The 57,671-nt window shown below is 59.6% G+C and carries 51 protein-coding genes and 2 pseudogenes (2 of these 53 running past the window's edge); 19 read left to right on the top strand and 34 right to left on the bottom strand.

The features are described from left to right. On the bottom strand, window positions 1-614 hold the 5' portion of the coding sequence (locus D3P04_RS06090) for a malate--CoA ligase subunit beta (RefSeq protein WP_119746925.1). 586 nt of this gene lie to the left of the window's left edge; only the first 614 of its 1,200 coding nucleotides appear in the window; its start codon is at window positions 612-614; its stop codon lies beyond the left edge, outside the window. 23 nt (window positions 615-637) lie between these two features. Further along, window positions 638-1,885, bottom strand: a complete 1,248-nt coding sequence (locus D3P04_RS06085) for an alanine--glyoxylate aminotransferase family protein (protein WP_119746923.1) — start codon at window positions 1,883-1,885, stop codon at window positions 638-640. A gap of 192 nt (window positions 1,886-2,077) precedes the next feature. Between D3P04_RS06085 and D3P04_RS06080 the strand changes: the two genes are divergently transcribed. The 4 genes from D3P04_RS06080 (at window position 2,078) to D3P04_RS06065 (ending at window position 6,648) form a co-directional block, all read left to right on the top strand. Beyond that, window positions 2,078-2,734: a response regulator transcription factor gene (locus D3P04_RS06080; protein ID WP_232844905.1), complete on the top strand. Its 657-nt coding sequence runs from the start codon at window positions 2,078-2,080 to the stop codon at window positions 2,732-2,734. A 115-nt stretch (window positions 2,735-2,849) separates the two neighbouring features. Then, window positions 2,850-3,824, top strand: a complete 975-nt coding sequence (locus D3P04_RS06075; protein ID WP_119746921.1) for an HpcH/HpaI aldolase/citrate lyase family protein — start codon at window positions 2,850-2,852, stop codon at window positions 3,822-3,824. A 6-nt stretch (window positions 3,825-3,830) separates the two neighbouring features. Beyond that, on the top strand, window positions 3,831-5,102 hold the full coding sequence (locus D3P04_RS06070) for a glycerate kinase type-2 family protein (protein ID WP_119746919.1): 1,272 nt from the start codon (window positions 3,831-3,833) through the stop codon (window positions 5,100-5,102). 232 nt (window positions 5,103-5,334) lie between these two features. Beyond that, window positions 5,335-6,648 (top strand): ABC transporter substrate-binding protein, encoded by a 1,314-nt coding sequence (locus D3P04_RS06065; RefSeq protein WP_119746917.1) that lies wholly within the window; start codon window positions 5,335-5,337, stop codon window positions 6,646-6,648. Here the strand turns inward: D3P04_RS06065 and D3P04_RS06060 are convergent. From D3P04_RS06060 to D3P04_RS06030, 7 genes are all read right to left on the bottom strand, one after another. Beyond that, window positions 6,596-7,321: a FadR/GntR family transcriptional regulator gene (locus D3P04_RS06060; RefSeq protein WP_232844904.1), complete on the bottom strand. Its 726-nt coding sequence runs from the start codon at window positions 7,319-7,321 to the stop codon at window positions 6,596-6,598. The genes D3P04_RS06065 and D3P04_RS06060 overlap by 53 nt on opposite strands. Window positions 7,322-7,407: 86 nt before the next feature. Then, window positions 7,408-8,292, bottom strand: a complete 885-nt coding sequence (purU, locus tag D3P04_RS06055; RefSeq protein ID WP_119746915.1) for a formyltetrahydrofolate deformylase — start codon at window positions 8,290-8,292, stop codon at window positions 7,408-7,410. Between the two features lie 88 nt (window positions 8,293-8,380). Then, window positions 8,381-9,973 (bottom strand): APC family permease, encoded by a 1,593-nt coding sequence (locus D3P04_RS06050; protein WP_119746913.1) that lies wholly within the window; start codon window positions 9,971-9,973, stop codon window positions 8,381-8,383. A 93-nt stretch (window positions 9,974-10,066) separates the two neighbouring features. Further along, the gene (locus tag D3P04_RS06045; protein WP_119746911.1) at window positions 10,067-11,110 is read right to left on the bottom strand and encodes a heme-dependent oxidative N-demethylase family protein; all 1,044 of its coding nucleotides are present in this window, start codon (window positions 11,108-11,110) and stop codon (window positions 10,067-10,069) included. 107 nt (window positions 11,111-11,217) lie between these two features. Beyond that, on the bottom strand, window positions 11,218-12,165 hold the full coding sequence (locus tag D3P04_RS06040; RefSeq protein ID WP_119746909.1) for a PDR/VanB family oxidoreductase: 948 nt from the start codon (window positions 12,163-12,165) through the stop codon (window positions 11,218-11,220). Next, window positions 12,162-12,764 (bottom strand): dimethylamine monooxygenase subunit DmmA family protein, encoded by a 603-nt coding sequence (locus D3P04_RS06035; RefSeq protein WP_119746907.1) that lies wholly within the window; start codon window positions 12,762-12,764, stop codon window positions 12,162-12,164. The genes D3P04_RS06040 and D3P04_RS06035 overlap by 4 nt, the downstream gene beginning before the upstream one ends. Window positions 12,765-12,832: 68 nt before the next feature. Further along, entirely contained in the window at window positions 12,833-13,966 is a 1,134-nt protein-coding gene (locus D3P04_RS06030) for an aminomethyltransferase family protein (protein WP_119746905.1), read from the bottom strand. 678 nt (window positions 13,967-14,644) lie between these two features. Here D3P04_RS06030 and D3P04_RS06025 point away from each other — a divergent pair. After that, a complete protein-coding gene (locus tag D3P04_RS06025; protein ID WP_119746903.1) occupies window positions 14,645-15,049 on the top strand; it encodes a group II truncated hemoglobin in 405 nt (134 codons plus the stop codon). 224 nt (window positions 15,050-15,273) lie between these two features. Here D3P04_RS06025 and D3P04_RS06020 read toward each other — a convergent pair whose 3' ends face one another. The 11 genes from D3P04_RS06020 to D3P04_RS05970 all read right to left on the bottom strand — a co-directional run bounded on the left by D3P04_RS06020 (window position 15,274) and on the right by D3P04_RS05970 (window position 27,523). Continuing rightward, the gene (locus D3P04_RS06020) at window positions 15,274-15,912 is read right to left on the bottom strand and encodes a LysE family translocator (RefSeq protein ID WP_119746901.1); all 639 of its coding nucleotides are present in this window, start codon (window positions 15,910-15,912) and stop codon (window positions 15,274-15,276) included. A gap of 222 nt (window positions 15,913-16,134) precedes the next feature. Then, window positions 16,135-17,574 carry an amidohydrolase family protein gene (locus D3P04_RS06015; protein ID WP_119746899.1) on the bottom strand — a complete coding sequence of 480 codons (1,440 nt, stop codon included), beginning with the start codon at window positions 17,572-17,574 and terminating at the stop codon, window positions 16,135-16,137. Window positions 17,575-17,670: 96 nt separating this feature from the next. Then, window positions 17,671-19,236: an ABC transporter substrate-binding protein gene (locus D3P04_RS06010; RefSeq protein WP_119746897.1), complete on the bottom strand. Its 1,566-nt coding sequence runs from the start codon at window positions 19,234-19,236 to the stop codon at window positions 17,671-17,673. A 55-nt stretch (window positions 19,237-19,291) separates the two neighbouring features. Next, a complete protein-coding gene (locus D3P04_RS06005; protein ID WP_119746895.1) occupies window positions 19,292-20,254 on the bottom strand; it encodes an ABC transporter ATP-binding protein in 963 nt (320 codons plus the stop codon). Continuing rightward, a complete protein-coding gene (locus D3P04_RS06000) occupies window positions 20,251-21,237 on the bottom strand; it encodes an ABC transporter ATP-binding protein (protein WP_119746893.1) in 987 nt (328 codons plus the stop codon). Before D3P04_RS06000 ends, D3P04_RS06005 begins: the two co-directional genes overlap by 4 nt. Then, window positions 21,230-22,726: an amidohydrolase family protein gene (locus D3P04_RS05995; RefSeq protein ID WP_119746891.1), complete on the bottom strand. Its 1,497-nt coding sequence runs from the start codon at window positions 22,724-22,726 to the stop codon at window positions 21,230-21,232. Before D3P04_RS05995 ends, D3P04_RS06000 begins: the two co-directional genes overlap by 8 nt. A 2-nt stretch (window positions 22,727-22,728) precedes the next feature. Next, complete coding sequence (locus tag D3P04_RS05990) at window positions 22,729-23,916, bottom strand: amidohydrolase family protein (RefSeq protein WP_119746889.1); 1,188 nt, start codon at window positions 23,914-23,916, stop codon at window positions 22,729-22,731. Window positions 23,917-23,923: 7 nt separating this feature from the next. Continuing rightward, a complete protein-coding gene (locus D3P04_RS05985) occupies window positions 23,924-24,865 on the bottom strand; it encodes an ABC transporter permease (protein WP_119746887.1) in 942 nt (313 codons plus the stop codon). Between the two features lie 11 nt (window positions 24,866-24,876). Next, entirely contained in the window at window positions 24,877-25,845 is a 969-nt protein-coding gene (locus tag D3P04_RS05980; RefSeq protein ID WP_119746885.1) for an ABC transporter permease, read from the bottom strand. Between the two features lie 284 nt (window positions 25,846-26,129). After that, on the bottom strand, window positions 26,130-26,894 hold the full coding sequence (locus tag D3P04_RS05975) for an aspartate/glutamate racemase family protein (protein WP_119747128.1): 765 nt from the start codon (window positions 26,892-26,894) through the stop codon (window positions 26,130-26,132). Between the two features lie 11 nt (window positions 26,895-26,905). Further along, window positions 26,906-27,523, bottom strand: coding sequence for a flavin reductase family protein (locus D3P04_RS05970; RefSeq protein WP_119746884.1), 618 nt, complete (start codon window positions 27,521-27,523; stop codon window positions 26,906-26,908). A gap of 132 nt (window positions 27,524-27,655) precedes the next feature. On the opposite strand from D3P04_RS05970, the gene D3P04_RS05965 reads away from it, so the two are divergent. Next, window positions 27,656-28,324, top strand: coding sequence for a GntR family transcriptional regulator (locus D3P04_RS05965; protein WP_119746882.1), 669 nt, complete (start codon window positions 27,656-27,658; stop codon window positions 28,322-28,324). A gap of 11 nt (window positions 28,325-28,335) precedes the next feature. On the opposite strand, the gene D3P04_RS05960 is transcribed toward D3P04_RS05965, so the two are convergent. Continuing rightward, entirely contained in the window at window positions 28,336-29,220 is an 885-nt protein-coding gene (locus D3P04_RS05960) for a LysR family transcriptional regulator (RefSeq protein WP_119746880.1), read from the bottom strand. Between the two features lie 191 nt (window positions 29,221-29,411). Here D3P04_RS05960 and D3P04_RS05955 point away from each other — a divergent pair, with 191 nt between their 5' ends. The 5 genes from D3P04_RS05955 to D3P04_RS05935 all read left to right on the top strand — a co-directional run bounded on the left by D3P04_RS05955 (window position 29,412) and on the right by D3P04_RS05935 (window position 35,325). Next, window positions 29,412-30,743 carry a C4-dicarboxylate transporter DctA gene (locus tag D3P04_RS05955; RefSeq protein ID WP_119746878.1) on the top strand — a complete coding sequence of 444 codons (1,332 nt, stop codon included), beginning with the start codon at window positions 29,412-29,414 and terminating at the stop codon, window positions 30,741-30,743. A gap of 52 nt (window positions 30,744-30,795) precedes the next feature. After that, window positions 30,796-31,680: a bifunctional allantoicase/(S)-ureidoglycine aminohydrolase gene (locus D3P04_RS05950; protein ID WP_119747126.1), complete on the top strand. Its 885-nt coding sequence runs from the start codon at window positions 30,796-30,798 to the stop codon at window positions 31,678-31,680. 235 nt (window positions 31,681-31,915) lie between these two features. Continuing rightward, complete coding sequence (locus tag D3P04_RS05945; protein ID WP_182912749.1) at window positions 31,916-33,256, top strand: DUF4123 domain-containing protein; 1,341 nt, start codon at window positions 31,916-31,918, stop codon at window positions 33,254-33,256. Then, window positions 33,249-34,556, top strand: a complete 1,308-nt coding sequence (locus tag D3P04_RS05940) for a reprolysin-like metallopeptidase (RefSeq protein WP_119746874.1) — start codon at window positions 33,249-33,251, stop codon at window positions 34,554-34,556. Before D3P04_RS05945 ends, D3P04_RS05940 begins: the two co-directional genes overlap by 8 nt. After that, window positions 34,549-35,325, top strand: coding sequence for a hypothetical protein (locus D3P04_RS05935; protein WP_119746872.1), 777 nt, complete (start codon window positions 34,549-34,551; stop codon window positions 35,323-35,325). Before D3P04_RS05940 ends, D3P04_RS05935 begins: the two co-directional genes overlap by 8 nt. A 287-nt stretch (window positions 35,326-35,612) precedes the next feature. Here D3P04_RS05935 and D3P04_RS05930 read toward each other — a convergent pair. Further along, window positions 35,613-36,091 (bottom strand): annotated as a pseudogene (locus tag D3P04_RS05930) (IS5 family transposase); the annotation flags it as partial. Between the two features lie 438 nt (window positions 36,092-36,529). On the opposite strand from D3P04_RS05930, the gene D3P04_RS23065 reads away from it, so the two are divergent. Further along, on the top strand, window positions 36,530-37,534 hold the full coding sequence (locus D3P04_RS23065) for a hypothetical protein (RefSeq protein ID WP_147391894.1): 1,005 nt from the start codon (window positions 36,530-36,532) through the stop codon (window positions 37,532-37,534). Between the two features lie 800 nt (window positions 37,535-38,334). Then, window positions 38,335-39,798 carry an alanine/glycine:cation symporter family protein gene (locus D3P04_RS05920; RefSeq protein WP_119746868.1) on the top strand — a complete coding sequence of 488 codons (1,464 nt, stop codon included), beginning with the start codon at window positions 38,335-38,337 and terminating at the stop codon, window positions 39,796-39,798. Window positions 39,799-40,109: 311 nt separating this feature from the next. Here D3P04_RS05920 and D3P04_RS05910 read toward each other — a convergent pair whose 3' ends face one another. Genes D3P04_RS05910 through D3P04_RS05890 form a run of 5 tightly spaced genes read right to left on the bottom strand, consistent with a single transcriptional unit; the run spans window position 40,110 to window position 45,107 of the window. Beyond that, window positions 40,110-41,567, bottom strand: a complete 1,458-nt coding sequence (locus tag D3P04_RS05910) for an aldehyde dehydrogenase family protein (RefSeq protein ID WP_182912748.1) — start codon at window positions 41,565-41,567, stop codon at window positions 40,110-40,112. A gap of 1 nt (window position 41,568) precedes the next feature. Then, window positions 41,569-42,969: an FAD-dependent oxidoreductase gene (locus D3P04_RS05905; RefSeq protein WP_119746862.1), complete on the bottom strand. Its 1,401-nt coding sequence runs from the start codon at window positions 42,967-42,969 to the stop codon at window positions 41,569-41,571. After that, on the bottom strand, window positions 42,966-43,265 hold the full coding sequence (locus tag D3P04_RS05900; RefSeq protein WP_220475277.1) for a (2Fe-2S)-binding protein: 300 nt from the start codon (window positions 43,263-43,265) through the stop codon (window positions 42,966-42,968). Before D3P04_RS05900 ends, D3P04_RS05905 begins: the two co-directional genes overlap by 4 nt. Further along, window positions 43,255-44,385, bottom strand: a complete 1,131-nt coding sequence (locus D3P04_RS05895) for an NAD(P)/FAD-dependent oxidoreductase (protein WP_182912747.1) — start codon at window positions 44,383-44,385, stop codon at window positions 43,255-43,257. The genes D3P04_RS05900 and D3P04_RS05895 overlap by 11 nt, the downstream gene beginning before the upstream one ends. Further along, entirely contained in the window at window positions 44,382-45,107 is a 726-nt protein-coding gene (locus D3P04_RS05890; protein ID WP_119746859.1) for a GntR family transcriptional regulator, read from the bottom strand. The genes D3P04_RS05895 and D3P04_RS05890 overlap by 4 nt, the downstream gene beginning before the upstream one ends. Before the next feature lie 86 nt (window positions 45,108-45,193). Here D3P04_RS05890 and D3P04_RS05885 point away from each other — a divergent pair, with 86 nt between their 5' ends. The 5 genes from D3P04_RS05885 to D3P04_RS05865 all read left to right on the top strand — a co-directional run bounded on the left by D3P04_RS05885 (window position 45,194) and on the right by D3P04_RS05865 (window position 50,605). Continuing rightward, window positions 45,194-46,105 carry a dihydrodipicolinate synthase family protein gene (locus tag D3P04_RS05885; RefSeq protein ID WP_182912745.1) on the top strand — a complete coding sequence of 304 codons (912 nt, stop codon included), beginning with the start codon at window positions 45,194-45,196 and terminating at the stop codon, window positions 46,103-46,105. Window positions 46,106-46,167: 62 nt separating this feature from the next. After that, window positions 46,168-47,007: a transporter substrate-binding domain-containing protein gene (locus tag D3P04_RS05880; protein WP_119746855.1), complete on the top strand. Its 840-nt coding sequence runs from the start codon at window positions 46,168-46,170 to the stop codon at window positions 47,005-47,007. Window positions 47,008-47,079: 72 nt separating this feature from the next. Further along, a complete protein-coding gene (locus D3P04_RS05875; protein WP_119746853.1) occupies window positions 47,080-47,745 on the top strand; it encodes an amino acid ABC transporter permease in 666 nt (221 codons plus the stop codon). Then, window positions 47,745-48,509: an amino acid ABC transporter ATP-binding protein gene (locus D3P04_RS05870; RefSeq protein WP_119746851.1), complete on the top strand. Its 765-nt coding sequence runs from the start codon at window positions 47,745-47,747 to the stop codon at window positions 48,507-48,509. Before D3P04_RS05875 ends, D3P04_RS05870 begins: the two co-directional genes overlap by 1 nt. 56 nt (window positions 48,510-48,565) lie before the next feature. Then, window positions 48,566-50,605: an NADH:flavin oxidoreductase gene (locus D3P04_RS05865; RefSeq protein WP_119746849.1), complete on the top strand. Its 2,040-nt coding sequence runs from the start codon at window positions 48,566-48,568 to the stop codon at window positions 50,603-50,605. A gap of 557 nt (window positions 50,606-51,162) precedes the next feature. Here D3P04_RS05865 and D3P04_RS05850 read toward each other — a convergent pair. Next, on the bottom strand, window positions 51,163-52,083 hold the full coding sequence (locus D3P04_RS05850) for an SDR family NAD(P)-dependent oxidoreductase (RefSeq protein WP_119746847.1): 921 nt from the start codon (window positions 52,081-52,083) through the stop codon (window positions 51,163-51,165). Window positions 52,084-52,187: 104 nt separating this feature from the next. Here D3P04_RS05850 and D3P04_RS05845 point away from each other — a divergent pair, with 104 nt between their 5' ends. Continuing rightward, window positions 52,188-52,805 (top strand): TetR/AcrR family transcriptional regulator, encoded by a 618-nt coding sequence (locus D3P04_RS05845; RefSeq protein WP_119746845.1) that lies wholly within the window; start codon window positions 52,188-52,190, stop codon window positions 52,803-52,805. A gap of 283 nt (window positions 52,806-53,088) precedes the next feature. Here D3P04_RS05845 and arsH read toward each other — a convergent pair whose 3' ends face one another. The 6 genes and pseudogenes from arsH to D3P04_RS05815 form a co-directional block, all read right to left on the bottom strand. After that, window positions 53,089-53,796 carry an arsenical resistance protein ArsH gene (gene arsH, locus D3P04_RS05840; RefSeq protein ID WP_119746843.1) on the bottom strand — a complete coding sequence of 236 codons (708 nt, stop codon included), beginning with the start codon at window positions 53,794-53,796 and terminating at the stop codon, window positions 53,089-53,091. Beyond that, window positions 53,793-54,869, bottom strand: a complete 1,077-nt coding sequence (gene arsB, locus D3P04_RS05835; protein WP_119747122.1) for an ACR3 family arsenite efflux transporter — start codon at window positions 54,867-54,869, stop codon at window positions 53,793-53,795. Before arsB ends, arsH begins: the two co-directional genes overlap by 4 nt. A 17-nt stretch (window positions 54,870-54,886) precedes the next feature. Next, window positions 54,887-55,834 carry an arsenate reductase (glutaredoxin) gene (gene arsC / locus D3P04_RS24010; RefSeq protein WP_119746842.1) on the bottom strand — a complete coding sequence of 316 codons (948 nt, stop codon included), beginning with the start codon at window positions 55,832-55,834 and terminating at the stop codon, window positions 54,887-54,889. Continuing rightward, on the bottom strand, window positions 55,827-56,189 hold the full coding sequence (locus D3P04_RS05825; protein WP_119746840.1) for an ArsR/SmtB family transcription factor: 363 nt from the start codon (window positions 56,187-56,189) through the stop codon (window positions 55,827-55,829). The genes arsC and D3P04_RS05825 overlap by 8 nt, the downstream gene beginning before the upstream one ends. Before the next feature lie 177 nt (window positions 56,190-56,366). Then, window positions 56,367-57,192 (bottom strand): annotated as a pseudogene (locus tag D3P04_RS05820) (IS5 family transposase). A 147-nt stretch (window positions 57,193-57,339) separates the two neighbouring features. Then, a protein-coding gene (locus D3P04_RS05815; RefSeq protein WP_232844902.1) for an ornithine cyclodeaminase family protein crosses the window boundary here: on the bottom strand, window positions 57,340-57,671 show its 3' portion. Its footprint extends 679 nt past the window's final position; 332 of the gene's 1,011 nt are visible here — the last part of the coding sequence; the start codon falls outside the window, past its right edge; the stop codon is at window positions 57,340-57,342.

Here is a 57,671-nt window from a genome sequence, read left to right as displayed (position 1 = left end):
CCGGTAATCACCAGCGGGTTGACCTCGACCATGGTGGCATCAAGGTCGCGGAAGGCGCGATAGCAGCCCTGAAGCGTGCGCACCATCTGCTGAACCATTCCCGATGCGATCCCCAGCGCGAAGGCAATCTCGCGGCACTGGAATTCCTGCAATCCAACGGCGGGTTCCACCGTCGCGCGAACGATACTGTCGGGACGCTCGGCCGAGATATCCTCGATCTCCATCCCGCCCTCGCCGCTGGCGACGATCATCACCCGCTGGCTGGCGCGGTCCAGGACGAAACCCAGATAAATCTCGCGTTCGATCGGCACCGCCGCCTCGACATAGACGCGGTAGATGCCCTTGCCTTCCGGGCCGGTCTGATGGGTGATCAGCTTCTGCCCGAACATGCCCTCGGTCGCGGACTGGATCTCGGCATCGCTGTCGCAGACCTTGACGCCACCGGCCTTGCCCCGTCCCCCGGCATGGACCTGCGCCTTGACCACCCAGCGGCTGCCGCCCATCTCGCGGGCACGGTAAGCCGCCTGTTCCGGGCTATAGGCTAACGCGCCCTGCGGGACGGCCACACCGAAATTACTGAGAATTTCCTTGGCCTGATATTCATGGATATCCATCTTTGCTCCTCCCTTGAGCGCCGTTATTCAGCCGCCATCGCACGATCGAAATGCCGGCTCAGCAGAGCGGTGATTTCGCTCATGTCGATATCCGCGCCCATCTCGTTCATTGCCGCTCCGAAGCGCGTGACGATCTCGGTGATCGCCGGCTGGGTCAGCAGGTTGAGAATGCCGATACGCACCTGAACCGGCTCGGACAGGGTCGGCCAGATGCCGAAACCTGCGGCCCGGCAGGACTGCACCAGCTCCGCCTCGCGTCCGGCAAGTTTTTCCGGCAGGTTCAGCACCACCAGCGAGGTCATGTTCGACGTCACCTTGCAGCCCATCGCCGTGACGGCTTCGCGCAGCGCGGCCTCGTGGAAAGCATAATCCTTCGCCCGCTGGGCAAGCGTCTCTTGCAACAGGATGCGCAGCGCTTCGTGGAAGGCGGCAACGGCATAGGCGCTGTGGGTGCGATGATAGGTGCCCTTCTCGACATCCTTGCCGTCGATAATCCCCCAATGCCGCGCCTCGAGGATCGGATGAGCCGCGAATGTGCGGGTGCCGCTGGCGCGGAGCGATTGGATATATTGGTCGGTAAAGGAGACCGGCGCGTAGGTCAGCGGCAGACAGCAGATGCCTTTTTGCGGGCATGAGGCCCAGCCATGCACGCCCGGGAAATCGTCGATCCGAAAATCCTCGACGCCAAGCGACGACACCGCGTCGATCAATCCCATCACCCCGTGCTTCTCGCAGGCATCCGAAAAGCCACGCAGGTCATTGATCCGGCCCGAGCCGGTTTCCCAATGCGCCATCGCCGCCCATTTCGGCTTGTGCTTGGCCAGCGCCGCCTCGACGATCTCGCCTGTCACGGATTCGCCATGCGGCACATCGACAATCGTCACCGAAGCCGGTTTCGGGTCCAGCGAATTGGCGGCCAGTTCCTCGGCTGTGGCCGCCTTCATGCGAACCGTCAATCCGTCGATGCCCGAAAAGGTGCCGTTGGTGAAGACCACCACCTTGTCGCCGGGCATCACCGCGCTGAACATGGTATCCAGACCGCTCCAACCCGTTCCGGCTACACCGAAAGTATGAATATTGCCGGTTCCCATGATTTCGCGTAACATAATTTTCGATTCGATCATGCCGCGCAGGACATCTGCCTGCATGTGATCCGCAACGCCGGCGCTGGCGAAGCGCTGCAATACTCGCGGATCGGTGTTGCCCGGGCCAGGGCCCGCTGCGATCGTCTCGGGAATCTCAAGCTGCGGAAAGATCGTAATGTCGGCCATCGGCTCATTTCCTCCAGATAAAATTTATTTAATCTAAGGAAACACCTTCTGGATAATTTCCGCAACGTAAGTTAATCCTGCTTTTAGGTATCTATATGGATGGGAAAATACCTGCCCATTTGAGTAGCAATTCAGCTCAATACGAAGATATTGCTACCCATATGGGCGGGCGATTGGTAAAAAGGCGAGGAAATGCAGATAGCTGAAGGTTCCACCCCCAAGATCACGGTCATGCTGGCGGACGGTAATCCGCTTGTCCTGTCAGCCATGTCCGAGGTTTTCGAGCGCGACCCCCGATTCTCTCTTGTGGCCACTTCCGCGACCGCCGAGGGTTTTCTGGGAACGGTGATGCGCGTTCCCTGTCAGGTCGGAATCATCGATTGGAACCTGCCGGTCCTTGGCGGCAACCGGTTGCTCGAGGTTCTGCGCGAGCAGGAAAGCGCTCCGCGCATCGTGGTCTATGCCGATCAGGGAAGCGATGCCCATCGCGCGGCAATGGGCGCGGGCGCCGCCGGGTTCGTAGCCCGCAACGGCCCGGTCGAGACATTGCTGGAGACCTGTTCCGCCGTGGCTGCGGGAAAAATGATCTTCCCCTATCTCGATGTTCGCGAGTTGCAGCAGGACCCCATCCACTCCTTGTCCCGCCGCGAAGCCGCCATGCTGGAAGCCCTGTCCAAGGGTTTGACCAATCGGCAACTTTCGCAGGAATTGGGGATCACGACCAACACCGTGAAATTCCACCTGTCGAACCTTTACGACAAGCTCTCGGTCAAAAATCGCGCGCAGGCAATCGCCTTTTACTACTCTAGTCGCATACCCGGCGAGCGCAAATTCAGAGACAACGAGTAACCATGATCTACCATCCGCCGCGAAATATTCGGGAAATATTCTTTCTTGACAGGAAATATTATTTCCCCTTTGTATAAGCGCCATCGAACTCATTTCACTGCAGGAGCATCCCACCATGAGTTTCTTTCCCATCGAACAAGCCCCCGCACGGCTCAATCGAAGCGAGCTCGCCGTTCCGGGAAGTCAGCCACAAATGTTTGAAAAAGCTGCGCAATCCGATGTAGATGTAATCTTCCTCGATCTCGAGGATGCCGTCGCTCCGGATGAGAAGGCGCAGGCCCGCAAGAACATCATCAAGGCACTGAACGAGATCGACTGGGGCAAGAAATCCATGTCGATTCGAATCAACGGTCTGGACACGCATTACATGTATCGCGATGTCGTCGATATCGTCGAACAGGCCGGCGAACGGCTGGATCTGATCATGATCCCGAAGGTCGGTACCGCAGCCGATGTCTATGCCGTCGACATGATGGTGACCCAGATCGAGGACGCCAAGGGCTACAAGAAACGCATCGGCTTCGAGCATATCATCGAAACCGCGCTCGGCATGCAGAATGTCAGCGAAATCGCGGCAGCGTCCAAACGCAACGAAAGCCTGCATTTCGGCGTGGCCGACTATGCCGCCAGCACCCGCGCCCGCACGACCGTCATCGGCGGCGTGAATGAAAATTACGCCGTGCTGACCGATGCCGATCCCGACGGTAACCGGCAGATCCATTGGGGCGATATGTGGCATTACGCGCTTTCGCGCATGGTGGTCGCTGCCCGCGCCAACGGGCTCCGCCCAATCGACGGACCTTTCGGCGATTTCTCGGATCCCGATGGCTACAAGGCCGCCGCCTATCGCGCCGCCACCCTTGGATGCGAGGGAAAATGGGCTATCCATCCCAGCCAGATCGCGCTTGCCAATGAGGTGATGAGCCCTTCGGCGGAAGAAATCGCCCGCGCGGAAAAAATCCTCGCCGCGATGGCCGAAGCCGAAGCTGCCGGCAAGGGCGCCGTGTCGCTTGATGGCCGCCTGATCGACTATGCCTCGATCCGGCAGGCCGAAGTCCTTGTCGAAAAAGCCCGGCAAATCGCCGCATAACGAATAATGTTGGCTGATATGCGCGCATTGGCAAGGCAGCTTTTCGACCGCGCCATCGCTGCGGCGAACCCTGCTGATGCCGTGGATCGACACTTTATTCATCACCCGCCGGCCGGTCTCCCGGCTGGCGGGCACAGCTATGTCATCGCGATCGGCAAGGCCGCTCCGGCCATGCTGGATGCAGCGCTGCGCCATATCTCCGGCCCCGTGACGGCGCTGGGCGTCACCCATCACCAGAACGTCCAAACCGTTCCCGGCGCCAGGATCTTCACAGCAGGTCATCCCGAGCCCGATGAAGACGGGTTGCGGGCAGGTCGGGAAATCATCGCCCTGTTGCAACAGGCCGGACCCCGCGATCAGGTCATTGCATTGATCTCGGGCGGGGGCTCGGCGCTTGTGCCGGCCCCGAAGCCGCCGCTTACGCTGAAAGACAAGCAAGCCGTGAACCGGCTCTTGCTGGAAAACGGGTTGGATATCACCGAGATGAACCTGATTCGCCAGCAATTATCCGACCTGAAGGGTGGCGGCTTTCTGCGTTATGCCGCCCCGGCCCCGGTGACCGCACTGATCCTGTCGGACGTGATCGGCAACGAACTAAGCGCGATCGCCAGCGGCCCGACCACCAAGCCGCTTGGCGATCGCGCCCAGGCACTGACCCTGTTGAAGGATCGCGGTTTGCTGGAGGCGCTGCCCGCCGCTGCCCGCAACCTTCTGGAGATGTCGGAACCTTCCGCCCCACGGCTTACCGCCGATAATCACCTGATCGGCAGCAATGAAAAATCACTGGAGGCGATGCGCACTGCGCTTGGCGATGATTGGGCCACCCGGATCGTGACCGACCGGCTGATCGGGGATGTAGAGAATGCCGCCACGCGGATCCTGCAAGCCGCGGAAGCAGCGGGATCTAGCGGTCCGACCGCGCTCATATTTGGTGGCGAAACCACCGTCCATCTGCGTGGAACCGGACGGGGAGGCCGCAATCAGGAGCTTGCCCTGCGGATCGCCATGCAAGGCGACCGGCTGCCGGCGGGCTGGACCTTTCTCAGCGGTGGGACCGACGGCCGGGACGGCCCCACCGATGCGGCGGGCGGGATCGTCGACGGCGGCACCGTCAGCCGGATCAGGAGCAGCGGAAAGGACGCCGGGGCGCTGCTTGCCAATAACGACAGCCATGCCGCCCTGAAAGCGGCAGGCGACCTGCTGATCACCGGCGCCACGGGCACCAATGTCGCAGATGTTCAGCTGATGCTGATCCCTGACCTCAAATCTTCCATGTAATAGATTAATATAGAACGTTTTTTAGTGAATATAGGCGGGCTGTATCTGAGTGTCATTCATATCGCCGCATCGGCTAGGGAAAACGGCTCGACCGGGTTCTTGGACAGCCCGGTTTTGAAGCATATCCAAAGAATGATGGCACAGGCCGGTTCCAACATCACTGATCGGCGGATATCATGCGACGGAAGGAATAATCGGGTCCTCCGCGGAAAGATAAGGCTGTAACCATTCCATGAGCAGATCGACTTTCGCCCAGAGGCTGGCTGTCAGCGGCTCCTTGCCCCGTCTTGGTGCAACCAATCGATCGCCTGTGCGGATCGGGGCCCTGACACCGCTGTCCGGAGACGAACAATATTGGGGGCGGCCGGGGCTGGATGGCTGCCAGATATGGGCCGATTGGATCAATGATCGCGGCGGCATGATGGTGTCGGGCAAGCGTCACCGCGTCGAGATCATCGAGTTCGACAGCGCGCAAGGAGCCGAGCAGACGCTGGAAGCTGCCCGCGACATGATTGAACGGCTGCATGTACGCCTGATCCTGACCCTTGGCGGTGACAGCTTCGCGCCTGCACTGCGCTACCTGATGGAGCGCCGGGCATTGGTCGCCACGCTGCTGCCCTCGGATCTGACCCCGGACACTCCGTTCCTGATCGCGCCGGCCGAAGTGCATCCGCTGTTCAACGTCACCGGGGTCGAATATCTCGCCCGCCAATTGCCGCCAGCCCGCCGTGTCGCGCTATGCAGCCAGCGCGACAGTCTGGGACTGCCCTCTCTTGCGGTATACCGGGCGGCTTTCGATGTGGTCGGCTGGTCGCGGATCAAGGAACTGCGCTACGATCCGGGCGAAACCGATGCCGAATCCATCGTGGCCGCGATGATGGAGGACAAGCCGGACGTGCTGTGCTGGTGTTCATCCACGCCACCAATGATGCTTGCCCTGACCGAGGCCGCTTTCCGTCTGGGCTTCAAGGGGTATATCCTTGCCTGTACGGCGGATGATTACCCGCAGATGATCGCGCGGACATCTGCGGATTTCATGGAGCGTTTCATCTTCCAGTTCCCGGATTTCGACGACCCGAAACTGGCCGATACCGCCTTCTTCTTCCGTCAGCCCCGCGCCTTCTTCGACGCCTATAACCTGCGCTTCCCGGAAAAATGGAGCGCGGTCAGCTGGGAATATGCCTCGATCCTCGATCTTTGGCACAATGCGGTCGAAATCGCCGATACGGTCGAGCCGATGTCAGTCCTCGCCTCGATGAAACATGCGCAGCAGATGCCCCATGCCTTCGGTCCGGCAACCTGGACCGGGCGTGATCTGTTCGGAATTGACAACGCATTGGTCGGAGATTGGCCGGTCGTAACGATCCGAGGTGGTCGTGCCCGGATCCAGGAATTCGGCTCGGTATCGGGCTGGCTGGAAAAACACGGCGAGAAGCTGGTCCGGCAGCTCGAAGATCTTGGCCAGCTCTGGCATCAGCGGCTTGGCGACCCGCTCAGCCGTCCTGAAGCAACAGTTTCTGGTCCTCGATCAGGGACAGCTTCATGAATTCGCAGGCTTCGTCGATATCGCGCGCGGCAATCGCATTGAACAGCGAGTTGTAACCGCGTTGATAGGTGGCAATGCGCCTCGGGGTCAGATGGCGGCGATACATCGGTGCCCGGAACGACTGGCGGCGGGCATCGATCACCAGATTATAGCAGGCAATCAAAAGCGGATTACCGGTGCCTGCTGCGATCTGGCGGTGAAACTCCTCTTCCAGCCGCACAAAGGCCATCGCGTCGATCTGCACGGCCTCCATCTGGGACAGGGTCTGTCCCAGAGCCTCGATCTGCTTCGGTGGCATGTTGACAATGGCCAGCCGCACCATCTCTGGCTCGATGATGCCCCGCATCACCTGCAATTGCAGCGGCCCGGTCTCCGCCGCGACCGGAGCCAGCGATTCACTCGCCCCGTCGGGATCATAAATGACAAAGGAACCCGCACCGGCGCGGCGGCGGATCATGCCGCGCACCTCGATCGCGTCCAGCGCCTCGCGCACGGTGTTCCGCGCCACCCCCAAATCCTGCGCCAATTGCCGCTCGGATGGCAGGCGCTCATCCAGGCCATATTCCTGCGACACGATCCGCATCATCAGCGTATCGATGACATATTGAACGGTCGCGCCGGGAAGAGATTCGCCGCGTCCCGGATGCGTGGTGATATGAGTGGCAGGCGGCACCTTATTCTCCTCCGAAACCCCCGATCATGTGGGCGACTGGAGGATAGCTTACCCTTCGCCGGAGAATCCAGCGGTCAATCGTCGCATCATCCCATCCTCTCGCTCGAGAAGGATCCGGGCGAGGCGGGGAAGACCACCGTCTTGTTGCCGTTCAGAAACACCCGGTGGTTCGCATGCGCGTGGATCGCCCGCGCCAGAACCTGGCTTTCCACATCGCGCCCAAGGCTCACGTAATCCTCGGGCGATTGACCATGCGTCACCCGGATGATGTCCTGCTCGATGATCGGACCCTCGTCCAGATCCGCCGTCACGTAATGCGAGGTCGCCCCGATCAGCTTCACCCCGCGCTCATAGGCCTGTTTATACGGGTTCGCACCCTTGAAACTCGGCAGGAAGGAATGGTGGATATTGATGATCCGACCCGACATTTTCGTGCACATCTCATCCGACAGCACCTGCATGTAGCGCGCCAGCACGATCAGTTCCGCGCCGCTATCCTCGACGATCCGCATCTGCGCCGCCTCGGCCTGCGCCTTGTTCTCTTTCGTCACCTTGATGTAATGAAACGGAATATCGTGGTTCACCACCACCTTCTGATAGTCCAGATGGTTCGAGATCACAGCCACGATATCGATCGGCAACGCCCCGATCCGCCAGCGATACAGAAGATCGTTCAGGCAATGGCCAAAGCGCGAGACCATCACCACGACCTTCATCTTCGCCGCCTCGTCATGGAACCGGTAGCTCATCCCGCCCGATTTCGCGGTCTCGGCAAAGCCCTTGTCCAGCTTGTCCAGCGTTACCTCCTTTTCCGGGGTGAAGCTGACCCGCATGAAGAACTTGCCGGTCTGCGGGTCGTCATATTGCGAACTCGCCGTGATATTACAGCCCTGATCGGCAAGATAGCCGGAAATGGCCGCCACGATCCCCCGGGTGGATTCGCAGGCAACGGTAAGGCAGAATTTACTCATCGATGTCTCCTGTCATGAACGGGGAGGCCACGCCTGCTCCGCCAGATGCTCTGTTTTCTCTATGGCCCAAAGGCTCCGCCTTAAACGGTCAAAGCTGGAATATCTGATTGGCGACGATGACCACGGCCACGCCCGCCGCAAGCGTCAGATAAGGCAGCATCCCGGCTTTGCGCACGCTCAGGTCACGGGAGCCGCCCACGGCCAGATCCTCCAGCATTGCTTCGGGGAATTTTCCCTTGTCCGTGATATAATGCCGATAAGCGAAGACCGGCAGGATCAACGCGATGGCGATCGCGGCCGAGCGCAGCGTGCCTTCCCCCCAGACATTCGCCCCGGCGCCCAGCAGGACCGCGTTGACAAAGGCGAGAGAGCCTCCGACCCATAACAGGATCGTGGGCGCTTTCCATGGGCGATGCGCGCCACCATTGTCGATGCGATGCAGCCAGCCGGAATGCAGGTTCAGGAAGTCGAACACCAGATAGCAGCAATTCGACACAGCCAGGACAAACAGATAGTCGGACATCATCAGCAGGATCAGGTTGAATCCCAGATCGGTCCACATCGCGCTTGTCGGTGCGCCATGCTGGTTGGCGTGGGACAGATATCTGGGCAGCCAGCCATCGACCGAACCCTGATACAAAGTCCGCGACGATCCGGCCATCGAGGTCATGATGGCAAGCACCAGCGCCAGAAACAGCATGACGACCATGACCTTCGCGACGACCCCGCCGCCGCCGACCATGCCAGCCATGGCACCCGCCACTGCCGAGCCGTCAACGATGCCCGGCTGCAACATGCCCTCGACACCCAGAACACCCTGAAAACTCAGCGGCACAAGCGTATAGATCACCACACAGACCACACCGGCGGCGATGATGCTGCGGACCGTATCGCGCTTGGGATCCTTGAACTCGCTGGTATAGCAGATCGCGGTCTCAAAGGCATAGGCGGACCATGCGGCGATGAACAACCCGCCAAGGAACAGTGTCGTGCCTTCGATATTCCATGCGCCAGAAACCGGTATGATCGGCGTCAGGTTCTCACTCAGCACCGCGCCGGTCAGCAGCGGCACAACGCCCACGATCAGAAGCGGGATCAGAACGGCCAGTCCGACAACGGTCTGGATTTTCGCCGCCCGCGAGATGCCGTGATGCTGCAAGGCAAAGACCGCCAGCAGAATTCCGGTTCCGACAACCGAGGTCGTATTGATCCGCAATGTCAGGCCGGAATTGAGGAAATCGAGATTCAGAAGGGTGATTTCCCATGCGTTGATCGAGGAATCGGCTCCGAACAGCGCCGTCAGGGCATAGCCGGCCGCGAGTCCTCCGCCGATTGCCAGAACCGGTGTCCAGGCCAGCCAGTTGCACCACACCGAAAGCGGCGCGATGATCTTCGAATAACGCACCCAGGCCGCCGCGCCATAAACCGACGCGCCGCCGGATTTGCTGGGAAACAGACCGGCAATCTCGGCATAGACGAAGGCCTGCAGAAAGCCGAATGACACTGACAGCATCCAGATGATCCAGGACGGGTTGCCGATCGTGGCGGCGATCCCGCCGATCGAGAAAAGAACGAGCGCCGGCACGCCCGATGCCATCCAGAAGGCATCCTTCCAGCCGATCGCCCGATGCAGGGCGCCATTTTCCCCCGCGTCTGCATTTGCTTCGGTTGTTATTGTCATTTCGCTCTCTCTGTTGGTTATTCCGGCATTTTATTCGGATGTTTCAATCGGCTGATGCCGATCCTGTTCTGGCCGGATTTGCTGCATTGCCACCTATTCGTCGGGAAAAATCCCCGGTGAGGTGGGTTTTCCGTCATCGAACCGGGACAGGTATTCGACAATGAGCGGGCGGTTGACGGTGAAACCCTTGTATTCGGCAAGTTCGTCGGGCAGGTCGCGGATCACGCGATGCAGGCGGCGTCCCCATTTCGGCACCGTGACCAGATCCTGCAGCGAGATCAGATAGCAGCGGATCGGAAAGGCCAGTCCGTTCGAACGCGGCAGCCGGAAAAATGTCTGCAACTCGACCCGCAGATATTGCTTTTCGCCGGTATTTTCGGGTGTCAGCGTGCGTTTTTCCGGGCCCCATTTGTGGTAGTTCTCGGGGCTGGTATCCAGTCGCGGATTGACCGTCATCGTCCAGTTCAGCCGCCGCGACGGCGCGTCCTGCTGAATCGCCAGAAGGAATTTCAGCGCCCGCTGGAAAATCCCCATCTCGTGCGCCAGAGGCACTGGTGCGTGCCATTCGAAGAAATTCATCCCGATATCGAAATCCAGGCTCCAATCGGCCTGGCTGGTCACCATCCCGGCCTCCATCCACAGATTGCCATCGCGTTGATCGAGTACCGCGAAATCGCCCTGAGCCTGACGGGTGATATATTCCATCGGCCCGTAAGGCAGGGTGGTCGGATCGAGGAAGGTGAATTTGTGGTCGATCCCCAGTGGCCGGTTGATCCAGTGCCAGCGGTCGCCATCGCGATGCAGGCTGAACAGTTCGGGGTAATCCTCGGATTTCGCCTCCATGATCAGTTCCAGAAGATCCCAGCCCGCCAGTTCCATATGCGGCAGCGACTGGCAACGCAGCGGATCCTCTTTCAGGGTGATCTCGCGATCCCGCATCTCGGCGACGTAATGTTCGTCGACATCGAAGCGGTTCTCGAACGGGCTGCCCGCCCGCCCGCTTCCATGCGGTTCCATATTGACCGCATACATGTAGTCGTCCTTGTCGAAGGGGAAGGGAAAGCGCCGGATCGCCGCGGGCGAGTTGTGATAGCTGTAATCGTCGCGGAAGGTCTCGTCATTGAACTGGATGGTCATCGGTTCCTCCTGGATCGGTCAGGGTTGGAAGAAAGGACCGGGGTTCCACCCCGGACCCCGAGATATTTGGACAAAGAAGAAGGGGCCGGCGATTGCGGGACATGATGTTACCGGTCGATGATCAGTTCGCGGCCGCGGAAGCGCGACACGCAGGGCATGATCTTCGTCTGAGAGGAATGCTCGTCCTCGGACAGCCAGTGGTCGTTATGTTCGATCCGGCCGTGGCAGGAGACGACATCGGTTTCGCAGCGGCCGCAGGCCCCGCCCCGGCAGCTCCAGTCGATCTCGACCTGCGCCTCTTCCAGCGCCTCGAGCAGGCTTTGATGCGGGCCGACCGTGACGGTCCGGCCGGATTTGGCCAGCGTCACCTCGAAGGCGCGGCCGGGTGGCGGCGCCAGGAACACCTCGGAATGCAGCGAGCCGCGCGGCCAGCCCAGCCGGGCGGCGCATTGCGCCACTGCAGTGATCAGCCCTTCGGGACCGCAGGTATAGACATGGGTGCCGATCGGCTGGCGGTCGAGGATCGCGCCCAGATCCATCCTATCGCCCTCATCCGAGATATGGCTGTGGATATGCGGCAGGCGGGGCAGCAACCGCAGGCCGGCAGCCTCGCTGCGCAAGCGGGCGGCATAATGGATTTCGAACCGGTCCTGCATCCGCAGGAGTTGCCGCATCTGGGCGATGATCGGGGTAATGCCGATGCCGCCGGCGATCAGCACATGCTTGCGCGCCCGCGCATCAAGCGAGAACAGGTTCAGCGGCGTCGAGATCCGCAGCGTATCGCCCTGCCCGACATTTGAATGCATGAAGCGCGAACCACCCCGCCCGCCATCCTCGCGGCGCACCGCGATCTCATAGCCCGAACCGTCCTGCGGATCCGAGATCAGCGAATAGGCATTGCGGCGAAGCAGATCGCCATCGGGCATCTCGACCACGACATGCGCGCCGCCGGAAAACAGCGGCAGTTTCTTGCCGCCTGGATGTTCGAAGCGAAAACGCTTGACCAGTGGCGACAGGGCCTCGATCTCGGTGACACGCAACATCTGGGCGCTCATGCCTTGATCTCCTGCTTTGGGGGAACTTCGCCGGGGGTCTCGGCATCGACGCAAACGCCCTGAAATGCGGCATAGCGGCGCGAGTAATGGTCGCGCACGAACAGCGACAACCCGCAATGCGAACAGGTGAAGGGATCGGTGGTGACATCCTCCGTGATGCCCTTGCAATGCACGCATTGCATACGCCGCGCAAGACTGCCGCGATGCTCGGCCTCGATCGCCTCAAGCAGCATTCCCGCCGCCAGAGCCTCAGCGGTGGCCTGACCGATCAGCCCCTCGGTTCCGGCCAGATAAAGCCGGGTATTCATGGGCGCTTCTGCCAGAAGCTTGCGGAATCGCGGCAGGATCGAGGCGTAGCTGGCGGCCTCGACATAGCTGGCCGGACCCTGCGCCTCGAGCCGGGGCCCCAGATCGCTGCCCTCCGGGATATAGATCACGGTGGCATGGGGCAGCACCGCCGGATCGGCCGCGATCAGGTCCAGCAGCGCCTCGCCGCCGGGGCCGCTGGCAAGCATCAGTGCGGGCACGGTGCCATGCGGCGTCAGCCCGCCATAGATCGGGCGGCTGATGATCGAGGGGGTGAATTTCGTGGCTGGCATTGGCTACATATTCCCTGTCAAACGATGGGCGGGGCGGTCTTACGCCGCCCGCTGTCCCGGATTTTGCGTCAGCCCTTCGCGGTGCGGCGCTTCTTGTCCTGATCGTAGAAGGGCATCGGATGGGCGATGGCGGGGATCTGGCCACCCGAATTGCGGATCGTCAGCTTGGTTCCTTCCACCGCGCAATCGACCGGCATCCGCGCGATGCCGACATTGTGCTTGTTCAGCGGGCTGTAGAAGCCGATGGTGACGACGCCGACCTCCTTGCCGTCCTTGAGGATCACCGCGCCTTCCTCGGCCGCCTCGGTCCCTTCAAGCTTGACGCCGTAGATCTTGAAGCGCTCCTTGCCTTGCAGGCGATAATGCTCTTCCGCGCCGCGGAAGCCGGTTTTGCCCTTGGAGACGGTGAAATCCAATCCAAGTTCCCACAGCGTATCGCCGCAGGCTTCGTTCTCGAACGGGTATTTCTCGGAATTGTCATAGGGGAAGAACAGCAGATAGCTTTCCGCCCTGAGCAGGTCCAGCGTGGTGAAGCGGCTTGGGATGATCCCCATCGCCGCGCCCTCGGCTACGATGGTATCCCAGATCTCGACCGCATCCTGACGGCGGCAGAAAATCTCGTAACCGCGCTCGCCGGTATAGCCGGTGCGCGAGATGGTCACGGGTTTGCCGAACAGCGTCGTGTGGATATGGCTGAAATAGACCACATCGCGGATGCCCGGCACATGCTTTTCCAGATAATCCACCGCCAGAGGCCCTTGCAGCGAGATATCGTGCAGATCGTCATCGAACATCACGCTGACATTGCGCCCGGTCGCCGCCATGGTCAGCTGCTCATGCCCCTGCCCCGCGCCATGCACGACCATGAAGCTATGCGGACCCATCCGGTAGACCACGCAGTCATCCACGAATTTACCGGCATCGTTCAGCATGCAGCAATAGGTCGAGCGGCCCGGTTTGAGCTTTTCGATATCGCGCGTCACGGCACGGTCGATCACATGGCTGGCATGGGGGCCGAACACATGCACTTTCTTCAGACCCGACACATCCATCACCCCGGCCTTGGTGCGGATTGCCATATATTCTTCCATCTGGTCCTTGTCGTAGCTCCAGGCTGTGCCCATTCCGCTCCAGTCCTCGAGCTCCGAACCCATGGCCCGGTGCCGGTCCGCCAGAGCCGAAAATCTCCACGATGCTGTCATGACGTCTGTCCTTTTCTCGCAATGCGCCTGTTTTGAACCCGATGCGAAGCGGCGCCTGCCGACCACCCCGCAAGGTGCCGGGAAACCCTCCGGGAAACCGGATCCCGATATTCCGTGACGGATGTATCAAATATCGCGCGGCAAAATCGCGCCGCATGGCCTGCCGCCGAAACATCAGGATCCGGATGGCGGCCATCATCTGCGACCTCGCGAATAACCACGACCTCGACACCTCCCCTGTCTGGTCCAACCAGTATCATAAACTGGTTCATTCGACTGAACCTATTACAACATGGAAAATTCCTATAGGGCAATATTTTTTCGCTTGAGGAACTTTAGTGGTTGTTTTCTTGCAAATACTTTGAGCAAACAGGTGCTCGGTTTTGCACCTACGGATCACATCAGGCCCGAAAATTGGTCAACCGGAGCCCCTTATTCAGACCACGATACCCCGAATCACCCCTCCGTATGGATCGGAACGCCAAGTTCCGGGTCGGGAAATCCGGGTGCTGGCAAGAAACGGGCGTTTCCGGAAGAGACCCAGTGGACAAGCAGAAGCATCGCCCCGGCCGAAGAGACAAGCAGCATCAAGCAATTTTCCTATAGGGAATATCAAATTCCTTGAGGGAATATTCATTTCATGCTATCTACACAGTTGGATTTCCGGGGAGGGCAACCATGTATTACGCCGCTCAGCAGAAGCAGTCTCTATATGACAGGCTTGGAGGAGAAGACGGGATCCGCGCCCTGGTCGAGGAATTCTATGATATCGTCGAACAGGATGAAGCCGCGAAGGAGCTGCATCTTTTGCATCTGCAAGGTGCCGGAGTCGCCCATTCCCGAGAAGAGCAGTTCAACTATCTCTGCGGCTTCTTCGGAGGGCCGCAATATTATGTGATGAAGCACCGGCATTCGAGGCTGAAGGATATTCATGAACATGTGCCTGTCGGCGCGGAGATGCGCGATCTCTGGCTGGAATGCATGAAGAAGGCCATCACGAATCTCGGCATCGACGGCGATCTGGCGAGCCTGCTGATGCGCCATTTTTCTACGGCAGCCGAAACAGCCAGAAACATGGACTGACATATTCCGCCGGTAAAGAAACGGACCGCAGTGCCTGTAGTTCCAGGCAAACGATGCCCGCCCATCACGATAAATGCAGCAATGCAGATATCGCCTGTCAGGATATTTGGCTTTCCGCCCGATTTTCGACCCGAGCGGCGCTTCTACCGTGACTATGGGATCGTTGCGACGTGCCCTTGGCGGACATGTGAGACACCAACGTGCCACATAGATCCGTGCCGCTGTTAGGCTACGGCCCGCTTCCAGCCTGCGGCCAACACGCCTGCGCCGATCATCAGAGAACCACCGACGCGGTTTACCGTTCGTTGCACGCTTGGCTTGCGGATCGACTTTCGGGCCATCGATGCCATCAGCCCGTAAAATCCAGCGTTCAGGACTGCCAGAACAAGGAATGTCGTCTCGAAGATAATCATCTGTGGCAACAATGGCAGCGCTGTGTTCATGAACTGAGGCAGGAAGGCAACAAAGAAGATGATGCTTTTCGGGTTAAGAGCCGTCACGACATAGGTGTGCAGGAAAATCCGTATCGGCCTTTCTTTCGGCACGGCTTTGGCATCCGTGTTGGCTGCGTCCGCCGGGACCGGCGCGCGCCAGAGCTTTACACCAAGGTAAATCAGATAGGCTGCCCCGACCCATTTCAATATCGTGAACAACATGGCGGACGCCGCAAGCAGCGCCCCAAGGCCAAGCATGGAAGCTGTCATGGCGGTGAAATCGCCAAGAGCGACGCCGCCGACCGTCGCGCCAGCCGCTTTCTTGCCGTGACCGAGCGCGTAGGAGATCACCAACAATATCGTGGGACCGGGAATTGCCAGCAAGACGGCAGATGCGGCCGCGAAGGCGAGCCATTGTTCAAAAGCCATTGCGTTCCTCCTGTTGGAAGTTCGAGCAAGCCATAGGCCAGAATCCGGTGCAAGGGATTTGTGAAATATCCCCTCTGCCCCGCATAACCAACGGCACCACCACAGGAAACCTCGACAAACCTGACTGGCGCTTGGGATGCTAGCCTGACGGTTCTGCACCCCGAAAGCCATCGATCCCGCGTTTCACGAGTCGAAGTCTTATGGCCTCCGACAGCCCGGGCCTCATTCGAATGTCCGGTAAAGCTGCCCCCAACCCGGATCATGCATATGCGCCCACAGGCCCGCGCGCTCGACCAACGCGGCGGCCTCGCGCTGCCCCTGGGCAAGGGCGTCGCCGATATCGACTGCCGTGATCTTGCGATTCTCCATCACCAGACGGCCGTCGACCATCACCGTTTCGACATCCGCACCGCTCGCCTGATGGATCAGGCGATGCACCGGCATCCAGTCCGGCGTCAGATGCGGCTGAGCCATGTCCAGCACAACCAGATCGGCCTTCTTGCCGGATTCGAGCGATCCGATCTCATGCCCAAGGCCCAATGCATTCGCCGCGTCGATGGTGATCATCTCCAGCACCTTGCCGGGCGGAAAGAAAAACCGGTCGTGGTTTCGCAGCACATGCTGGACCGATTGGAACAGCCGCGCGGTCTGAAGCATGTCGAAATGACGGCTGGGCGCAGTGCCGTCGGTCGTGATCGCCAGATTGATGCGACGGGCCATCATCTCGATCACCGGTGTCGAGCGACCGGGGGGCGCATGGGTCACATGGGTGCCGGTCTCGGCCAGGATGTCGATTTCGGCGGGCGAGATCCCCCAGCAATGCTGAAGATGGATATCGGGGCCGAGAAGTGCGTTTTCCTTGTCCTGAAAGGCAAGCCGGATATGACCGGCGAAAGCGTCCGAATGCAGGCGGATACCGTATCTGCGGGCCAGTTCCCGGATCGCGCGGGCATGCATCCTGTCATCCGGCGTCAGCGTAACCGCCTGATCGGGGGTCGAGATATTCGAGGGATCAAGCGAGGGGACGATGGTGAAAGGCGTCAGATAGACGCGGATCCGGCCGTCGTCGCTTCCATCCAGTGTCTGAATGGCAGCTTCGGCGCCTTCCATCATCTCGGCAAAACTGATGCTGCGCCGCCTTGGGCTGCCATCTTCCCAACGGGTCACGTCGCGCGGCCATGGCATACCGGCAGGGCCGGTACAGATGATCTCGCGCAGGCCCATCTGCGAATAGGCGCGCGCATGGTTGACCGCGAATTGCGGATCGTCGCTGCGTGGCATGGATGAGATGATGCTGACCCCGGTCGTCACCCCTGCCCGCAGCCGCTCCAACCCCGAGACCAGCCCGTCCGCATACCAGAATTCACGCGTCGTCGCGTGGTAATAGGCGGGCGTGACGATCTTCATCCATGCCGGGCTGGTATCCGATGCAAGACTGCGGATCAGGCAATGCCCTGCATGGCCATGCGCATCGATCAGGCCGGGGATGATCAGCTTGCGCCGGCAATCGATCACCCGGTCGCCCGGCTGCCCCACGACATCGGCATCCGGCCCGACCTGATCGATCCGGTTCCCGATCACCCGAACCGCGCCATCCTCGATGATCCGCCGTTCCGGGTCGACAGGGATGACGGTGGCGTGGCGAAAAACGGTGGCGGTCATGGGAAGCCTCGTGGCGAAGAACCGGCGCAACCGGCGCCGCGGGAAGTTGCGGCGCCCGTCACCGGGCACCGCTTGGTGGAACTTGCGAGGGCCAGCTTACTCGGCCATCTTGGTGTACCAGTGACGGGCCTTGTTATCGGCGCGCAGATCGATGCTTTCCACATTGTCGCGCGTTGCCCAGGCGATGGGCTGTTGATGCAGCGGGATCAGCAGCACCTCTTCCTTGGCGATCCGCAGCGCCTCTTCTTCAAGTTTCAGCCGCTCTGCCGGATCGGTCGCCTCGGCCGCCTGTTTGACGAAACCGTCCAGTTCAGGCGAAGACCAGCCGCCATAATTCGACACGCCATAGGCGTCTTCCTTGGTGGCCAGCACCTGTGACAGCAGCGAGAACGCGTCCAATGTCGGTTCATTCGCCCAGCTCAGGTTGAACATCTCGGTATTGCCCTGTGAGCGCTTGGGCGACTGGACCGAGCGCGGGCCCATGTCGATATCGACCTGCATCCCTGCCCGTTGCAGCATATTGGCGATTCCCTGGCACCAATCCTCTTCGTTGATGCTTTCGTCATTCATGCAGGTATAGGTAAAGCGCAGCCCGTCGGCCCCGGCCTCCTTCAGCAGAGCGGCTGCCTTTTCGGGATCCGCGGGCTCGAATGTATCAAGCGATTCCGCATAGCCTGCGACCTCGGGCGCGATCAGCGACCCGGACGGGCGTGCAAGCCCGCGCATGACACGCTGGTTGATCAGATCGCGATCGATCAATGCCTCGACTGCCTGCCGCACGCGAATGTCGTTGAACGGGTTCGGACGTCCGTCGGGCAGGGTTTCGCGCCGGTTCATCGCCAGGAAAACCGTGCGTAATTCGGTCATGGTCAGAACCTTGATCGAAGGGTCCGCCTTCAGCCGCTCCAGATCCTGAACCGGGGCACTGTCGATCACATCCACCTCGCCCGACAGAAGCGCGGCGATACGGGTCGCGGCCGAACTGATCGGGATGAATTCCAGCCGGTCGATATTGTGCTGCGCCTCGTCCCACCAGGTTTCGTTCGCCAGCAGCACGGTCTTGCTGTCGGGGGCGCGGCTTTCCAGTTTGAACGGGCCGGTGCCATTGGTGTTATTGGTCGCATAGCCCTCGACGCCCGCGCCGAAATCGGTCGGGGCCTCGGTATTGTTGTTCTTCAGCCAATCGGCATCAAAGACGAAAATATTGGTGATATCGTTCAGGAACAGCGATGATGGTGTCGAGACCTCGATCTCGACCGTGTAATCGTCGATCTTCCGGATATCCTCGTAAAGCGGCATGTTGCCCTTGAGCGGCGATGCCGGGTCGGCGGCGCGCTTGAACGATGCCACCACGTCATCGGCGGTCAGTTCGGCACCATCGTGGAATTTGACCCCTTCGCGCAGCGTGAAGCGCCAGAACGAGTCGTCAACAAGCTCCCATTCCGTCGCCAGAGCGGGTTCCAGCCCGAATTCCTTGTCATAGCGGACCAGCCCTTCGTAAATGTGGTTCAGGAAGGCGAGGTTCGCCGTCGAGGGAACCGAATTCGGATCCAGCGAATAGATATCCGCGCGGGATCCCCATTTGACGACTGTCTCGGCCTGAACGGTTACGGCACTGACGGACAAAGCCAGTGCTGCCACGATGGTCTTGACGATATTCATTGAACTCTCCTGTTGGTTTTTCTGATTGGTTGGCCGGTGCGTTATCCCCTGCGCATCACGCGAAATGGCAGGCGACACAGGCGCCATCCGGCATCTGCCGCAATTGCGGCCGTTCGGATCCGCAGCGGTCCTGCGCCAGCGGGCAACGCGGATGGAACGTGCAGCCCGAGGGCGGCGCAAGCGGGCTTGGCACCTCGCCTGCGACGATCTCGCGGTTGCGGTTCGGGTCGTTTACATCCGGAATCGTTTCCAGAAGCAGCCGCGTATAGGGATGCTTGGGATCTGCGAACAGAACCTCGGTATCGGCCTGCTCGACAATCCGGCCCAGATACATGACCGCGATCCGGTCGGACATGTGGCGGACGACGGACAGGTCATGGCTGATGAACAGATAGGTCAGCCCAAGCTCGTCCTGCAATCGCCGCATCAGATTCAAGATCTGGGCCTGCACCGAGACATCCAGCGCACTGGTCGGTTCATCGCAGACCAGGAATTCCGGCTCGGATGCCAATGCCCGCGCGATCGAGATCCGCTGCCTCTGCCCGCCCGAGAATTCATGCGGGAATTTGTCGCCATCCGCCACATTCAGCCCGACGATGCCCAGCAATTCCCCGACGCGATCCTGAATCTCGGCATCGTTCCGGCGCAGTTTCAATTCGCGCAGCGGCTCGGCGATGATATTCTTGACCCGCCAGCGCGGGTTAAGCGAGGCATAGGGATCCTGAAAGATCATCTGTGCAGACAGCGGCGCGCCAGCCTTGCCCGGCGCAAAACGGCACTCGCCCCCGCTTGGCAGATAAAGCCCGGTCACCAGTTTGGCCACCGTCGACTTGCCGCAGCCTGATTCGCCCACAAGGCTCAGGCAGCCGCCGCGGGGAACCTCGAAGCTGACATCGTTGACAGCATGCAGGTAGCTGCGGCCCTGACGATACAGCAGCCGGTTCAGAAACGGCGCCGACACATCGAAGACACGGTCGAGATTAACAACTTCTAGCGCATCGGTTTGGGTGGCAGTCATTCGACGCCTCCTTCGTAAAGCCAGCAGGCGGCCTCTCCAGCACTGCTGGGAACAAGATCGGGACGCTCGCGGTAGCATCGCGGACCTGCGGATTTGCAGCGCGGATTGAAGGCGCAGCCCACCGGGATCGCGTTCAGCCGCGGCATCGAACCGTCGATCTGGTGCAGCTTCTCTACCCGCGCGCCAAGCGCCGGGATCGAGGCCATCAGTCCGCGCGTATAGGGATGGGCCGGGGTTTTCAGCACCTGCTCGACCGGCCCGACCTCGACCACACGGCCGGCATACATGACCGCGACACGATCGGCGGTTTCGGCGATCACGCCCATGTCATGGGTCACCAGCATGACGGCAGTGCCATGATCCTTGCAAAGCCGCCTGAGAAGCCCGGTGATCTGCGCCTGAATCGACACGTCCAGCGCGGTGGTGGGCTCGTCCGCGATGATCAGCCGCGGGTTCGCGGCCAGCGCCAGGGCGATCACGACGCGCTGGCGCATCCCGCCCGAAAACTGATGCGGGTAATGGTCGATCCGCTCGGCAGGCCCGGGAATGCCCACTTCGCGCAACAACTCGATGGCCCGCGCCCGCGTCTGCGCGCGCGTGATGCCCTGTCCATGCTGGCGAATGGTTTCGGACAATTGCGCGCCGACCGTAAACAGCGGATTCAGCGAGGTCAGCGGATCCTGAAAAATCGCCCCGATCTCGCGGCCGCGAACCTGTTCCATCTCTCGGTCGCCAAGGCTGTCGATCCGGCGACCCGTCAGCAGGATTTCTCCGCCAGCGATATGACCGGGACGCTCAAGCAATCCCAGGATCGCCGCGCCGGTCATCGATTTGCCCGCGCCGCTTTCGCCTACGACGCCCAGAATTTCGCCCGGCTGAATCGTCAGCGAAACGTCATTCAGCGCGGTCAGCGTTCCGTGACGGTTCGGGAACTCGACCACCAGATTGCGGACCTCCAGACAGGGCTGTCCTGCATCAAGCATCTTGGCTCTCCTTTACCGGATAGCTGGGGGGAAAGATGTCCTCGACCGGGGGATGCTCCCATGTCCGCGCCGGATATTGCGCGACCAGCCGGTCGTATTGCGCCTGCGCGCGGTCGCGTGCCGCCTGCATGTCGATGCCCGCGACGTCGCCGCCGCGCATCGACAATCGCCCGTCCACGAAAACCGCATCGGTCATTTTGCCCGATCCGCCGACCACCAGCGTCGTCACCGGATCGACCGAAGGGGCCATGATCACATCGTCCAGCCGGAAAACCGCAAGATCGGCCTTTGCCCCCGCCGCGATCCGTCCGATATCGTCGCGGCCAAGCGCCCTTGCTCCGCCCAATGTCGCCGCATCGAACAGATCGCGGCAGGCAATCCGCTCCGGCCCGCCGTCATTCATGCGACAGGCGATCAGCCCGACCAACAGGTTCATCAGCATGTCGGGCGGCGATGTGTCGGTGCCCATGGCGATATTGATTCCCATGTCACGCAGCCGCGAGAAGCTTTTCAGGCTGCTGCCGCTGCGGGCCGAAACCAGCGAGCAATGCACGACCGAAACCCCGTGCCGCGCATAATGGGCAAGATCCTGATCGGTGGCATTGGTCGCATGAGGCGCGATCAGCCGGTCGTTCAACAACCCCTCTTGCGCCAGCCAGTCCGGGCCGGTGGTGCCGTAAAGCTTCCGCAGCGTTTCGGTTTCCATCGTGCCCTGCGCCATGTGCAGACGCACCTTCACATCCAGATCCCGCGCCCGCTCGAATGTCGCCCGCAGCAGATTTGCGGTCGATGTCTCGACCCGGTCTGGCGCCAGCAATCCCTGCACCAATCCCTGATGACGGCCCGCCTGCCGGGCGATGTAATCAGCGGCATCGGCCAGTCCGCGCAAACCGCGTTCCTCGTCGAAATGCGGGCGCATATCGCCGGGGCCGTGCAGCACCATCCCGCCCGAGCGATAGGCCGGGCTCAGATAGACCCGCAGGCCCAATTCGCCCGCCGCCTCGGCAGCGGCATCGAATTCCGCCACCGTCTCGCCCCATTCCCGATAGAACAGCGATGCGATGGGCGCGGCTGTGGTGATGCCATTCAGCAGAAGCTGGCCGAAGGCGAAACGTTTCTGAAAGGCGAGTTCCTCGGGGGTATACATCTCGTAGGGGCCGCGCTCGACATAGGATATCGGCCAGACGCGGCCTTTCTTCCATGACGGAAAGTGATCGATGCCCAGCAATGTCGTGTCCAGATCGGACAGCGCATCCAGATCGATCAGTCCGGGCGAGATCAACGCCGCGCCGAAATCGATACGGCGGGCGACCTCGCCCTGAAAACCGTGACCGGCGAAGATCACCCGGTCATGCTCGATCACGACTTCGCCGCGCTTCAGCATGACAGGTTGGGTGCCATCATGGGCCAGAACCCAATTGGCAGTCAGCAGGCTGCGGCCATCGGGACGCACGCCCAGTTCCAATGCGGCAAGGGAATGACGGTCCATGATCAGGGCATCTCCACAATGCAAAGCCCGTCTCGCGCCACGACGCGCCCGCCCTTGACCACCAGCGGGCGCGGCGCGCGGTTCACGACGGCATGGGCGACGGTCTGCCCGTCCAGCAGGGTGAAATCGGCCTTGCAACCGACCCCGTATCCTTCCAGCCGCATGACATCGGCTCCGCCCTGCGAGACGATCTCCAGCGCCAGCCGCAGATCAGCGTCCGAGCGGAAGCCGTTCCGCATCCCGATCACCGTCGCGCGGTCGATCATGTCAGGCTGGCCCCAGGGCCCCCAAGTATCGCGGATACCGTCACATCCCGCGCCCACCCGGATCCCCGCCTCGCGCAGCCGCTTGACCGAGGGCACCGTAGCCGAGGGCGCACCGGTGGTCAGGATGGCGATATCCAGTTCGGCGATCTCGTCGATCAGCCTGCCGACGCGCAGATGGTCGTTCATGCCAAGCGCAAAAGCATGGCTGATGGCGAATTTGCCCTGCATGCCATTGGCCCGGACCCGTTCGAAGATCAGTTCCATTGTGAAGGCGCCAAGCTCGCCCGCCTCATGCAGATGAATGTCGACGCTCACGCCATGCTTCACCGCCAGCGCGAACAATGCGTCAAGCTGCCCCTTCGGGTCACGATCGATACCGCATGGATCGATGCCACCCAGAACCTCGCAGCCGGAAGCCAGCGCTTCGTCCAGCAATTCAAGCGTTCCGGGCATGACCATCAGGCCGGACTGGGGAAAGGCCACAATCTCGATATCGATGATGCCGCGCAGTTTCTCGCGCGTTTCCTGCACACCTTCGACCAGCCGCAACCCGTGGGTGGGATCGATGTCGACATGGCTGCGGATATGGCTTGCACCATGCGCCGCCAGCCCGATCGCGTGCCGCATGGATTGCCGGTGCGGATCGATGCCGATCCCGATCCGGTTCTCGCGTTCGAAATCGATCCGGCTTCGCAACACGGCCTCGCGGTCGTTCTCGTGCCAGTCCATGCCCCAGGTGGTCTTGTCCAGATGGGTATGGGCGTCGATCAGGCCCGGCCAGAGGATCGCATTGCCCCCATCCTCGACGGTAACGCCATCCACCGCCTTGATCCGCCCGATTTCGGCGATCACGCCGTTCCGGATCAACAGGTCTGTAGCATCAGCGCCCAGCGGACGAATATTCTTCAACAGCAGATTGGACATGCGTGGATTACCTCAGCTTTGGATTAAGGGCGTCGCGCAGCCAGTCGCCCAGCAGGTTCACCGAGATGACCAGCAGCGACAATTGCAGCACCGGGAAGATCACGATCCACCACATGCCCGAGAACAGGTACTGATTGCCGATGCGGATCAGCGTCCCCAGAGAGGGCTGCCCCGGAGGCATACCGATGCCCAGAAAGGACAGCGTCGCTTCGGTCAGGATGGCCATGCCAAAGCTGAGCGTGGCGGCGACCAGCACCGGGGTCAGCGTATTGGGCAGGATGTGCCGCGCCATGATCCGCCGCGACGAGACGTTCAGCAGCTTTGCCGCCATCACATATTCCTTGCCCTTCTCGACAATGCTTTGGGCGCGGACGGTCCGGGCATATTGCACCCAGCCAGAGATGGTGATCGCCAATATCAGCACGGCCGACGCGCCGATTTCCCGCAGGTCGGGCGGCAGCATCTGGCGCACCACGGCCGAAACCAGGATCGCGATCAGGATCGTCGGGATCGACAGGACCACATCGCCGATCCGCATCAGGATATTGTCCAGGATGCCGCCGAAATATCCCGCGACCAGACCGATTGTCAGCCCGATCATCAGCGACAGCGCGACCGAGACGATGCCGATCATCACCGATGTCCGCGTGCCGTAAAGCATCACCGACAGCATGTCCCGGCCCTGCGTATCGGTGCCCAGAAGATAGGGCCATTCGGAACCATCCAGCCAGATTGGCGGCAGCTCTGATTTCCACATGTCCAGCTGCGCCGGATCATAGGGGTTCTGTGGGGCGATCAGTGGCGCCAGAAAGGCGGTGACGATCAGCAGCAGCAGGATCGCCAGCGCGATCCGCGCCGAGAGCGAATGGGTAAAGGACCACCACAGGTCACTGGATCTTGCACGGGAAAACCGCGAGGGGCGTACGGATATCGTATCGGTATCGGCCATGGGATGATCCCCTATTTCGCGTTGCGCAGGCGCGGATCGATCATCGCGTAACTGATGTCGACCATGGTGTTCAGAAGTACGAAGATGAAGGCAACGATGCACAGATATGCCGCCATCACCGGGATATCGATGAAGGTGACGGCCTGGATGAACAGCATCCCCATGCCCGGCCACTGGAACACCGTTTCGGTGATCAGGGCGAAGGCGATCAGCGTGCCGATATTCATCGCGGTCAGCGTGACGACCGGCATCAGGCAGTTACGCAGGGCATGGCGGAAATAGATCCGGTGACGCGGGATGCCACGCGCCCGGGCGAATTTGACATAATCCGAACGCATCACTTCAAGCATCTCGGCCCGCACCAGCCGCATGATCAGCGTCACCTGATAAAGCGACAGCGAAATCGAAGGCAGGATCAATGCCGTCAGGCCCGATTGCGTCAGGAATCCTGTCGACCACCATCCCAACTGGACCACGTCCCCGCGACCGAAAGCCGGCAGCAGGCCCAGCGTTACCGAGAACACGAGAATCAGCAGGATGCCCACGACGAAGCTGGGCAGCGAAACACCGATGATCGATCCGAATTGCAGCGCCTCGGAATACCAGGTGCCGCGCTTGATCGCCGTCAGAACGCCCAGAGGCAGTCCGATCAGCAATGACAGAATGGTTGCAACGATGACCAGTTCCATCGTGGCGGGAAAGCGCTCGGCGATCAGGCCAAGAACTTCCTGCCCGTTGCGGTAGGAAATGCCGAAATTGCCCTGCGCCGCATTGGCGACGAAGCGCAGATACTGCACGAAGAAATTATCGTTCAGCCCCAGCCTTTCCCGCAGCGCATCACGGTCGGCCTGCGTGGATTGCTCGGTCGACATCATGTCCACCGGATCGCCTGCAAGCTGGAATATCAGAAAGGCCAGGAACGAGACGGCCAGCATCACCAGCGCCGCGTTCAGAAGTTTCTTGATGATAAATACAAGCATCGGCTATCTTCGCTCCCCCCGGATGGTGTCAGCATGGACACTCCGCCGGATTGGCGCGCATGACGTCCCCATGGCCCGGATGGACGTAACTGCCCATTTCTCCCTGTACCGCCCTTTGGCTGTTTGTCTGCTTCGCAAGACCATCTCCCCTTCACCACAGTATGTCGTGGATGCTAATTGTCAATCTTATTGTCGACAATTTAGCCTACAATAAATTCCTCCATCACCGCACGCATTCTCGTCAACTGGTCTTTCGGCAGGCAGAACGACGCCCGGACCGGTGTTCAATTGCCAACTTCCTGGGCAGTCTGGACATCATTTGTGGCCGGGCCGCCTCTCCGGCCCGATTCGATCTTCTGCCGCGGAAAGTCGTAGGCGTTGATCTTCGACGTCCGCAGACCCGCTCCAAGCAGCGCCTCGGCGATCTTGACCCCGACGATGACACCATCGATCACGACGACGCCGGTCGCTTCGAACAAGGCAGGGGCCAGTTCGGACATGCCCGCGCATCCCAGAACGACGGCCTCGGCCCCGTCCTCATCCCGGGCGCGGCGAATTTCGGACAGAAGCAGATCATACGCATTCCCCATATCCGCTTCCAGTTCGAGCACCGGCAGGTTGATGCAGCGCACCTTGCGGCAGTGGCGATGCGCGCCATAGCGCTGCACCAGTTCCTCGATCGCCGGGACCGACCGGGGCAGCGTGGTGATGATCGAGAAGCGCTTGGCGAGTATCATCGCCGCCTGGATACCGGCCTGACAGATGCCGATGACCGGCCCCGCCGCCACCTCGCGCGCAGCATCAAGGCCCGGATCGTCGAAGCAGACGATGACCGTCGCCTGCGCACCCTGCGCTTCGGCCGAACGAATCTGGGCCAGCATGCCGGGAACCGACATCGCCTCATCCGTGAAGCCCTCGATGCTTTGCGGGGCGCCCTGCCCCGTCGCCACGGCAAGGCGCGTGGTCGGCAGTACGACCTGCAAGGCACTGCGGGCCGCCTGCTCGGTCATCGAAACGGTCGCATTCGGATTTATAAGAAGAATACGCATCTGCAACCTGATCACCTGGCGATTTCATCAAGACTGGGCGGCTTCAGTTCGAATTGCCGATCCGCCACAATGTAATTGTCGGCATGAAGACGGGCGATCGGATGGTAGGTGCCCGCATCGACATAGCGGCCCTGCGCGTCCAGACAGTCGCGCCGGACATGCATATGCACCACCTCGCCCAGAATGATCACGCGGCGCGGATATTCGATCAGGCGGTCGACGCGGCATTCCATCGCGCAGGGGCTGGCGGTCAGCCGCGGGCAAGCCACCTGAGCGCCGGGCGAGACCTGTTCACGCGCAAGCTGCAACTCATCCACGTCGCTATCCACGCCCAACCCGCAGATCAGCATGGTCCGCGACAGCGCCATGTCGATCATGTTCACCGTGAATTCGCCGGTATCCCGGATATTGGCAACGGTATCCTTTTCGCACCCATCCGCACGCGGCTGAATGCCCAGCGCAAGGATCGCCGGATCATGCGAGAAGACGTTGAAGAAACTCATCGGGGCGCCATTGTCGCGGCCCGCTGCCGAACGCGTGGTGACCAGCGCGATCGGGCGCGGCCCCACGAAGTTGGTCAGCAGCCGGTAGCGGTCCCGAGGATGCAGTTCAGTCAGATCAAATTCCATGTCACCCCCGTCAATCTCAGTCTTCTTGTCTCATTATGTCTACATAATTGTCAACAATAATGATGGCATTTTGATCTGGACCCCATGAAACCAGATGAGCTATGACGGTTTGACTCTAAATCGAGACCGTGAATGGAAACGCTGACCGTCGAACAGATCGCCGAACGAATCTGGCTCTCCATCGCCGAACGCCGCCTGCGTCCGGGCATGCGCCTGAAAGAGATCGAACTCGCCGAAGTTTTCGGGGTCAGCCGCGCGCGCGTGCGTCAGGTTCTTGCCATGCTGGAGCGCGACGGGCTGGTTGTGATCGAAAGCAACAAGGGCGCGGTCGTCGCCAAACCGGGCGTGGAAGATGCGAAGGATATCTTCCATATCCGCTCTGCCGTCGAGCAACGCGTCCTTGAACGCCTGACCGGACAGCTCGACGCGGCCAAGCTGGTCGAGATGTTCGAACATGTCGCCAAGGAACGGATCGCCAATAACAGCAACAACCAGCGCGAGATCATCAAGCTGTCGGGCGGTTTCCACGTCATGCTGGCCGAGATGGCCGAAGCCGAGTTCCTCTGTGGTCTGATGCGCGATCTGGTCAGCCGGACATCATTGATCACCGCCGCCTTCCGCGATTCCAACAAGCATAATTGCGGCCCTGACGAACATGAAGAGATCCTGCTGCACCTGAAGAACGGCGATCTCGAAGCCGCCAAGAAAGCCATGGCGGACCATCTGGAACATGTCGAAAGCGAGCTGAAGCTTTTGCAGGATCGTGCTCCTCCAAAAAGCCTCCGCGACGCTCTGGTATAGGATTCGTCGACTCAGCCTGTCGCAAGCACTTCACGCATCGCGGCCAGAAAGCTGTTCAAAGCAGGCGTCCGGTCATGCTGGCGATAGACGGCGAATACATCCGAAACCGGCGGATCCGGGTGGATGGGCAGAAAGACCAGCGGCCCGGTGGTCAATCTGGCAATCGCCGCAGGAACCACGCTGACGCCAAAACCCGCGACGATCAGGCTGGGAATGGATTGCGCGTCCATGACTTGCTGGGAAATTCTGGCCCGATAACCACTCGAGGAAATATGGGACATGACATGGGCGGCGAAATCCGAACTGTCCGGCCGCAGGATTACATGCGGATCATCGCGCAGATCCCAAAGCGAGACGCTTTCCTGACCGGCGGCAGGATGATCCTCGGGCAGCAATGCGACAAGCTCCTCGCGCCAGGCGAATTCATAGGTCAGTTCATCGTCTGAGGGAATCGAACGGTTGAAACTGACATCGGCGCGGCGGCTGATCACCTCGCTGATCTGTATGGCGGGCGATTGTTCATGGATCCGCACCGTGATTCGCGGATGATCGCGGCAGAACCCGGCCAGCAGATCGGCCAGGCCGCCGCGCAGGATGGATCCGGTCGTGCCGATCTCGATCAATCCGTCCTGCCCGGCATTGATTTCCCGAATTTCCAGCAGGCTTCGCTCGTGCTGGGCCAGGATGTTGCGGGCACGCTGAAGAAATGCTTCGCCCGCGCGGGTCAGAGTCATCCTGCGACTGGTGCGATTGATCAGAGCGGCATCAACCTCGCGCTCAAGCGACTGAATTAGCGTGCTTAATGGTGGTTGAGACATATGTAGCCGTCTGGCTGCGCGAGTGAAATTGGATTCCTCGGCCAGAACCACGAAACATTGCAGCTGACGTATTCTCATATCGAAACCGAATAGATATGTAATAATTCGATATTAGACTCAAATATCGAATTGACCAATATCCCCCCAATTAAAAAGCGGCCTGTCAGGGTATCCGGACGGACGCGGCCCATTCGGCAAGGCGGTGCCTGCCGATAGTTCGTGCAATGTCGGTCTTCCGTACCAGGCCGCCCGTTTAGGGAGGACGGAATATGCCAAACTGGTCCAGATCGCTGTTCGGACAGGTCTGTATTGCGCTGGTGCTGGGGGTCATGGTGGGTTTCTTCGCCCCCGAGTTCGCCGCCAGCATGAAGCCTTTGGGAGACGGCTTCATCAAGCTGATCAAGATGCTGATCCCCGCCATCGTGTTCTGTGTCGTGGTTCACGGCATTGCCGGAGCCGGTGATCTGAAGAAGGTCGGCCGCGTCGGCGTTCGGGCGATCATCTATTTCGAGGTCATCACAACGATCGCACTGGTTCTGGGGATCATGCTGGCCTATATCTTCCAGCCTGGGGCGGGCATGAATATCGACACCAGCACGCTGGATGCCTCGGCTCTTGGGGCCTATGTTGATCGCGCCCATGAGGTCAGTCAGGGCGGCACGGTCGAATTCCTGATGAAACTGATCCCCACCACGATTTTCAGCGGTTTTGCGACCGGAGATGTGCTGCAGGTGCTGCTGGTCGCGGTCCTGTTCGGCTGCGCGCTTTCCCTGCTGGGAGAGCGGGGACGCCCGCTTCTGTCGATGATCGAGCTGGCCGGTGATACGACGTTCAAGATCATGGGCTTCATTGTCCGTCTGGCGCCGCTTGGGGTCTTTGGAGCGATCGCCTATACCGTGGGCAGCTACGGCATCGGATCGCTGGCGATGCTGGGTTATCTGGTTGCGCTGTTCTATGTGACGGTCGCGATCTTCGTCGTCGCGGTGCTGGGCACCGTGATGAGAATTTCGGGCTTCAGCATCTTCAAGCTGATCCGCTATCTGCGCACCGAAATCGGCATCGTCGCCGGTACCGCAAGCAGCGATGCGGTCCTTCCGCAAACCATGCGCAAGCTGGAACATCTGGGCATCAAGGATTCGACCGTCGGGCTTGTTGTTCCCACGGGCTATTCGTTCAATCTCGATGCCTTCTCGATCTATCTGACCCTCGCCGCGCTGTTCATCGCGCAGGCGACGAATACCGACTTGTCGCTCATGGAATTGCTGACGATCCTTGGGGTGGCACTGATCACCTCGAAGGGCGCGCATGGGGTACCGGGTTCGGCCATCGTGATCCTTGCGGCGACCCTGACCGCCATTCCGGCTATTCCGGCCATCGGTCTGGTTCTGGTCCTGTCGGTGGATTGGTTCATGGGCATCGCCCGCGCGCTTGGGAACTATCTGGGCAATTGCGTCGCCACGATGGCGGTCGCCTCCTGGGTCGGCGATATCGACCGTGACCGGGCCCAGCGCGTCCTCGACGGCGAGGAATTGAACAGCCCCGACATACTGGAAGAACCCGCCCCGTCGAGCAAAACCGAAGAACAGGTGCAGCATGTATGATCCTATCGAAAAAGAAGCCGGAATGCCCGAGCAGGCACCGTCCATGACTGATATGCCCCCGGAGGGCGCCCCTCGTGATGATATCGCGCAGATTCCCCGCAAACAGCCCCGTGCCGTTCCCTATGCCGGACCGGTTGCCGGCCTGCCGCCGCAGAGCGGTCTGACCACCGACACGGCAGTTTTCACCGATGCCTATGCGATCGTCCCGCGCTCCGTGATGCGCGATATCGTCACCAGCTATCTGCCCGGCTGGGAAGGCATGCGCATGTGGGTGCTGGCCCGCCCGCTTTCGGGTTTTGCCGAAACCTTCAGCCAGTATATCGTGGAACTGGCCGAAGGCGGTGGCAGCGATCAGCCCGATGACGATCCCGAAATCGAACATGCGATCTTCGTGACCGCAGGGGCTCTGCGTGTCACCATCGACGGGACGGCGCATGATCTGACGCCCGGCGGTTTCGCCTATATCCCCCCGGGCACGCCGTGGCAGGTGCATAACCGTGCGTCCGGCGAGACCGGCTTTCACTGGTGGCGCAAACGCTGGCAGCCCTGCAAGGGCGTCGACCGGCCCGATCCGATCATCGCGCAGGAACAGGATATCGATCCTTCCGCCATGCCCGATACGGATGGCGCCTGGGCCACGACGCGGTTCATGGATCCGGCCGATCTGCGCCATGACATGCATATCACCGTCGTCACGCTGCAGCCCGGCGGCTCGATCCCCTTCGCCGAGACCCATGTGATGGAACATGGCCTGTTCGTGCTGGAGGGCAAGGCCGTCTATCGCCTAAACCGCGACTGGGCCGAGGTCGGCCCGGGTGATTTCATGTGGCTGCGCGCCTTCTGCCCACAGGCCTGCTATGCGGGCGGGCCGGGCCGGTTCCGCTATCTTCTGTACAAGGACGTCAACCGTCACGCCGCCCTCTGGCAGAACCGCTGAAAGACGCGGAGGCTTCCCTTTAACGGTTATTGTCTCATATCAGGATAGGACGCGCTTAAATCGGATCATGGCGATAAATGCTTCACGATATCTCGCCACCAGCGCAGAAGACCGGGATCCTTGCATAATTGACAGCCATTACGGATGCTGACAAGCTTCGGGCAAAGTGATACCCGAGCTTTCAACCATTGCTTAACTTATGCCATTTCCCGGTCCATCACCATTGACCCGACAATTGCCCCCGCACACGACCGACAGCCTGTCGCTGAACCACACTGAAATCCCTTTTCAGTTCCAGGATCAGACCGGTGTTCCATTCTGGGACCGTCCGGCCTGCCCGGGGCCGTTATATCCGGATTTCTGCGAGTTTTCGCCGGGTGAGCAACTTTACGTCGTAATGGATGGCGCAACCCGACAGCAGCATCTGGGTGCCAATGACCTTGAAACCTATCAGGAAACGCTGTCCGCCGCCCCATTTTTCACGACCGGCACCGCCCGGGACGAATATGGCCCGTGGCTGCTGGCTCTTGGCGTCGAGGGACGCATTCGCGCGCGTTTTCTGGAATCGATGTTCAGTCGCGAAGCCGCGCCACTCACCGGAATATTTCTGAAAACCCATGCCTCTTACTCAGAGCTCCGTTCGCATCTGCGCGGCCTGACCAAAGTCTGCCCGGATCCGGATTCCGATCCCTCGATTTTCTTACGCTTTTGGGATCCCCGGACGACAGCGGCGCTGTTCAAGGCCAATCTGCACCGCAGCGAGTTTATCGAACGGCTTTGCCATACCCGTTCGGGTACGCCAATTATCTGGTACGCCGCCACTGCGCATGACCGGATGCATCGCTTCGCCCCGACCGGGAAGGTTACCGCTCTGCGCAGCCGATCGCCGCTTATCCTTGAACCGCGTGATCGGGCTGCCCTGAATGACGTCGGATTTGCTGCCTTGGGAAGTGTCATCGGTAACTGGCTGAGCGGCTCTTATCCGAACCTGTCGGATATCGGCCATGCCGCGCAGGAGCGGATCGGCCAGCACGTCGTGACGATCGGCAGGCAGCACCGCTTTACCCTGAAGGACGAGTTTTCCCAGCTGGCGCATCTCATGCACTATCTTGGCGGATGGTTCGGGCAAACGAATATTTTTCCGGAAATCGATGCGGTTCTGAAAACGCAGGGCACAGGACGCCATCGCGCCATGCAAGGGGTCTTTGCCGAAGCCTGGCTCCGCTCTCATCTGCCGGCGATGCTGCGCGCGCGTCAGGACATTCTTGACGACCCGCTTCTGCAAGGCGACGGCCTTCCACAAATCGACGAAACCGAATTGTCGCCACTGTTGGCCCGACATATTGCCGACAGCGATATGCCGGCCGTCGCCCGCATGTCGCGTCTGGTCGAAGCCGATACCACAAGCCGCAGGGCGCCATCCGCGCTTGTGCCCCTGATTACCCTGATCAGCCTGTTCCTGGGCTATCGCTTTTTCGACGATCCCTTTCGTGGCGCAACGCCGGGTGCTGCGCGAGACTGGCATGCGACCAGTCGGCAAGGCTGGGAAATGCTGAGGAGTTTTGACTATGCGTGATGAACAAACGCCACCGGCGGCCCCGAAAGGCGAGCCTCCGTCCGGCAATGTGTCATCGATCGCGACCTGCTGCCCCCTGGTCAGCACCTTTCAGGGCTCCTCGCGCCCCGAGCGGGTCAAGGGATTCGATCCGCGCACGAATCTGGTGAACCAGCGGGGTACCGGGGAATATTGGGTTCCTCCCGAGAAAGGTAAAACGGCGCCATCGGATCGCTATACCCAGGATGGTGCTGCCTGGGCCTCGGTTGGACTGCAGCAAGAGGTGGAACTGGAGATCGGTTTCGAGGGCCAGTCCGGAAATGGCTGCCTTGCCAATTGCACCTTCGAGACCGTGCCGGACGGAATTATCGAGATCACGACCCCCGGGATCGCATCCAATAACGCGATATTCCGACTGCGCGGGCTTGCCGAGGGCGAAACGACGATCAAGGTCAGATGCGACGGCGCGGATATCGGCTGGGTTCACGTGGTCTGTTATGCCCCGATCCAGATCAGGGCTGTTGTCGGAAGCGTCGTCACACCCAGAACGCGTTCGGTCGGATACAGCATATCCGCGATGGAAAAGGTCCTTAATGCCGCCTTCAAACACGCCCTGATCAGCTTCAGGCTCCAGGATGCCGGAGATATCAATATGGGCGGCAATGTGGGTATGGCGGCCAAGGAAGCAGAATATCGCGTGAACCTGACCGAAGAGCAAATTCCGCCGATGTTCTCGGACGGATATGGTGATGTCGCAGGCGATGCCCTGACGCCCTTTTTCAACGATGATCTCATCTTTGCCAAGGATCTTGCGGCAATAGTGGAAAGGGTTACAGCAGCGCGCTTCCCTGGGCGGTTGCCTGTCTTGTACTATGTTCCGACGGATGCAGTTGCTCTGGCAAACGGTTCAGTTCCTGAAGTCGGCATGAGCCCGGCATTCTGCTTCAAGGATTTCACTGACGCGACCGTCTCGGGCTACGGGCTGGAGGATACCTACGCCATCATGGCCCATGAAATAGGCCATGTTTTAGGGCTCCGTCACCCCCATGACCCGAATTGCACCGAGCTTCCCCCGCATCTGAGGAACTCTGTCAACCGGACGGTCATGGACGAGCCCGCGACCAATACCGAACCGGCAATCATCACCGCAGGAAAGCCCGTCGGGGTCGAACGAAACCGGATTGCCATCATGTCACGGGATCCCTTGAACCTGATGGGCTATTGGCCCGCGTTCCGCGAACAACTTTTCCTTCGCAAAAAGCAGTGGGATACCTGCCGTGCAGGTGCGTTGCGACATAAGGACGCTAACCGTAATGGCTGATATTGATTATCTGACGCAACATTGTCCGATAGAGGTGGTGGAATATGTTCCCCACACGAATCCGCGCGATCCGGTCATGACCCTATGGCCAAATGACGATTTCTATGGCGATACATATGACCAGAACTGTAAAATCGCGGTCCTTGACTATTACAGTGACGGCATTGGCACTTATTCGCATACCAACTGGGATACGGGTTATCTATGGGTGGCGGTCGACTATATCGATAAAGCCTCCCCCGCAGTGCAACGCAAAGTGCATGACGCAATGCGCCGACTTATCGCTTCGGACAAACCCATTGCCGGAGGCATTATAGTAGTCTTGCGACGCGAGTTTCCTGAACTTGATATGCGAGAGGAACTGTCTGCGCGCTTCAAAACTCTTCCGTCACCAGAAGAAATCGCTCAGGATGAACAGAAGCAAAGTTATGCATTTTATCTTGCGCTATGGGGCGATCGGCTCGCTTTCGACCGGATTGAAAAAGCCATCTCAGGCATGAAAGCTCCGGGAACAGTACTGAGTTACCTAAGATATCTGTACAATTGGGACATCCCCGGCCGAGAAAAAATCTTCAGGACCTATATCAATGACGGACGTTCGACCAGCGATGTGAACGGGAATATCGGTCTGGCGGTTGCCGATTGGGCTCGGGTCTTCCTTGGAATGCAACGCTACACCGGCAAGAGGGTTCACCTGAACGCAGCAGGGGAAGTGGTCGAGTACAAGGACACCCCGGCGGGCCAAGGCATTCCGCCATATCATCGGTGATAACGGACCACCCGGTTCGGCTGGACAAATACATCTGGAAAAATCATCCTGCGAATCCGGTATGTTATAGCATGTCGCGCCCGCCCGAATTCGCTTCCCCTCCTTCTTCTTTGTCCAAATACCTCGGGGATCCGGGGGCAGCGTCCCCGGCCATCGCGGGACGCAAATAACCGGCGTTTCCCGCTCAGCGCGGCACGCTCTAGCTGGACGGCACAGGTCGTCCGGCACCTCTGTCGTGACGGGCGGGTCAAACTGCCACGGGCCGCGACTGCTAGGCTCAGGACTGATAGCCAGTAGATGACGATGGCTGCGAGAGCGATGGCGGATAGGAAGACTTTCGGACACCTGTCGTCACAGGTTGCCACGCACCGCCAGTCCTTGAGCCTTCCGAACATGATCTCGATATGGTTGCGACGTTTGTAGCGGCACCTGTCATACTTCACAGGCGTCTTGCGCTGTTTGCGGCCGGGGATGCAGGCGGGTATCCGCTTGTCTTGCAGGGCTTCCCGGAACCAGTCGGCGTAGCCGCGATCCCCAAGCAGCCAGTCGACCTTCGGAAGCGCCCGTGCGCCAATGTAGTCGCTGACCTGCCCGGCCGAGACAAAGAGGTTGAGTGGACGACCTTGGCTGTCGCAGATCGCGTGCAGCTTGGTGTTCATCCCTCCTTTGGTGGGACCGATTAGGCGGCCACGCCCCCTTTTTTGACGCCCGGACTGGACGCCGTGCGATGGGCCTTCAGGCAGGTGGCGTCGATCATCAACACGCGGTTTGCCGTGGGACTTCGGGAAGTAGGGCTCCAGACGCGCCATCTGCGCGGTTGATCCACGGATTGTCGGCATGATCCCCGTGCCGAGCTATGTGCGAGTGTGGCTTGCCGCAAGGCACGCCTGTTCCGAGACCGGGGCGCTTCAAGAAGACGACTACAGTGGCGCAAGTTACTCATCGCATTCTGGAAATATACCAATGCAGACATCGTGATCGAAAGCGCTGTGCTGAAGGCCATCTGCCAATGAAGGGCTCCATGGCGTTTCATTCAGCGACGGGAACCCCTACCAAGGCCGAGGTCGCCCTCACGCTCTGTTGCAGCAACATCAGGGTGGGGTTGCAAACTCATATAAAAAATATAGTCTAGCATGGGTCGAGGAACGATCCCTGGCTCTTTTTTTGAATGCGAAAATTACTAAAATGATGTGGATCCGTTTTTATGGATAACTCCAAGCCTGTTGCTTACCTGCGCATTGGATCTGACAAAGCCGGCACTACCTCAATTGGTAATCTCGTTACGCGCCACCCTGAATTCTTTACGGATGCTGATATTTTCCCCTTCCGAAGGAATTTTATCCATATAGTTGATCGAATCTTGCAGGATGCAGGGATCAACGCTCCTTATTTTGCATATCATGGCCGCGTTCCGCGTCTTGTGGATGAATCAGAGAAATTTATTAACGATTATTCGGCGGGCCGCTTCAATGATAGCTCGTTGTTTCTATACACCGAGGTCATATGGGGGCGTTGTGCTAAGATCCCTCAACGTGCCACACTATCCGGCGATATTTTGCGGGCAATTCAGAACTGGCTATCCAATCATCGTTTGAAAATTATCTTACATTTACGCCGCGCAGATCTTTATTTTGAATCCCTTTACGGACAATCAGTCAAGGGTGGAAGAGGAGTGCCTCTAGAGGAATTTGTCAATGGAATTCGAGCGCGCACATTCAATGAAAGTCACCTCAGATTTCTTCGCAATGCTGAAGAAGTTATTGGTCGTGACAATATAATCATTCGCCCATTTGAGCGCGCCAGTCTCGTGGAAGGAGATCTGATTCAGGATTTGGCGTTCTTTTTGAATATTAAGAATAATGATTCCATTAATCTTTCAACTGGAAACGAAAGATTACATAGATCTGTTACGGAGGTTCTTGTTGAAAACTTTGATGGTGGGAAAAATAAATTTACCAACAAATTATTGTTTGATATTTCAGATGAAATATATCGCCGTGGAGTGAAGGATCAGCGTTATTTTTTGGAAAACAAGTTACGACAAGAGATTATATCGCTCCATAAGGATTTCTATTCGTATTTAAGTAGACACTATATGAGCAATGAGCCAGTTTTTAGAGAAAGAATTCCCTGCATTGAAGACGCCAGTTACAAGGTGAATCCAGAGATTCGCGCATTTATCCTGGACCGACTCGAAAAGGGAATATGATGCAGCCTGCATCAATTCTGGAGCAGGGAAACGCATATTCGACAATGGGCAGATCGAGTTGAAGCGCGGTCCCTGCTTCTCATACTTGTTCGCCGCCTGATCCACGAAAGCCAACGGCGATTATGACAAGCGGGTCAATGAGCTCAGTACCGAAACACGGCAGAATGCAGCGTTTGTCTTCGTGACGCCTTGACGATGGGCCGGTAAAAGTGCTGGTTCTTTTCAGATCGGCACCCGCCTGCATGACGTTTCGACACAAGGCTGCACTTCGATCAGCGGTAGCGAAGGCGGGAAATCTCGACCCTGAGACCTGGCATGGTTGGAAACCGTCATTCTTGCCGGACGACGGAGCCATTGCCGTTTCTCAAATTCAAGGCCAATACTGATACCCCGCCCCCTTCGGAGATGAGTAGGCCTTCATCGTTTCGTTACTTTGGGCAACGCATGAATGTTGGTGATATCCTGATCCACAAAATGATGCCCACAGCATCAACTGGCGGGATATTTATTGAATTTACCTTGCAAATTCGCCTTTGTCGCGCTTGTTTCCGGAGTTGTTGTGCCACCGTTTTGACAGTTCCGCGCTCGAATATCCACGGGCCGTCAGCAAGCGGATGATCTGCTTCGATTTCGCCAGATTCTGCCGCCAACCGCAATGTACGCAATGCGACTGCACCGCAAATGGCCAGCTTGACATCGCCTGACAGGTGCATCGCTGACACGGCGGACGACTGAGGGTTGACATTCGATACCGACGCGGCCGTCATGAGCGTATATGAACCGTGGAAGGGAGCTGATACATGGATGGACTAGAAGCTTTTCTGGGCCAGATCGGCAGTATCGTCTGGGGGCCGTATCTGTTGATTCCCCTGTTGCTGGGGACCGGGCTTTACCTGACATGGACATTGGGTGGCATCCAGTTCAGCCGCCTTTGGCCTGCGCTTCGCCTTGGTCTGATCAAGCGCAGCGATGACACCCAGGACGGCGATATTTCACAGTTTCAGGCCCTGACCACGGCAATGGCCGCGACGGTCGGCACGGGCAATATCGTCGGTGTCGCGACCGCAATCAGCGCTGGCGGCCCGGGTGCCTTATTCTGGATGTGGGTCACGGCGCTCTTGGGTATGGCGTCGAAATATTCCGAAGCCTTCCTGGGCGTCCGTTTTCGCACGACGGATGCGGCGGGTGAGAAGAATGGCGGCCCCCAGTATTATCTGGAACGAGGCATTCCAGGAGGGTTCGGCAAATTCCTCGCCATCAGCTTTGCGATCTTTGCGGTCTGTGCCTGCTTTGGCATCGGCAATATGACTCAGGGCAACTCGATCGCATCAAACTTGACGAACAGCTTCAACATCCCAAATTGGGTCACCGGCCTGGTACTGGCGGTCCTGACCCTGGTCGTGCTGATCGGCGGTATCAAATCCATCGGGCGCGTCACCGCCGGTCTGGTCCCGGTGATGATCCTGTTCTACGTGCTGGGCGCGATCTATATCCTGCTGGCGAATATCAGCGCGGTTCCCGCCGCTCTCGGTCAGATCTTCAGCGAGGCCTTCACTGGTAGCGCCGCGGTCGGAGGCTTTATCGGCTCGACGATCATGATCGCCGTCCAATTCGGAGTTGCTCGCGGGATCTTCTCGAACGAATCCGGCATGGGTTCGGCAGCCATTGCCGCGGCCTCCGCCCAGACCACTCATCCTGTGCGTCAGGGGCTGGTGTCGATGACGCAGACCTTCATTGATACAATCATCGTCGTCAGCTGTACCGGTCTGGTCATCGTCACTACAGGCGTCTGGCATCAGACCGACCCGGGAACGGGAGAGCAGATTTCAGCCGCGATCATGACGGGAGAGGCGTTCAGCCACGGCTTGCCGGGTCAATGGGGGCACTGGATCGTGACCATTGGGCTGGCGTTGTTTGCCTACTCCACCATCCTCGGCTGGGCTTACTACGGCGAACGCAATCTCGAACGCCTGATCGGTCGCGGTGGCGTCATGCCTTTCCGTGTGCTGTTTTCGCTGATTGTCTATATCGGCTGCACGGTTCAGCTTGGCGTGGTCTGGAATTTTTCGGATGTGATGAATGGATTGATGGCCATTCCGAACCTGATCGGCCTGCTGCTGCTGTCCGGTTTGATCGCGCGCGAAACCCGGTTCTATCTGAAGCATGACCCGGGGCTGGAAGCCAACCGCGCCGAGATCGAGGCGTTCATGCAAGGGCAGCAGGGCTGGGAAGAGTGGAAACGCAGCGAGCGGGGAGAACTATAGGCAAGAGTGCCAAAGGCTCGTCTCGCCCGGGTCTTAGATCGGGCATCGTGACCGTATTCGTCGAACCTTACGCGTTCGAATCCCTTCGCGCTTCGCCATTTCAGTCCACGAATGGGCACAGGGTTTACATCCCTGCCCGCCCACAATGTCTGAAGCAGCCGGGATTTCGATCCCATGATCCCGACTTCGCCGGAATCGACCTCAATGCGCCGGGCGCGCACGGGTGGCGGCACCCTTGAAGCCGATGAAGAGTGAAGGGTGGAAATTGTCGGTGCGGCCCTTTCCGGGACCGCACCGAAGCAGTTCTCCATTCAAAGTTTGGCGGTAATGGTCTTCACGGCGAAATAGGCACGCAGGGCTTCAAGCCCTTTTTCCCGACCGAAGCCGCTGTTCTTGGTTCCGCCAAACGGTGTTTCCACGCCACCTGCAAAATACTGGTTGATATAAATCTGCCCGGCCGAAACCACGCGGCCAAAGCGCATGGCCTTGGAGAAATCGGTCGTATAGATACCGGCCACCAGACCAAAACTCGTGCATTCCGCCAATGCGCAGGCATGGTCGAAATCCTTGGCGATCTGGATGGTCAGGACGGGGCCGAAGATCTCTTCCTGTACCGCGGGCGTGTCGATATGGTCCGATTTCAGCAAAGTGGGCGCATAGAACCAGCCACCCAGCCCATCAGGCTTCAGGATTTTGCCGCCTTCCAGCAATTCCGCGCCTGCCTCGATGCTTGCCGAGACGATGCCATCGATTTTTTGCAGTTGTTGTTGCGACACGATCGGCCCAAGCGCCGGATCATCAAGCCCGCGACCGGGCGTCATCTCGCGAACCCGCGCCCGCAGCTTCGCGATAAACGCATCGGCACAGCCCTGCTCGATCACAAGGCGCGATCCAGCCGAGCAGACCTGACCGGCATTGGTGAAGATCGCCTTCATAACGCCTTCGAGGGCGGCGTCCTGATCGCCGTCATTCAGTACGACAACAGGGGATTTTCCGCCCAATTCCATCGTCACCGAGGCAACATGCTCTGCAGCGCTGCGCATGACATTGATCCCGGTCGCAACCGAGCCCGTAAAGGTCACATGGGCGATATCCGGATGGGCCACGAGCGGTGCACCGGTCGTGGCGCCCGAACCGCAAACGATGTTCACCACCCCATCGGGCAAGCCAGCCTCTTTCAGGATCGGCCCAAGCATCAATGCGGTCAGCGGCGTTTGTTCGGCAGGCTTGACCACCGCGGTCGCGCCCGCAGCCAAAGCCGGGGCAAGTCCGCGAGTCGTGGTGACCAATGGGAAGTTCCATGGAATGATATGCGCGGTTACCCCGATCGGCTCATGCTGGGTGAAGGACACGAAATCCTTGCCCAAAGGGATCGTGTCACCCTGAAGCTTGTCTGCCATTCCGGCATAATATTCGAAATAACGCGCCGAGGTTTCGATATCGCCTTTGGCTTCCCGCAGGGGTTTGCCGCTGTCCTGCGATTCGACAATTGCCAGTTCTTCGGCGTTGGCACGGATGCCCTGTGCGATCCGGTAGAGGATCTGGCTGCGCTGGGCGGGGGTCGTGTCGGCCCAGATGCCTGTCAGTGCCACCTTGGCGGATTGCACCGCCCGGTCGACCACTGCGGCATCAGCGACCGGCACTTCGCAAAGGACTTCGCCGGTTGCGGGATCATGGGTGGGGATGCTGTCCTTGTTGCCGGTGGGGATGTGGGCGCCGTCGATATAAGGGTTCAGATTGATCTTGTTGTGAAGTCCGATATCTTTCACGTCATTCTCCAGTTTGGTGAATTTGAGGTTCGTCCGGTTCGGGGACCGGCAGAGCGTCTCTGTCCGCGGCAATCTGTTGCAGCGGCAAGGGACGCAATGGCGGGCGCACGCGGGGGCGCGTGGCAAAATCGTCGGGAAGACCGAGAAGGGTGGCGGCGGAAGGTAGGCAGTTACGCCCCTGACAACGCCCCATGCCCAGCCGCGTCGCAGTTTTCAGAACATTCAGGCTGCCCGTTTCGATACGAGGATGGGCTTGCAACTCCGCCAGGCGCAGAGCCTCGCAACGGCAGATGACAGTGTCCGGCGTGGCTGCCGTCAGGGGCGGATCATGGAGATAAGCCAGGTTCAACCTGCGCCTGAAGCCGTCAAGCCGGGCATAGGTTCGGATATGCTGCGCCGGTATATCCTGGCCCAGAATTGCATGAGCGGCGATGCGTCCTTCTGCAATGGCGACCTTGACGCCACCGATCCCGGCGCCGTCGCCGATCGCATAGACACCCGGGACAGAGGTTTCTAGCGTGGATGAGCGCTCAGGAACTGCACCGTTCAGGGCGGGTTCCATGCGCATCCGGCATCCGAACAGCCTTGCAGGTTCCGATCCGGGGATAAGACCATAGCCGGTAACCAGTATATCGGCCGCGATCCCGAGACGCGCGTTTTCATCGGGCCGCCCATCGGGTCCGACCTTGGCGATGGTGATATTCCGCAGCTCGTGCTCGCCCTCGGCAGCGGCGATGATCTGGCCGAAATGCAGCGGGACGCGTTTGGCAAGCATGGAGATGCGATAACCCAGCGCCTGCCGGACGATGCCCGGAGCGGATCGCAGGCCGCTTGCGACGGCGGGCAGCAATCGGGTGGCCCGCTGGGCTTCGATCACGCGGACGACATTGGCCCCGGCGCGGATCAGCGTCGCTGCCGTGACCAGAACGAGGGGCCCGTTTCCGGCAACCACGACGCGCCCCTCCGGGATCAGCCCTTGTCCCTTGATAAGATTGAGGCAGCCGCCGGAGGAGATCACGCCGGGAAATGTCCAGCCGGGAAACGGCATCGGCATGTCCTGCGCGCCCGTCGCCAGCACAACCGCGCTTGCGTCAAGACGGCCGCTGCCGTCCTTGCCCGCAAAGGCGATCCGGTGCGGAGAGACTGCGGCCCATAAGGTATTGGCGCGGAGAAAGCGGACATTCGGGTGATCCATCACCTGAGCCAACGCTGCAAAGCCCTGCCGATCATGCGGGAGGTTGCGGAAATCGGCGGAAAATGTACGGGGCAATTGCCGGTAATACTGACCACCAGCCTGCTGGTTTTCGTCTATGATGACGATATCGCGGCCCGCCTGGGCCAGCACCGATGCACAGGCCAGCCCTGCCGGACCGGCGCCTATGATTACGACCGGAGCTGTCATGATATACCCTCATCCGCGGTGAAGATCGTCATGCCATGCGCAAGCGGCTCCATACAGCTTCGCACGGTGCGTCGCCCATCTATCCGGACCGCACATTCCCAGCATTGGCCCATGCCGCAGTAATAACCCCGCTGCCCGGCGTCGCGCGGCGAGATGCGTTGCGAAAGAATACCCGCGCGCAAAAGGGCGGAGGCGATGCTTTCGCCCTGATGGCCGGACATCGCGGTACCATTGAAGGTGAAATCCACCGGCTGCCCCGGCTGAATGCCGGGTACGTGACGAAATCTAGGCATCATGAAACCTTGCTGGATCGAATAGGTCGATAGGGCGGGAGGATTCCTGTCCGGTCATGACCTCGGTCAGAAGGCGCGCCATTGCCGGGCCAAGGGTAAAACCGCCCCGGGCGCAGGCCGCAACGAAGATGTCGGGATGGCCGGGAAGAGAGCCCAGATAGGGCATGGAATCCGGGGTCACGCCTTCATAACCGGCCCAGCTTCGCAGCGCGTTCAGCCCCGCCAGCCCCGGTACGACGCGTAGCGCCAGACGGATATTCTGAATCATCTGGTCGTAATCGACATCCTTACGGCGATCCGCCAGCGTTCCGATCCCCTGCCAGCCGCCGCCAATCAGGCAACTGCCGTTGACGGCCTGTTTCAGCGTCAGGATGCCACGTGCGTGACTGACCAGACCCTGCATCGTGAAAGGCGCGGGCTCGGTCACCGTGACCATGTTCACATCCAGCGAAACGGGCAGATTGATCCCCAGCATCGCTCCGGCATTCTGTGTCCATGCGCCGGTTGTGATCGCCAGACGGGTTCCCCGGAAACGGCCATGCGAAGTCTCGATCCGAGGGCGGGGGCCGGGCTCGATGGCATGGGCCGGGTGATGCGGAAAGATGTTCGCGCCTGCCTGTTTTGCCGCCTGTGCAAGCGCCGGCCCCATCAGCGTCGGGCTGGCGAAGCCGTCTTGTGGCGAAAATGTTGCCGCGACCACATCGGGCGAAAGCCAGGGCGCGCGGTCGCTGATCTGCTGACGGGTCAATATCTCGATTGTGGCGCCAAGTCTGGCCTGCTGTTCGGCGGTATCCCGCAGCCGCTCTGCCTCGTCCTCTGTCATGGCGACCTTGTAGCCACCCGGGCGTTTGACATGTGCGTCTATGCCGAAACCGGCCTGCAATTCCTGCCACAATTCCCATGACCAGAGACTAAGGGGAACCAGCGCAGGCAGTTTGTTCTGCACCCCTAACGAGCCGGCATTGACCGCTGATGCCTCGGTCCAGATATCGCCCTGATCCAGAACCGCAACGCTTTGTCCGGTCCGCGCCAATTGCAGCGCAGTGAAAAGTCCGACGATGCCGCCGCCCAGTATGACGGTGTCGAAATCATGCTGATCCGGGCCGGTCGGAAGGACCGTCAACGCTTCCCCCCCTTGGATCCCGACACCAGCATCTGCGCCTCTCGAGCCCGGCGCAGATATTCAAGCAATGCTTCTTCCGAACGTTTCAGATCTGCCACGACCGCCGCGCGCAGCCCGTCCGGATCGCCTGTCGAGGCGCAGGTCAGAATTTGATCATGCGGGCTGGAATCCGCCCGATGCTGGGTCAGGATCGGATACATGTTGCGTAGCGTCGGACCGATGCGCAGCCAGAGGCTTTCGACGATTTGCAATCTTATGGGCATCTTTGCCGCTGCGTAGATACGGAAATGAAGATTGGCGTTCAGGCGCAAGGCTTCGCGATAATCCTTGCCCGACAGGGCAACGATGAAATCGGCCTGCATCTCGCGCAGGGCATCGATATCCTCGGATGTCAGGATGGTCGCCGCGCCTTCTGCCAGTTCTCCTTCCAGAGCTCTGCGGATCTGGAAGATTTCCCGGATTTCGTCCTCATGACGCGAGGGGATGATGATGGCATTGCGGTCAGTCGTCTGCAAAATCCCGTTTGATGCCAACCGCAGCACTGCCTCGCGCACCGGGGTGACGCTGACCTCAAAGTCGCGTGCAAGCTGGCGAAGGTTGATTCGGTCGTCGGGAGCAAAGCCTCCGGACAGAATCATGCGCGATAATTGTCCGTGGATCTGCTCGGCCAAAGAGTCGTTTCGCACAGCGCTGAACGCATCGCCTGAACTGTTTTCCCACATGATTTCACCGGCTCCAAAAAAATCATTGCATCCTTTAAAATACGATATATCGTGTAGCAAATTTGATCAACCAGAAAGGACAGGGCGTGAGCAAAAATGATTGGAGCGGGGTTTTGACCGCGGCGATTACCCCGTTTGACGCGGATGGACAGGTCGATGAAAAGGCGCTGCACGCACATCTTGACCGCATGCTTGCGGCGGGGGTTGCGGGTTTCGTCGTGTCGGGAAGCACGGGCGAATATTACTCGATGTCGGCGGATGAGCGGAAAGCGCTGTTTTCGCTTGTTGCCGACCGCTACGGTGACCGCGCGATGCTGATCGCAGGCACCTCTTCGCTGAACCACGCCGATACCCTGGAATTGACGCGTCACGCGAAAGAAATCGGCTTCGACGGCTGCATGTTGCTTCCGCCGGTCTATTGCCTACCCACCGCTGCCGAGATCCGCGCCGCCGTGGCCGAGGTGGCCGGGATCGGTCTGCCGGTCATGCTTTACAACAACCCTGCGCGGGTGGGCGTCAATCTGACGCCGGCCCTGACTGCCGAATTGGCTGCCATCCCGAATGTCGTTGCTTACAAGGAAAGCGCCCGCGACCTTTATGCCGTGGCCGAGACATATTACGCGACCCGCGACAAATTGCGGCATTTCGCCGGGCTTGAGCCATATCTGTCCAGCCTGCTCAGCCGTGGCGCGTCGGGATCGGTTTCGACCATCTCGAATATCTGCGCGGCCGAAGTCGTCGCGACCTATGACGCTTATCGCGCGGGTGATCTGGAAGAGATGTCGCGCAACCAGCAGATCATTGATCAACTCTATCACCTGATGGCGCGTTCGGGTCTGTCGAATTTTGCTTTCGTCAAGGCAGGCATGGCGGCGCTGGGACTGAACGGAGGGACCGTGCGGCGCCCGCACAAAGCTGCGGAAGCGGAGGCGATCGCGGAAATCGGCAAGGGTATTCGCGCCATCTACGCAGCTGCGGGCAAGGCCGTTCCCCAGTAACGGATCGGACCGGACGTCAAGAAGCCGGGCCCATCCCCCACACCCCGACAAGGAGTTAGGATATGAGACTGAATTTTGGCGTAATACTCGTCACAACCGGCGCGGCTTTTGCGCTGGCGTCCCCGGCACTTGCCGATCCGGTCTGGGATCGCATCGAAAGCAGTGGCACAATCGTTTGCGGCGCGATCCCCAGTGATCCCATCGGATCCTGGATGGATCGCGACACCGGTCAGTGGGAAGGCTACGAGATCGATCTGTGCCGCGCGATTGCTGCCGATCTGGGCGAGGAAATGGGCAAGGAACTGAAGGTCGAGTTTCATGAAACCAGTTGGCGCACCATCGTTCTGGACCTGCAATCGCAAAAGATCGATATCTGGCCGGGCATGAGCGCAACCGAAGAGCGTGAAAAGGCGCTTTCGATGGTCGGGCCGATCTATGATCTCGCGTTCTGCGCCATGGATGGGAAGAACGCACAGGTCGGCAAGACGTGGGAAGAGCTGAATTCCCCGGATGTGCGGATTGCGACCGTTACGGGAACCAGCGTCGAGGATGCCTTCAAGGAGATGGCACCGAAGGCGCAGCATATCTCGCTGACCGAATATTCCGAGATCACGCTGGCTGTTCAGTCCGGTCGGGCGGATATCATGGGTGCCGATGTGCTGCGGTGCCTCAATGTCATGGAATCGGCGTCAAATGTCTTCAATAGCGTTTTCTTTCCCGCACCGGTGAAGTCGATGGGTTCCTCTGCCGGGCTCCTCAAATCGGCCGATCGCCTGACCCCGTGGCTGGCGGAATGGGGAAAAACCCACCGGGAAGACGGCACGATCCAGGAGATCTTCATGAACGTACTGGAAAAGGTCGGATACGATTCCGACATGGTGCCGCCCGAAGTTCAATTCTGAGCCCCGGCACCAGACAGACGCGCGGAGGCCCAGGGGCTTCCGCGCAGGCTCCTATAGCTCAGGGAAGAATTAATGGGATATGAATATGACTGGTCGGTCGTTCTCGAGCCATCGCTGTGGCTGGATGCGATCTACATCACTCTTGTCTATGGTCTGGGCACGACATTCGTCGGGCTGGTTCTGGGCCTGGTTCTGGGATTGATCCTCATCAGTTCCTTTGCGCCGGGACGTTGGCTGGTACAACTTTTCATCGGTGTCTTTCGCTGCACGCCGGCGCTTATCCAGATCGTATGGTTCTATTATGCCTTTCCAATCGTTCTGGGCGTAAATCTTCCCGCATGGCTTGCCGCGGGATGTGGGCTGACCTTCTATATGGCCGCATTCTCGGCCGAGATATTCCGTGGCGGCGTCCAGTCGATCGACGCGCGACAATGGAGCGCCTGCCGCTCTCTCTGCATGTCCTATTGGCAAACGATGCGTTATGTCATCCTGCCGCAGACCTTCCGGCGGATGACTCCGGCAATCGTCAATCAGGCGATCATCCAGTTCAAGAATACGTCGCTGTTGTCCGTCGTCGCAGTCCATGACCTGATGTATACCGCCAACACGCTGACGGCCCAGACCTATCGGCCCCTAGAGGTTCTGACCTTCGCAGCCGTGATCTACATGCTCATGATATGGCCGTTGGCAAGCCTGACCAATCGCTATGAACGCCGCACCAACGAGAGGTTGTTGTGATGTCTTTCATCGAAATCGAGAACCTGACCAAGGACTTCGGAGAGTTTCGCGCGCTGAACGGTGTAAGCTTTCAGCTCGAAGAAGGGAAAACCGCTGCCATCATCGGATCATCCGGTTGCGGAAAGTCCACCTTTCTTCGCTGTCTCAATATGCTGGAAACCCCGACAGAGGCGCGCTTGCGTATCGGCGACAAGGAGGTTCGCTTCTCCAACGGCCAGACGCTTGGCAAAGAGCGGGAAGCCTTCGGTTTCCGCCGCGAGATGGCGATGGTTTTTCAAAGCTTCGATCTGTTCCCGCATATGACGGCCCTTCAGAACGTGGCACTGGCGCCCAACAAGGTGCGGAAGCTGCCCCGCAAACAGGCGGAACAACAGGCGCTGCAACTTCTGGATCGGATGGGTTTGCGTGCGAAGGCCGGAAGCTACCCGACGCAGCTTTCAGGCGGTCAGCAACAGCGCGTCGCCATTGCTCGCGCGCTGGCGATGGAACCGAAGGTGCTGCTGTTCGACGAGGCGACATCGGCGCTTGATCCCGAACTGGTGGGCGAGGTTCTGGACGTGATGAAGGTTCTCGCGCAGGACGGCCGGACCATGATTGTCGTGACGCATGAGCTGCATTTCGCCCGCGATGTCGCGGATGTGCTGATCTATTTCGACAAGGGCCAGATCGCGGAAATCGGGCCGCCTGCCGAATTGCTGGCCAATCCCAAGACCGATCGGCTGAAGTCTTTCCTGACCCGCTACAATCACGTGCTGGCTAACTGAGCAACAACGATTGCGAAATCTTCCGGCAAATCTTCGCTAGATAAGGAACGAACCCAATGTCCGGGTATGATGCCCTTCTTCAACCTTTCCGCTTGCGCGACCTGACATTGCGCAATCGCATTGTGAGTACCGCCCATGCCCCCGGTTACAGTGTTCAGTCGCTGGCCGGAGAAAGGTACCGCCGGTATCATGAGGAAAAAGCCAAAGGCGGTGTCGCCCTGACGATGATCGGCGGATCAACCGCCGTCTCCATGGATTCGGCCGCGCCGTTCGGTCAGCTTACGCTCGCCGAAGATCGGGCGATCCCGCATATCAAATCCCTGGTCGACGCGGTGCACGAGCATGGCGCGGCCGTGTTTTGTCAGATCTCCCACGCGGGCCGACGGGGGCGCTGGGATTCAGGAGCGTGGATTCCACCGGTCAGCGCGTCACCCGTGCGCGAAGCACAGCACCGCTCGTTTCCGCGGGAAATGGAAGACTGGGATTTCGAGCGCATTCTGCAGGATTTCCAAGCCGCCGGACAACGTGCCGCTGCCGCTGAGCTCGACGGGATCGAGCTGCTGTTTGCGGGTGGGCAGATCGCATTGCAGTTCCTGTCGCCGGCGGTAAACCAGCGGGTGGATCAATATGGCGGCAATCTGGAAAACCGCCTGCGCTTTCCCTTGCAGATCATCGATGCGGTCCGGCGGGGTCTTGGCGACAAGCTGGTGCTTGGGGTAAGGATCACCGGCGACGAATTCTTTGAATCAGGGCTTGCGCAGGAAGACTGTCTGGAAATTGCCAAGGCTATCGCCGGCACCGGAAACGTTGATTACCTTAATGTCATGGCAAGCACGGTATATGACTGGCGAACCGCGTCGCTGTCGATGCCTAGCATGGGCGGACCGCTTGCCCCCTATCTCTCGATGGCCGGCGCAATAAAGGCCGCGGTTTCCATACCTGTCCTTCACGCGAACAGGATTCTGGATTTCGCCACTGCCGCACGTGCGATCGAAGACGGGTTGATCGATCTTGTCGGCATGACCCGTGCCCAGATTGCGGATCCGCATATGGTGCGCAAGATGATCGAACGTCGCGAAAGCGATATCCGGCCATGTGTCGGGGCCAATTACTGCATCAGCCGGATCTATGCCGGCGGAGAGGCGCTGTGTCTCCAGAACCCGGCAACCGGTCGTGAAACCTCGCTGCCTCATGCCGTGCCGCGCGGGGATAAGCAGAAGAGCGTGGTCGTGGTTGGCGGCGGGCCCGCCGGGCTTGAAGCGGCGCGGGTTTCCGCAGAGCGGGGTCATAAGGTGACCCTGATCGAGGCGGAGCCACAGGCAGGGGGGCAGATCAATATCGCAGCCAGGGTCAAATGGCGGCAGGATTTGCAGACCATTCCGCAATGGCTGGAAGATCAGTGCAGAAAGCTGGGCGTTGATATCTGGCTTGGCTACATGGCCGATGCGCAGATGGTCGAGCGCTTTTCTCCGGACATCGTCGTCATTGCGACCGGCGGCTTTCCCAATGTCGGTGACATTGATGGCATGGAGCATGTCTATAGCAGCTGGGATATGCTTGGGGGGCGCGTGGAAATCGGTGATCGTGTGCTGATGTTCGACGATCAGGGTGCGGATTCGGGTATAAGCTGCGCCGATTTCCTGTCGGAGGCCAACAAAAATCTGGAAGTCGTCACCCCGGAGCGGCATCTTGGCGTCGAGGCCGGAGCCTATACCTTTCCGACATATCTGTCCCATTTGTACACGAACGGGACAAGGATATCTCCGGACAGGAGATTGCGGAGCGTAAGGCGCACAGGCAACAGCCTGGTTGCGGTGCTGCGCAATGAATACACGCTCGAGGAAGAAGAGCGCGAGGTCGATCAGGTCGTATGCGACAATGGCACGCTGCCGAATGACGATCTTTACATCGAATTGAAAGCGCAGTCGTTAAACCTGGGGGCGGTGGATTATAAAGCCCTGACGGAAGGGCGTCCGCAAAATGTCGTTTCGAATCCGAACGGGAAATACATGTTGTTCAGGGTAGGTGATGCCGTCGCTTGCCGGAACATTCATGCGGCGCTTTATGACAGTCTGCGGTTGTGCAAGGATTTCTAGCAGGATGCCTGCACAACATTGCAGCATGATTGGCATTTGTCATGCAGGGCGTCCTGCATCTAAATGGGATAAAATAAAATGAAAGAGATTTCGATGAACCCATTGCATGAGATCGTGGCGGAAGAGACGATCCGACTGAAGTGACAGGCACGTCATCGACAGAGCCGACGCCATCATCAAACAACGCGGAAGGATCAAGCGAAAGACCATCGAACAGCGGCGCTTGCAACACCGCAAGCGCGCCGCATAAGATCAAACCGATGATGAGGCCCGATCTCCGCTAATTTACGCCGCGAGATGTGCCAGATGTTCTGACGACGGACCGCGGCGGTAGATTTTGACGTTCACTATCTGGTTCAGATGTTGAATGGGGAGCCAAGGGTTTTCGGCTGGGTATCAGGCGATGAGCAAGCTCTGCTGAAACAGTACGGCATTGTCTGACTAACTGCTTCGTCCTGCATCGACACCTGAAATGACGCAGTATCGTGCAGCGTGATCGACGGCAGCAAAGGGCCGTCCGTTCTCCAATTAGCTGCGCGTGTCGCGCACGGTCCGACCTATCCGACCCCCATTCCTCCATCGCTGCTCAAGGCGCTACCTGTCGCGAATGTCAGGTCAGGTGATGCCATTGCAACGATAAAGGCCGCGATCTCTTCGGGGCGAGCCATGCGCTTCATTCCGTGTACATTGGATTCCGCCCATCGTGCGGAGCCCACCTGCCAAACGGCATCCGGCACATCCTCCATGCCAGCCACTCGCCTCACCAGGGCAGTGTCGGTGGTGCCCGGATTGATCGCGTTTATCCGGATGCCCTTGTCCGCATAGTCCAGCGCAGCCGAATGAACCATTCCAATGAGCCCGGCTTTCGACGCGACATAAGCGCTTTGAGCGGGACCGGCGACATTGGCGGCCGAGGAAGCAACGACGAGAACCACACCCCCGCCCGATTTCAGCATTGCCGGTATCGAATGTTTCAAGGTGAGAAAGCCGCCATGCAGGTTGGTGTCGATCACATCTTGCCATTCAGGGGTCGCATAGTCATGCAGCGGCTTCTGGATCGTGATCCCGGCATTCGCGATGACGATATCGAGCCCGCCCAATGCCTGACGCGCCTGGTCGAGAAGCCAGGCCACGTCCTTCTCTCGCCGCACATTCGCCTGAATGTATTTTGCCTGCCCGCCCCCAGAGGTGATGGATTTTTGCACCTCTTCGCCAAGTTCTGCCCGCCTTCCGCAGAAGGCAACCGTCGCACCCTGAGCGGCAAAGAGTTCGACCGTGGCCCGGCCAATACCCGACGTTCCGCCCGTGACAAGAACGGCCTTTCCGGCGAAACGATCATCCGCTTGCAGTGCGATCGGTGCGGGCGAGCGTGATCCGGCGCCGACGGCCATGCCGGCTATAGCACCAACCGCAAACCCGCCAGCCGCACCCAACATGGCCCGCCGCGCCGGATTGGCGGGTTTGCGTGTATCGGTCATTCTGCACCTTTTATATTGACAGTGAACATATACTTTATCGCTCGCATAATGTTCGCTGTCAATATAAAAGACCGGAATTGCTGACCGGTAAGGGAGGAACGTGCATGGTGACAGGAAAGAGGCGTCCCGGCGAGAAGCACGGCGATCTGAAGGCGGTGTTGATGCGAGCCGCCGAAAAACAACTGGAACAGAAGGGTCCGGAAAAACTGTCATTGCGTGCCGTTGCGCGGTTAGCCGGTGTTTCCCAGACAGCACCCTATAACCATTTCTCAAATCGGGAGGGGCTTCTTGCGGCGCTTGCTGCGCAGGGCTTTGAGCAGCTCGCGACAGGTCAGGCTGCCGCTGCACAGGCCAATGACGATCCTCGGATCGCCCTTGAACGTCTTGGCTACGAATATGTTCATTTTGCCTGCGAACGCCCCAAGCTTTATCGTCTCATGTTCGGTGCTGGCGTCGGCGGCGAGGGCTGGCACGACGATGAACTCGTCGCAGAGCCGAAATCCAGAAGCTTTGCGCCGCTTGGCGAGGTCATCCATCGATTGTTGCCGGAACCGGTTTCTCCTGAGCAAGTCGAAAATGGAGCCATAGTCTGCTGGGCATTTGTACATGGTTTGTCGATGATGCTGATCGATGGCACGCTTGCTGCTCGGGTTAAATCCGACGACGCGATCGCAGAGCTCTCGCGTCAATCGATAGCGGTTATCCTGGATGGTTTGACATGAGGTGACGTTCCGCAAAGAAAAGGCAAATCGGTCTCGTGCAGCTCCGCTTTATGCAAATTGGAATGCTGCGTAGATGAATGGCCAGTTCGAGGACGCTGCACGACAGCGCAGCACGGATGCCGAATGGCAGGGCTGGGTCGACCTTGTCTTTCCGGAGGGCCGGGGTCCGCTTCGTCCCCCCTGTCCCTTTCTGCGCCACAGTAAGTTGCCTGGAACCCTCATCCGCCGTTCACCCATTCCGCAGCATTGCCATAATTTTGCGGTCGCGGCAGAGGCGCGCTTATCAGGTCGCGGCTTTCAGGCTCACCCGTGCCTCCAGCTTCGCCGCCGTTTCCTTCCGCTCGCTGTATCGGTCAGCCAGAAAACCTGATAAATCACGGGTCAGCAGCGTGAATTTTACCAGCTCTTCCATCACATCAACGATGCGGTCGTAGTAACTCGATGGGCGCATGCGACCCGCCTCGTCGAACTCGTCATAGGCCCTGGCGACGGAGGACTGGTTCGGGACGGTGACCATGCGCATCCAGCGTCCAAGCACGCGCATCTGATTTACAGCGTTGAAGCTTTGCGAACCGCCCGAGACCTGCATGACGGCCAAGGTGCGGCCCTGGGTCGGCCGGATTGCCCCCATCGACAGCGGGATCCAGTCGATCTGCGACTTCATCACGCCCGTCATGGCACCGTGGCGTTCCGGACTGGTCCAGACCTGGCCTTCGGACCACAGGCACAACTCGCGCAATTCCTGAACCTTCGGATGCGACGTCTCCGCATCGTCTGGCAGTGGCAGGCCGTTGGCATGAAAGACACGCGTCTCGCAGCCAAAGTGGTGGAGCAGGCGCTCGGCTTCCAGCGTAGCGAAGCGACTGTAGGAGCGCTCCCGCAACGAGCCGTAGAGCAGCAAGATACGCGGTGGATGGCTTGCGCGCGACACCAAGGGCAGGTTCGGCTGGCGGATGGCGTCGGACGACAGGTTTGGCAGGTCGGGGATCATGCACGGGCCTCGTTATGCAGGGCGGTCTCAGAAAACCAGCGGCGACCAAGCCGCAGGGCGACGTTGACCAGCAGGATCAGCACCGGCACCTCGACAAGGGGACCAATCACAGCAGCGAAGGCCACGGGTGAGGCCAGCCCATAGGCGGCAATGGCGACGGCAATCGCCAGCTCGAAGTTGTTGCCTGCTGCCGTAAAGGCGATTGCCGTGGTCCGCGGATAGTCCCTGGCGATCAGCCGGCCCATGGCAAAGCTCACCAGGAACTGAACGGCGAAATACAGCACCAGTGGAATCGCGATCCGGAGAGCATCCAGGGGCAAGCGCACCACATCGCCGCCCTTGAGGCTGAACATCGCCACGATGGTGAAGAGCAGGGCAGCCAGCGTCATCGGGCTGATCTTCGGCAGGAACACCTCTTGATACCACTCCGCCCCTTTCCGGGCGATCAGAATGCGCCGGGTCAGGAAACCGGCAAGAAAGGGCAGACCCAGATAAATCAGCACGGCCTCGGTCACGGTCCAGAAGCTGACATCGATGACGCTGCCTTCCAGCCCGAACAGCGGTGGCAGGACCGTGAGGAACAGCCAGGCATAGGTCGAGAAGAACAGGATCTGGAAGACGGAATTGAAAGCCACCAATCCCGCGACATACTGATTGTCGCCCCGCGCCAACTGGTTCCAGACCAGCACCATGGCAATGCAGCGCGCGAGGCCGATCAGGATCAGTCCGGTCATGTATTCCGGCTGGTCGCGCAGGAAGATCACCGCCAGGACGAACATCAGCACCGGCCCGATCAGCCAGTTCTGGATCAGCGACAGCACCAGAACGCGCTTGTCGGCAAAGACCCGGTGTAGTTCCTCGTAGCGGACCTTGGCTAAGGGCGGATACATCATCAGGATCAGGCCGATGGCGATCGGGATGTTGGTCGATCCGACCGACATGCCATGCAGGGCATCCGGCAGGCCGGTGAAGATTGTCCCGAGCACGATGCCAAGTGCCATGGCCGCGAAGATCCAGAGCGTAAGGTATCGGTCGAGAAATGAGAGCCGGTTGGCCGGCCGAGTGGCAGTCATGGCGATGTCCCCCAAGATCAGGCCGAACGGATGTGGTTGCCCTGGGCATCCACGACCTGTTCGCCGTCCTCCTTGCTGAAGGCGGCTTGTTGCGGCGGCAGCAGATCCAACACCAGTTCCGAAGGCCGGCACAGCCGCACGCCTTGCGGACTGACCACGATGGGACGGTTGATCAGGATCGGATGTGCCATCATCGCTTCGACCAGCGCGTCATCGGTCAAGCTTGGATCATCCAACCCCAATTCGACATAGGGCGTACCCTTTTCGCGCAGCAGTTCGCGCGGCGAAATGCCCATGCGGGAAATAAGATCTTCCAGTTGCAGCCGAGAGGGCGGCGATTTGAGATATTCGACGACATGCGGCTCGATACCCGCGTTGCGGATCATCGCCAGCGTATTGCGCGAGGTGCCGCAGTCCGGGTTGTGATAGATGATGACGTCCGCGCCTCCCCCGGACGCCCCTTCGGCACGCCCGATCTGATGCAGTTTGGTCGCAAGGCTGGCGCGGTCCAATGTGCTGATCGGCAGCGCCACAAAAGCCTGAATCCGCGCCTTCATATAGCGCAGCGTCTCGATAAAGGCCAAATCACATTGCAAATCACTGCCACTTGCCGCCGCCGGATCGGCGACACCCCAATGGGCCGTCATCGGCTGTCCCGGCCAATAAGGACAGGTTTCCCCGGCAGCGTTATCACAGACGGTAAAAACGAAATCCATGACCGGCGCATCGGGTCCGGAAAATTCATCCCAGCTTTTCGAACGTAACCCTTCGGTCGGATAATGATAATTCTGCAGGATCGTCAACGTCCGCGGATGCACCTCTCCCTTCGGCTGGCTTCCGGCGGAAAAGGCGCGGAACCGCCCGCTGCCTTCCTTGCGCAGCACGCTTTCGGCAATGATCGAGCGGGCGGAGTTCCCGGTGCAGAGAAACAGCACATTGAAAACACGAGGCGAGGCTTCAGCCATGGGAGGCATCCTTCAGAGGATCACATGAACAGGACAGCGCGGCCGCGACCGGCGCGCAGATTTCCGGGTGACCCTGACAGCAATCGCGCATGAGGAATTCGATCAATCCGGTCAGTGTTGCAAAGACCGCGCTGTAGATGATGAAGCGCCCCTCGCGCTTGGACCGGATCAGCCCTGCATGTTCGAGATGGGTGAGGTGAAACGACAACCGTGAGGTGGTCGCGCCGCCGAGGGCTTCGCCGATCGCGCCTGCGGCCATGCCGTCCGGTCCTGCTTGAACCAGCAGGCGCACCACGCGCAGCCGTGTCTCCTGGGACAAGGCTGCAAAGGCGGCGAGAGCTTGAGACTCTTCCATCAAATCAATTCCTCAACATGTATTGATATATTTACTCAACTCACCTTGAAGGTCAAGGAGTTTTCGAAAGAGGTCGCTGATGCCGCGACGCAGTGAACGGCAGCTAGGGCCGCTCCTTACCGCGACGGTGAAGATTTCGTTGCGACGTCAATCGAACGGTCGTTTTAGGATCAGGCTTCATAACCAGAAGATGACGGTTGCTGCGAGGGCGATGGCTGAGAGGGAGACCTTGGGGCAGCGGTCACAGCGGGTCGCGACGCGCCTCCAGTCCTTGAGCCTGCGAAACATGCTCGATGCGATTGCGCCGCTTGTATCGGCGCTTGTCGTATTTGACGGTTGTCTTGCGTTGTTTTCGGCCCGGGATGCAGGCGCGTATCCCTCTGTCTTTCAAGGCGTCTCGAAATCAGTCGGCATCGTAGCCGCGATCCCCGAACAGCCATTCGACATTCGGAAGGCTGCTGAGCAGTGCCCGCGCACCGATGTAATCACTGACCTGACCGGCGGTGACGAACAGGTCGAGCGGGCACCCTGGGCTGTCGCAGATGACGTGCAGTTTCGTGTTCATGCCGCCTTTGGTTCGACCGATCAGACGACCACGCCCCCCCTTTTTTGCGGCCATGCTGGTCGCCGTTCGATGAGCCTTCAGGTACTTGCGCAGGCTCACTCGAACGCATGGCATTCGCCTGCTCACATCGATCATCACGGTCTTCTCTTCGGCGTGCTCGACGGCGAGACCCGCCATCATCCGCGCGAAAATGCCTTTCTCGCTCCAACGCTTTCACCGGCTGTAGAGGGTCTTGTTGCATTTTCCCAATGGATTGATTCCCGAGTCTCACCAATTTTGACTAATCGATCTCATCAAGCTTGAGTAACCATTGCGATTGATGAAGATAATGCCGCTTAAGACGCGCGTGTCATCAACCCGAGGCTTGCCATGCGACCTCGGGAAGAAAGGCGCAAGCTTGGCCATCTGTTCGTCGATCAGCCAATACAGGTCGCTCATGTCACCGCTCCGTTTTTCGAGCCGTGACTCATGCCGCGCAGTGAAAATCAATGCATCCTGACCCTAATGTCACCGCAGTGCCCTCAAGACGGAGATCAGCCGTGAAACCGATCGCGCGAGAGCTGCCATAACCTTGCCACTTACAGGTTACTTTCGCACTGAGCGCGAGTATTTCCGGTTACTCCCGACCGCCCCGACCGCTTCAACGACATAGCTGGCGATCATCAGGTCCAGATGCGCGCCGCCGCCGTTCTTGAACAGAGTGGTCTGGTCATCGGTCCGGCGGCTGGAGCCGCCCGCCGCCACCAGATCGTAGAGATCGCCCCGCACATGGTCGCAGGTGATGGCGCCCGAGAGGACCGGCTGCATGATCTCGCCGATCTTGTCGACGACCGTATCGACAAAATCCACGTAGACAAGCGCCGAGGCGATCAGGGTATCGTCGGCCTCGCGCATCTCTGGCGTATAGGCGCCGATCA

The organism is Paracoccus onubensis (assembly GCF_003591515.1).
Taxonomy (GTDB): domain Bacteria; phylum Pseudomonadota; class Alphaproteobacteria; order Rhodobacterales; family Rhodobacteraceae; genus Paracoccus; species Paracoccus onubensis.
The sequence above is the reverse complement of the archived record's forward strand: the minus strand, read 5'-3'. Positions and strand labels throughout refer to the sequence as shown.

What these genes read in the sequence shown, in the direction of transcription:
- D3P04_RS05975 (WP_119747128.1), bottom strand. Translation starts at nt 26,894, where the DNA reads ATGCGTATTCTTCTTATAAATCCGAATGCGACCGTTTCGATGACCGAG.
- D3P04_RS06000 (WP_119746893.1), bottom strand. Translation starts at nt 21,237, where the DNA reads ATGCTTGATGCAGGACAGCCCTGTCTGGAGGTCCGCAATCTGGTGGTC.
- D3P04_RS05985 (WP_119746887.1), bottom strand. Translation starts at nt 24,865, where the DNA reads ATGGCCGATACCGATACGATATCCGTACGCCCCTCGCGGTTTTCCCGT.
- D3P04_RS05900 (WP_220475277.1), bottom strand. Translation starts at nt 43,265, where the DNA reads ATGATGCCTAGATTTCGTCACGTACCCGGCATTCAGCCGGGGCAGCCG.
- D3P04_RS05865 (WP_119746849.1), top strand. Translation starts at nt 48,566, where the DNA reads ATGTCCGGGTATGATGCCCTTCTTCAACCTTTCCGCTTGCGCGACCTG.
- D3P04_RS06035 (WP_119746907.1), bottom strand. Translation starts at nt 12,764, where the DNA reads ATGCCAGCCACGAAATTCACCCCCTCGATCATCAGCCGCCCGATCTAT.
- D3P04_RS06020 (WP_119746901.1), bottom strand. Translation starts at nt 15,912, where the DNA reads ATGGCTTTTGAACAATGGCTCGCCTTCGCGGCCGCATCTGCCGTCTTG.
- D3P04_RS05990 (WP_119746889.1), bottom strand. Translation starts at nt 23,916, where the DNA reads ATGTCCAATCTGCTGTTGAAGAATATTCGTCCGCTGGGCGCTGATGCT.
- D3P04_RS05870 (WP_119746851.1), top strand. Translation starts at nt 47,745, where the DNA reads ATGTCTTTCATCGAAATCGAGAACCTGACCAAGGACTTCGGAGAGTTT.
- D3P04_RS05875 (WP_119746853.1), top strand. Translation starts at nt 47,080, where the DNA reads ATGGGATATGAATATGACTGGTCGGTCGTTCTCGAGCCATCGCTGTGG.
- D3P04_RS05920 (WP_119746868.1), top strand. Translation starts at nt 38,335, where the DNA reads ATGGATGGACTAGAAGCTTTTCTGGGCCAGATCGGCAGTATCGTCTGG.
- D3P04_RS06075 (WP_119746921.1), top strand. Translation starts at nt 2,850, where the DNA reads ATGAGTTTCTTTCCCATCGAACAAGCCCCCGCACGGCTCAATCGAAGC.
- D3P04_RS06025 (WP_119746903.1), top strand. Translation starts at nt 14,645, where the DNA reads ATGTATTACGCCGCTCAGCAGAAGCAGTCTCTATATGACAGGCTTGGA.
- D3P04_RS06040 (WP_119746909.1), bottom strand. Translation starts at nt 12,165, where the DNA reads ATGAGCGCCCAGATGTTGCGTGTCACCGAGATCGAGGCCCTGTCGCCA.
- D3P04_RS05935 (WP_119746872.1), top strand. Translation starts at nt 34,549, where the DNA reads ATGGCTGATATTGATTATCTGACGCAACATTGTCCGATAGAGGTGGTG.
- D3P04_RS05940 (WP_119746874.1), top strand. Translation starts at nt 33,249, where the DNA reads ATGCGTGATGAACAAACGCCACCGGCGGCCCCGAAAGGCGAGCCTCCG.
- D3P04_RS06065 (WP_119746917.1), top strand. Translation starts at nt 5,335, where the DNA reads ATGAGCAGATCGACTTTCGCCCAGAGGCTGGCTGTCAGCGGCTCCTTG.
- D3P04_RS06045 (WP_119746911.1), bottom strand. Translation starts at nt 11,110, where the DNA reads ATGACCATCCAGTTCAATGACGAGACCTTCCGCGACGATTACAGCTAT.
- D3P04_RS06030 (WP_119746905.1), bottom strand. Translation starts at nt 13,966, where the DNA reads ATGACAGCATCGTGGAGATTTTCGGCTCTGGCGGACCGGCACCGGGCC.
- D3P04_RS05980 (WP_119746885.1), bottom strand. Translation starts at nt 25,845, where the DNA reads ATGCTTGTATTTATCATCAAGAAACTTCTGAACGCGGCGCTGGTGATG.
- D3P04_RS05845 (WP_119746845.1), top strand. Translation starts at nt 52,188, where the DNA reads ATGGTGACAGGAAAGAGGCGTCCCGGCGAGAAGCACGGCGATCTGAAG.
- D3P04_RS05890 (WP_119746859.1), bottom strand. Translation starts at nt 45,107, where the DNA reads ATGTGGGAAAACAGTTCAGGCGATGCGTTCAGCGCTGTGCGAAACGAC.
- D3P04_RS05955 (WP_119746878.1), top strand. Translation starts at nt 29,412, where the DNA reads ATGCCAAACTGGTCCAGATCGCTGTTCGGACAGGTCTGTATTGCGCTG.
- D3P04_RS23065 (WP_147391894.1), top strand. Translation starts at nt 36,530, where the DNA reads ATGGATAACTCCAAGCCTGTTGCTTACCTGCGCATTGGATCTGACAAA.
- D3P04_RS06085 (WP_119746923.1), bottom strand. Translation starts at nt 1,885, where the DNA reads ATGGCCGACATTACGATCTTTCCGCAGCTTGAGATTCCCGAGACGATC.
- arsC (WP_119746842.1), bottom strand. Translation starts at nt 55,834, where the DNA reads ATGGCTGAAGCCTCGCCTCGTGTTTTCAATGTGCTGTTTCTCTGCACC.
- D3P04_RS05850 (WP_119746847.1), bottom strand. Translation starts at nt 52,083, where the DNA reads ATGACCGATACACGCAAACCCGCCAATCCGGCGCGGCGGGCCATGTTG.
- D3P04_RS06080 (WP_232844905.1), top strand. Translation starts at nt 2,078, where the DNA reads ATGCAGATAGCTGAAGGTTCCACCCCCAAGATCACGGTCATGCTGGCG.
- D3P04_RS05970 (WP_119746884.1), bottom strand. Translation starts at nt 27,523, where the DNA reads ATGGAATTTGATCTGACTGAACTGCATCCTCGGGACCGCTACCGGCTG.
- D3P04_RS06070 (WP_119746919.1), top strand. Translation starts at nt 3,831, where the DNA reads ATGTTGGCTGATATGCGCGCATTGGCAAGGCAGCTTTTCGACCGCGCC.
- D3P04_RS06015 (WP_119746899.1), bottom strand. Translation starts at nt 17,574, where the DNA reads ATGACCGCCACCGTTTTTCGCCACGCCACCGTCATCCCTGTCGACCCG.
- D3P04_RS06010 (WP_119746897.1), bottom strand. Translation starts at nt 19,236, where the DNA reads ATGAATATCGTCAAGACCATCGTGGCAGCACTGGCTTTGTCCGTCAGT.
- arsB (WP_119747122.1), bottom strand. Translation starts at nt 54,869, where the DNA reads ATGACTGCCACTCGGCCGGCCAACCGGCTCTCATTTCTCGACCGATAC.
- D3P04_RS05880 (WP_119746855.1), top strand. Translation starts at nt 46,168, where the DNA reads ATGAGACTGAATTTTGGCGTAATACTCGTCACAACCGGCGCGGCTTTT.
- D3P04_RS05960 (WP_119746880.1), bottom strand. Translation starts at nt 29,220, where the DNA reads ATGAGAATACGTCAGCTGCAATGTTTCGTGGTTCTGGCCGAGGAATCC.
- D3P04_RS05965 (WP_119746882.1), top strand. Translation starts at nt 27,656, where the DNA reads ATGGAAACGCTGACCGTCGAACAGATCGCCGAACGAATCTGGCTCTCC.
- D3P04_RS06005 (WP_119746895.1), bottom strand. Translation starts at nt 20,254, where the DNA reads ATGACTGCCACCCAAACCGATGCGCTAGAAGTTGTTAATCTCGACCGT.
- D3P04_RS05825 (WP_119746840.1), bottom strand. Translation starts at nt 56,189, where the DNA reads ATGGAAGAGTCTCAAGCTCTCGCCGCCTTTGCAGCCTTGTCCCAGGAG.
- D3P04_RS05905 (WP_119746862.1), bottom strand. Translation starts at nt 42,969, where the DNA reads ATGACAGCTCCGGTCGTAATCATAGGCGCCGGTCCGGCAGGGCTGGCC.
- D3P04_RS05950 (WP_119747126.1), top strand. Translation starts at nt 30,796, where the DNA reads ATGCCCCCGGAGGGCGCCCCTCGTGATGATATCGCGCAGATTCCCCGC.
- D3P04_RS06050 (WP_119746913.1), bottom strand. Translation starts at nt 9,973, where the DNA reads ATGACAATAACAACCGAAGCAAATGCAGACGCGGGGGAAAATGGCGCC.
- arsH (WP_119746843.1), bottom strand. Translation starts at nt 53,796, where the DNA reads ATGATCCCCGACCTGCCAAACCTGTCGTCCGACGCCATCCGCCAGCCG.
- D3P04_RS05995 (WP_119746891.1), bottom strand. Translation starts at nt 22,726, where the DNA reads ATGGACCGTCATTCCCTTGCCGCATTGGAACTGGGCGTGCGTCCCGAT.
- purU (WP_119746915.1), bottom strand. Translation starts at nt 8,292, where the DNA reads ATGAGTAAATTCTGCCTTACCGTTGCCTGCGAATCCACCCGGGGGATC.